Raw genomic sequence first — 55368 nt, forward strand, 5'->3', positions numbered from 1 at the left:
TCATGCCGGCATGGATCATCGGCACTTCCATCAACTGTTTGCCGATCTTCATGGCCGGGTTCAGCGATGCCATCGGCTCTTGATAGATCATTGCGATCTCGGAGCCGCGAATGTCGCGCAATTCCTCGTCCGACATCTCGCCCAGATCACGGCCCTTGAACTTGATTGACCCGCCCACGATGCGGCCATTCTTGCCCAGATCCTGCATCACCCCCAAGGCCACAGTAGATTTGCCACAACCGGATTCGCCCACCAACCCCAGCGCTTCACCCGGCATCACGGAAGCCGAGAAATCCATCACCGCCGGAATTTCGCGCAGCCGTGTAAAAAACGAAATCGACAGCTTGTCGATCTCGAGAATTGGTCCGTCGTATTTTTCTTTTACCATCTTCAGTCTCCTTCTGGAGAGGCCTTCATCAAAAGCGTCCTGCGCTTTCTCTTTTTGGCCTTATATCCCGCGGGGGTCCGGGGGCAGAGCCCCCGAACAGCGATGTCGTCAGTCGCGTAGCGATTCCTCACGCAAACCATCCGCCAGCAGATTGAGCCCCAGCACCAGGCTCAACAAAGCCAGTGCAGGTGCTATCGCCGCATGCGGATAAAGCGCCAGCAAGCGCCGGCCTGCGTTGATCGTTGATCCCCAGTCCGGGCTTTCGCTTTCCAGCCCCAGACCGAAAAAGCCCAAGGTGCCTAGGAGGATGGTGGTATAGCCGATCCGCAAACAGAAATCGACGATCAGCGGTCCGCGTGCGTTGGGCAGGATCTCCCACAGCATGATGTACCACGGGCCTTCGCCGCGCGTCTGCGCCGCCGCCACATAATCGCGTGTCTTGATGTCCAGCGCGAGGCCGCGCACGATACGGAACACCGTGGGCGAGTTCACAAAAACCACCGAGACAAAAACCACCAAGATGCCTGCATCAATGTCGAACCCGTCCAGAAAGGACGGCAAGCCGGGGATGCGATATGTGTCAGTCTGCACGATAGAGCCATCGTTGCTGATCATGGAAAGATAGAGCCACCCCAAAACCCCCAGCACCACAATCAACAGCGGTGTCCGGAAGGACGGTTGCGTGTAAAAGCGCGAATTGAGCAGGATCGCGACAAAGATTAACGGGAAGATAAAGAGGAACATCGCCATGTAGTTGGGAATGCCCGTAAGAACGATCTCGGGCGTCACCAGCAGGTAGAATAGCAAGATCACCGGAAAGGCGAGGATCAGGTTGGCCAGAAAGCTGAGAACGGTGTCCAGCCGCCCGCCATAATATCCCGCAGGCAAGCCCAGCGTGATGCCAACCATAAAGGCAAAGAGCGTGGCCATCGGCGCGATCTGCACTACGACCCACGACCCTTTGATCAGCCTTGAAAAAACATCGCGGGCAAGGTTGTCACCGCCCAACAGGAACCACTGGTACTCGCCTTCTTCAGCGCCGCGTAGCGGCGTGCCGGGCAGCTTGTTCTTCATGCCAGAGACCTGAGACAGGCTGTCATGGGTGATCAGCATATCGAAAACGCCGCCAAACACGCCAGTAAATACCCAGAACATCACAATGCCAAAGCCGATCATGCCCACAGTGCTGTCAAAGAGCTTGCCGTAAAGCCCCAGCCGCCGTTTGTAAGTAATCGAGAGCACGAAGGTGAGGATCAGCGCGATCCAGACCGGCAGGAATTGCCGCGCCATGCCGCCGAAAATGCCTGCTCCGGTGCCAAGTATGATGCCGCCAATGAGATAGACCAGGACAAGGGCGATCAGTGCATAGAACAGATAGCCCAGCACCATTGATATGAACCCGGCCGCCCCTGTGTCAGAGGCGAGTGTGCCGTCTGACCCGACGGCGCGTGTGCCGGATGACGGTACCAGTGATGTCAGAATTGACACCACAATTGTCAGCGCCAAAAGTCCCAGCACCGCCAGAAAGATAATATTGAGCCCGGAAAGGGAGCCCGTCCACGTTAAAGGATCCATATCCTTGCTCCCCTATGAAATGCGAATGCGCGGGTTGAGGTAGACATAACCGATGTCGGATATCAGCTGTGTCACCAGAACGACGACGACCGAGACCACCGAAACCGCCAGCAATAACTCAATGTCATTGTTCGACGCGGCCTGTACCAGAAGCCACCCAAAGCCTTTGTAGTTGAACAAGGTCTCAACGATCACGACGCCGTTCAACAGCCACGGGATTTGCAGCATGATCACCGTAAAGGGCGCAATCAGCGCATTGCGTAGGGCGTGCTTGAGCACGATGTCTGAAAACTTGACCCCTTTCAGCCGGGCTGTGCGAATGTATTGGGCTGTCATCACTTCGGCCATGGAGGCGCGGGTCATGCGTGCGATATATCCCATGCCATAAAGCGAGATGGTCAGCACCGGCAGAAAGAAGTTCCAGAAATTCGCATCTGCCATTGCCGAAGTGGCCGACCCTAGAAACAGCGTTTTGCCGTCAATCCAGCCCCATTCGGCCAATAGCGGTGACAATCCGAATTTGGAGGACGCCAACAGCGCGATAAAGATAACACCCGACACATACTCCGGTGTCGCCGTGGTCGCGATGGAGAAGGTCGAGAGCGATCTGTCCAGATTGGACCCTTCGCGCATGCCGGCCAACACACCCACAATCAGCGCCGAGGGCACCATGAGCAGCAAAACGCAGAGCATCAATTTACCTGTCAACGCCAGTCGGGTGGCCACCGTCGGGCCTACATCATCCTTGAAAACTGTCGAAAAACCCCAATCTCCTTGCAGAACACCACATCGCGTCGGGCGCTCCGCCTCGGGTGTGCCTTCGGGAAAACAGCGGCCAAAGGTCCTGCCATCGTCCTTTTCGGTCACCCAGCCTGGCATAACACCCAGCCATTGGCCAAATTTAACCGGCATTGGCTGTAAATAGCCGCGATCGCCCAGATAGGAGGAGACCGCTTCATCCGACATGCGGAAGTTGCCTTGCGTTTTGGCGAGCTTTTCCAGATTCGGGTAGAGATTGGTCAGCCAGAACACGATGAACGTCAGGCACAGAGCCGTCAGCAGCATCACGCCCAGTCTGCGTAAGATAAATATTCCCATGTATTGCCCCTGTTGGTGGCTTGGCGGGATTTCCCGCCGTTTTTATTGAAGGCCGATGGCCTTTATCGACAGTATGCCCCGCTTGAACGGGTGCCGGGAAAAGAACTGCGATTGTGCTCCTCAAAGCCGTGCGGCGCGGTGACGGGTGGTCCCGGCTTGCGCACGCATTGCATCCCCAGACCCATCAGGCACGACATATAGGTTAAGGTCAATGTCTGCTTCCGCCCCTTGAGAGATTATTTGCGACATTTCTTCTGTCGGAAAACGACAAGGTTCGCGCCCGTATTTTTACCGGATCAGCGACTAGGGGCCGCGTAGTTTGCTGGGGGTCATATTTGTGTGCTGCTGCATAAAGCGGGTAAAATATGCCGCGGAACCAAAGCCGAGGTGTCGGGCGATGTTCTGGGCAGGTTCGGATGTTTCCACCAGAAGGCGTCTGGCTTCGTGCAATATACGCTCGGTCAGTAGATCTGCGGCGGTTTTGCCTGTGGCCGCTTTTACTGCGCGGGTCAGATGGGTGGGGGTCACGCCCAGATCCCCCGCATAGGCCGCCATCGTGGCCCCCGTGGCAAAACGTTCGGGCAACATGGCACAGAACCGCTGGCTTAGCCGTTGGCCAGCCGAGCCCCGCGCAGGCGTATGTTCCTCCAGCAAGATCTGGCGGCGCAACCAGACCGCAATCAGGATACCGTAGCCTTCCAGCGCATCAGCGCTTAAAGGGCGCGCGCTTTGTTGTTCGCGCTGGGTGGCTTCGATCAGGCCGGTCAATTCGGATTGAACGTGCACATCGCGGATGCGCAGATGGCGCGGAATTTCGGGCAACTGCAGCGGCAGCCCCATTGGCAGTTGTAGGCAATTCCCGATTGTCTGACGCCCCAGATCAAGTGCAAAGAGGCTGTGGGCGGGAATGAAGAGCGCGTTATGTGCACCGACCCCGCGCCGGGTCCCATTCAACAGCGCCAAGCCCTGACCGCGGGTGATCCAGACCAGAAGATGGTAAGGACGGTCATGCGCCAGCTGTAATCGCCAGTCCTGTCCCTTGCTGAACTGCGCAAGGCTCTGGATAGTGATCGTATTGGCGTCAAAAGACGAATTTGTCATAAAAGGTAAAGCCCGCGCACTGGTTACCTGATAATCGTAACTGAATAGTCGCTTATGGGCAAGTTACGAAAGGTGTACCTTGCGCCAATCCGCCATCTTGCTGCGCATCCAGGTGCGTTGCCGCTTGGCAAATTGCCGCGTTGCAATGACGGCGCGGGCCTTGGCCTCTTTTAGGCTGATCCGGTCTTCCAGATGGTCCACCAACTCTGGCACACCAATGGCCCGAAAAGCGGGTAGGGCGGGGTCATAGGCAGGCCGCTGTGCTGCGACCTCTTCCAGCGCCCCCTGTTCCAGCATCAAGTCAAAGCGCCGGGCGATCCGCGCATTCAGCCAGTCCTTTTCTACGTCAAAGACAACCGGATGACAGTTCTCAAGCGGCATGACAGGGGCGGCCGTCTGATCTTGCCAGTGCGCCAGCCCGCGTCCTGTGGCACGCATGACCTCCCAGGCCCGCTGCACCCGTGCGCGGTTCTGCGTGTCGATCCGCGCGAAGGTCGCTTCGTCGAGGGCGGCAAGCATTTCGGCCAACTCGAGGCTGTCGCCTTCTTGCCGGACTTCGGGCGGTGTCGCGGGGATCTCGGCCAGACCTTCGGTCAGTGCTTTGAAATAAAGCCCCGTCCCACCTGTGATGATGGGACGTATACCCTGATCCAGCAATGCTGTGACCTCGCGCAGCCAATGACCCGTGGAATAGGACGCAGTCGACGCGACATGTCCGTAAAGCGCGTGAGCGGCTTGTGCTTCCTCTGCCGCCGTCGGACGCGCGGTGATCACCCGCCAGCAGTGATAAACCTGTGACGCATCTGCGTTGACGATAACGCCGCCTTGCTGCGCAGCGATCTCGAGCGCCAATGCCGATTTGCCGCTGGCCGTCGGACCCGCAATTAGCACGGGTTTCTGGGCAGGCACCTTGCGCAGGGCGCGCGTTATCTCGGCATTTATCTGCATTCCTACCCGCACCCCTGTCGCCATGCATTGAACATGCCCGCCATTTGAGACATTTTGCGCCGAAATGAAACACCCAAGCCGGAAAGGGTTTCCATGTCCGCAGATGCGCCCAAGTCGACATTCAACCGTGTGATGCTCAAGATTTCAGGGGAGGCGTTGATGGGGGATCAGGGATTCGGGCTGCACCCACCCACCGTCGAACGCATCGCCCGCGAGGTGCAGTCAGTGCACGAAATGGGTGTCGAGATTTGTATGGTCATCGGCGGCGGCAATATCTTTCGCGGCCTCCAAGGCTCCGCCCAAGGGATGGAGCGGACCACCGCCGACTATATGGGCATGCTGGCCACAGTGATGAATGCGCTGGCCATGCAGTCTTCGCTGGAAAGTCTCGGCATCCATACCCGCGTGATTTCTGCGATCACCATGAACGAAGTGGCCGAACCCTATATCCGCCGCCGCGCCGTGCGTCATCTGGAGAAAAAGCGCGTTTGCATTTTCGCAGCGGGCACCGGCAACCCGTATTTCACCACCGATACCGCGGCGACCCTGCGAGCCAACGAGATGTCCTGCGAAGCGATCTTCAAAGGGACGAAGGTTGATGGGGTCTATAACAAGGACCCGGCCAAGTTCGACGACGCCAAACGCTACGACATGGTCAGCTATGATGATGTGCTGCAAAAGCGTTTGGGCGTGATGGACGCCTCGGCTATCGCGCTTGCGCGCGACAACAACTTGCCGATCATCGTATTCTCGCTGGACGAACCCGGCGGATTCCGCGGGATACTCGCAGGCGAGGGCACCTACACCCGCGTTCAGGACTGATCTCGGGGCTGCTTCGCGAGCAAGATTGACGTTTTGTTGAGACATTTCTGCGCATTGCTATCGGTAACTTTTCGGTAGCAGGCGCGACAATGGCAAGCATAGGCGTGATTTACATTGGTACCTTTGCTTTGGCGGATACCTTGGAAGACGACTTCGCGAATGAAAACGATGACGTCTATGCAGGCACACACGGCAACAGTGTGCTGCAATCGCTGATCGTTGATGTAACGGAACCCTTAGGCGACGGTATCGCCTATGATGATGACGACACTCAGGTTGGAAGCCAGATCACTTATGATCTGGGCGGCGGTGCGCAGACGGTTTCGCAAGACAGCGTTGCCTCCTATAACGTGTCTTTATCGCTGGGGGATGGCACCACTCTCAACACCATCGTCAATGTGATCCAGCTGACGAATGGTGCCACTTTTATCAATGAAAACATCGACGGTGTTCCGCTGGATAATCTGAACATCCAGGCGGTGACCCTTGGCACCGTCGTCGAAGATAACGCGTATGGCTGGATGACGGCCCGCAGCATCGACAATGCGCGTATCGTTTGCTTTGCATCAGGTACGCTTATTGAAACGCCGCAGGGACAGCGTGCGGTCGAGGATCTGACGGTCGGTGATCTGGTAACCACCCTGGACCACGGCCCCCAGCCGGTGATCTGGCATGCACTTCAGGTGGCATCCGGCCTCGGCAATACGGCCCCCATAGAAGTGGGCGCACATGCCCTGGGACCGGGGATGCCTTTCAGGCGCTTGTTGCTATCACCCCAGCACCGCGTCCTGCTACGTTCCCCTATCGTCAATCGCATGGTCGGCACCGAGGAAGCACTGGTTGCGGCAAAGCTACTATGTGATGCGGTTGGAATATCGGTGAAGCCCTATCTTAATAAAGTGACCTACCATCACATTCTTCTGCCACAGCATGCCATACTATGGGCCAATGGCGCCGCAGCAGAGAGCTTTTTTCCCGGACCGGAGGCGCTCAAGTCCCTTGAGCCTGCGCAATTGGCTCAGTTGAACAAATGCCTTGAGCAGCGCGGCGGTGACTATGGACTATGTCGAGACACCATAAAGAGGAAGACAAGCGGTAAATTGGTCGCGCGGCATGCGAAAAACTGCCTGCCTATGGTCAACTTGAAGAGTAAAACAGCTGCGCGTGGTCCATTGGCCCTGCGAAAGAAATGCGGCGCGGTCAGACTGTTGCCGCGACGCGCAGAAGGTTATAACAGGGATAGACCAAGCCTTTGAGCGACATTCAACAGGACACCTTCCCATGTCAGACGACTTTATGCTCGACACCGATGATCTTGAACGGCGCATGGACGGTGCGATTTCATCGTTGCGTACCGAATTTGCATCCCTGCGCACCGGACGCGGATCTGCGTCGATGCTTGATCCAGTGATGGTGGATGCCTATGGCTCCATGACGCCGATCAACCAGGTGGGGACGGTAAATGTGCCAGAGCCCCGGATGGTCACGATCAATGTTTGGGACAAGGGCCTTGTGGGCAAGGTTGAAAAGGCCATCCGTGAAAGCGGGCTGGGCATCAATCCACAACTGAACGGCACGATCATCATGCTGCCGATCCCCGAATTGAACGAAGAACGCCGCCGCGATCTGACCAAGGTCGCAGGCCAATATGCCGAACACGCCCGCGTATCAATCCGCAACATCCGCCGGGATGGCATGGACCAGATCAAGAAGGGCAAGGCCGATGGCATGTCCGAGGACGATCAGAAAATCTGGGAGGGCGAAGTGCAGGAAATGACCAATAAATTCATCAGCATGATCGACGAACAGCTTGAAGCGAAACAAGCGGAGATCATGCAGGTCTGAACCACGCAGGCACCCGTTTTCGGATGCCGCATCCCTTGGATGCAAACAAAGGGAATACCCGTCAATGGAGCCAGCAGAAAAGGCGACGACCACGCCCGTTCCTTCCCCGGACAGGGTCGAAGGCTGCCCGGCCCATGTCGCGATTATTATGGATGGGAATGGCCGTTGGGCGACACAAAGGGGTCGGCCACGGCTCTTTGGCCATCATGCCGGTGCCAAAAGGGTGCGCGAAATCGTGGAGGCTTGTCCTGATTTCGGTGTTAAATATCTGACGATATTCGCTTTTTCCACAGAGAACTGGAAGCGGACACAGGTCGAAGTTGCCGGACTTATGACGCTGTTCCGGCGCTACATCACCAAAGAAACCCGGCATCTGCGCGAGCGGGGCGTGCGGGTGCGTTTTATTGGCGATCGGGTGCGGCTTGACGAAAAGCTGATCCGCCTGATGAACGAGCTTGAAGAAGCAACAGCACATAACACCAATGTGCATCTGACCATCGCCTTGAACTACGGCGGCCGCGATGAGGTGGCCCGGGCCACTCAAAGGCTCGCGATGGATGTGGCAAGCGGGCGGCTGGACCCGGACAGCGTGGATGAAGAAACGCTACCAAGATACCTAGATACTTACGTTTTACCCGATCCTGATCTGGTGATCCGCACCAGCGGAGAAGCCCGGATATCGAACTTTCTGCTGTGGCAATCGGCCTATGCGGAATATGAATTCATCGACACGCTTTGGCCTGATTTCACCCGCGCTGAGTTCGGGGCGCTTTGTGCCTCTTACGGCGGGCGCGACAGGCGCTTTGGCGCGGTCAAGACCTGAGCGACAGCAGCATGAAAAACATTTCCGAACAATGGTCTGACCTGAAACCCCGCATGGGGGCAGGGGCGGCGATGGTGGTCATCGGTTTGACCGGTATCGCCCTTGGCGGGACTGTGTTTCACCTGCTGGTAGCGCTGATCTGTGGCGTGATGGTGTGGGAACTGGTTGGCATGTTGCGCCCCGGCGTGCGCCATGTGCAACTGCAACTTGGGGGCCTGACGGGTCTGGCGGTTTTCGCATCGATCTATCTGCCGGCCGGCTTTGCCCTGCCGCTTTTGCTCGCCCCTGCGCTTGTGGGGTTCGGGTATCTTGCACGCAACCGCTCCGTTTATATCAGTTTTACCGTCATGATCTTGCTGTCAGGCTACGGCATGATGCAGATCCGCGATGATCTGGGTTTCGGCTGGATGTTATGGCTCGTGCTGGTCGTGGTGGTCACCGATGTGGTGGGCTATTTCGCAGGGCGCCTGATCGGTGGCCCAAAATTCTGGCCCGCGGTTAGCCCCAAGAAAACATGGTCCGGCACGGCGGCTGGCTGGGTTGGCGCTGCCATTGTCGGGCTCATCTTCTCGATCAACACCGGCGTAGGCATCCAGCTGATGGGCGTATCGGTCGCGGTGTCCATGGCATCCCAGATCGGGGATATCGCGGAATCGGGAATGAAGCGAAAGATGGGCGTCAAAGACAGCTCGAACCTGATCCCCGGTCACGGCGGCCTGATGGACCGGTTTGACGGCATGCTGGGTGCCTCGTTGTTCTTGCTCGTGATCGGTCAGGCTATCGGTTTCCCCTACGGGCTGGGCTAAAGACCGATGCGCTGCAAGGTTAGTATTCTGGGGGCCACAGGCTCCATCGGTCAGAACACCATTGACCTGATTTCACGCGACCCCGACAGCTATGATGTGGTCGCATTGACCGGGGCGAGCAACATCGCGCAATTGGCCCACGATGCCATTGCGCTGAAGGCCGATATTGCGGTGACAGCGGATGAAACGTTGTTGGAAGATCTTCGCGATGCCCTGCGAGGGTCGGACGTAACGGCCGCCGCCGGTGCCGCTGCGGTTACGGAATGTGCGACACGCCCCAGTGATTGGGTCATGTCGGCCATCGTCGGGGCTGCCGGTCTGGCACCGGGATTGGCGGCGCTTGAACAAGGCACCACTCTCGCACTCGCCAATAAGGAATCGCTTGTTTGTGCAGGTGCGCTAATGCTGGAAGCCGCCCGGCGCAGCGGGTCAAAGATTTTGCCGGTAGACAGCGAGCATTCAGCGATCTTTCAGGCGTTGATTGGTGAAGATATGGCCGCGGTGGAGCGGATCATCATCACCGCCAGCGGTGGCGCGTTCCGCGATTGGCCACTGGAGGATCTGGCTGGCGCGACGCTTGATCAAGCCTCCAGCCATCCCAACTGGGACATGGGCCAGCGCATCACCATCGATTCAGCGTCTATGTTTAACAAGGCCATGGAAGTCATTGAAACACGGGAATTTTTTGGCGTGCTTCCAGAGCAGATCGAGGTCATTGTCCACCCTCAATCCCTGATCCACGCGCTTGTGGGCTTTGCGGATGGCGCGTTGATGGCCCACGTTGGTCCGCCCGATATGCGTCATGCAATCGGATTTGCGTTGCACCATCCGGACCGCAAGCATCTGCCTGTTGATCGGCTTGACCTTGCAGCAATCGGCCAGCTTGAGTTCCGCGCCCCCGATGATGAACGATGGCCCGCCTTGCGGCTTGCCCGCGAGACCATGCAAGCCGGTGGTATGGCGGGTGCGGTGTTCAACGCAGCCAAGGAAACCGCGCTGGATGGCTTCATCGCGGGGCAAATAAATTTCGTGCAGATGGCCGAGGTTGTGGAAGACACGCTTGCCCATGTCTGCGCGACAGATGGCCATATTGCTGCCACCATGACACTTGATACCGTGCTGCAAACAGACCATGTGGCACGCAAGGCGGCGCAGGCGGCCATCGACAAAAGAGCAGGGTAGAACATTGGATATTGTAGGACTTGTACCGCAATTCGGCGGCTTGATTTGGACACTCTTGGCATTTGTGATCGCCCTGTCGGTGATCGTGGCGATCCATGAGTATGGCCACTACATCGTGGGGCGCTGGTGCGGGATCAAGGCGGATGTCTTTTCGCTCGGATTTGGGCCGGTGATCTGGTCGGGCGTCGATAAACACAACACCAAATGGCAGATCGCGGCCTTGCCTTTCGGCGGCTATGTCAAATTTGCCGGTGACGCCAATGCAGCATCGGGCAAGGACGAAGCGGCAATGGCCGCTGTTGCCGACAACCCTGAAGCGGCCCGGCACACGATGCACGGCGCACCCCTTTGGGCGCGTGCACTGACCGTGGCGGCGGGGCCTGCATTCAATTTCGCCATGTCGATCCTTATTTTCTTTGCAGTCGCGCTTTCCTCCGGCGTGGCCAAAGATCCGTTGACCGTCGGCAAAATTCTACCGCTGCCGCAGGGCAGTGCCGAGCTGATGCCGAGGGATGAGATTTTGGGCTTGGGCGGCACGCCAATACCTGAAGCTGACCCTGCGTATTCTGCGTTGATCCAGAGCTTTCCCAAGGCGCCTACCATGCCGTACGACATTCGCCGCGACGGGCGCGAGATGTCCGTAACCGGTCCGTTCCTGCGCCCCCCCGTTGTGCAACAAGTGATGCCGCAATCTGCCGCCATCGCGGCGGGATTAGAGAAAGGCGATGTCATCACCGCCATCGACGGATCCCCGATTTATGATTTTGCCGAACTGAAAACCGCCGTTGAGGCGTCGGATGGAGCTGCACTTGATCTGACGGTCTGGCGGGCGGGCGAAACGCTTGAATTCACCATGACGCCCAAAGCCGTGGACGAACCGCAGCCGGATGGTACCTTTGCACGGTCCTTGCGCATCGGGATCGCCAGCGGTCTGGCCTTCGAGGCTGCGACCGAAACACCGGGTGTCGGGGAAGCTTTGATTGGCGGGGTCGACAACACCTGGCGGATCATTACCGGCTCGTTGTCAGGCTTGCGGGAAATGATCGTGGGTAACATCAGCACCTGCAATCTGAGCGGTCCTGTGGGCATCGCGCAGACGTCAGGCGCGATGGCAAGCCAGGGCGCGCAATCTTTCATCTACTTCATCGCGGTGCTTAGCACTGCGGTCGGTTTGCTGAACCTCTTTCCGGTGCCGGCACTCGATGGCGGGCATTTGACGTTCTATGCCTATGAGGCTGTCAGCGGGAAACCGCCCAGTGACAAAGCGCTTCGGGTGCTCATGACCATTGGTTTGACGCTGGTTCTTTGTCTGATGGTCTTTGCGCTCGGGAACGATTTATTCTGCCCTTAATGCCGACGAAAAAGGGGGCAATCGCAGTATATTTGCGATTGCCCCAATGCTGACACATTTGGTCAAAATCACGCCTTAATCCTTTGTTAGGTAGTCCTAACCGCAAAAGGAATGTGACATGCAGACGATTCAATCCAGCTACCGGGGCCTGAGCCTGTTGATGGATCTTAACTGGGACCGCGTGCTGTATGTCGGTGTCATTGCTCTTGCTCTAGGGGCCGGGGCCTTTATCGGCTCGCTCTGAGCCGTCCTTTACCACATCATCCTGTTTCAAACCTGAAATGCGCTGCAGAATGTAGTGCATTTTTGCGCGTCCGGGTTTTGACAATCAGGCACAATGTGCGTAGTCAGAAGCCCAATGAGGTCTAAAGAGTGGGTTCCAACCATGAGACTGACGACACGGGGCGGTGTGCCTTTTGAGCGGGCAGAAAAAGCAAGATTTGGTGTGGCGCTGCGCGGTGCATCACTTTGTGTAATGTTATCGGTAGCTTGGTTGGTGCCTTCGGCACCGATGCAGGCCCAGCAATACCAGTTCAATTCGGTTCAGATCAGCGGGAATGAACGCATCGGCGATGCGGCGATCCTGCGACAGGCTGGAATCAGACGTGGCCAACCCGTCAGTGGCGGTGAGCTGAACAGCGCATATCAGAATTTGCAGAACTCCGGTTTGTTCGAATCCGTCGCGATCGAACCGCGTGGCGGCACCTTGGTGATCGACGTTGTCGAGTTTCCCACGCTGAACCGCGTACGGTTCGAGGGCAATCAGCGGATCAAGGACGATGCCTTGGCAACGCTAGTCAGCTCGACCGAGCGGCGCGTGTTCAACCCCGCGCAGGCCGAAGCGGATGCTGCCGCCATTGCGGAAGCCTATAATAACGAAGGTCGCGTGGCAGCACGCGTCCAGCCCAAGATCATCAAGCGGAGCCAGAACCGTGTCGATCTGGTGTTTGAAATCTTTGAGGGCGACAACGTCGAGATCGAGCGTCTGAGCTTTGTCGGCAACCGTACCTATTCGGACCGCCGGTTGCGCCGGGTGCTTGGCACCAAACAGGCGGGCCTTTTCCGCCGTCTGGTGCGCCGTGATACTTTTGTCGAAGGGCAGGTCGAGGCCGATAAACAGCTATTGCGCGACTTCTACCTTTCGCGTGGCTATGTCGACATGCGCACCACCGCCGTCAACGGCGAGCTGACGCAAGAGCGCGACGGCTTTTTCGTGTCCTACAACATCACCGAAGGGCAACAGTTCAAATTCGGTGACGTTTCTGTCGTGTCCGAAATACCGAATGTGGATGCTGGCGTTTATCGCAACATCGTCAAAGTGCGCCCCGGCGTGGTCTATTCCCCGACGGTCATCGAAAATGATGTGGCCCGGATGGAACGCCAGGCCATCCGCGATGGCGTTGACTTCCTGCGGGTCGAGCCGCAGATCACGCGCAATGAGCGTACCCTGACGCTTGATGTTTCCTACGTTCTCAGCCGGGGCCCGAGGGTCTTTGTCGAGCGCATCGACATTGAGGGTAACACGACCACATTGGACCGTGTGATCCGCCGCCAGTTTGACAGCGTGGAGGGCGATCCCTTCAACCCGCGCGAAATCCGGCAGGCAGCGGAGCGCATTCGCGCCCTGAACTATTTCGAAACAGCCGAAGTGAACGCCCGCGAAGGCAGCAGCGGTGAGCAGGTGGTTGTTGATGTGGACGTGGTGGAGAAACCCACAGGTGCGCTGAACTTTGGTGGCTCATTCTCGAACAACGACGGGTTCGGCCTTGCGATCAGCTTTGCCGAAGAGAACTTTCTGGGGCGCGGTCAGCGCTTGTCTTTAGCCGTGTCGACCGCCGCGGATGCGAACCGCTATGGATTGAACTTTCTTGAGCCGTCTTTCCTGGGGCGGGATGTGGCCCTTGGGATCAACCTTGACTATGCGGAAACGAATTCGTCATTTTCCAGCTATGATACCAACCGGCTGCTGTTTCAGCCCTCACTGTCCTTTCCTGTGAGCGAAAACGGCCGCTTGCAGCTGCGTTATACCGCTGAGGAGATCGAGGTACTGGAGCGCGAAGAGCCTGAAAATGGTCTGACCGTTGCCGACGATATCGCGGCTGGTGCGCAGTGGTCTTCGTCGCTCGGATATGAATTCACCTATGACACGAGGCGCAGCGGGCTTGATCCGACATCCGGCGTTCTTTTGCAGTTCAGTCAGGATTTCGCCGGTCTGGGTGGCGACAGCAAGTTCATCAAGACAACGGCACGTGTTACCGGAGAAAAGCGTATCCTGAACGAGGAAGTCACCTTGCGTGCCACTCTCGAAGGCGGGGCATTGGCTTGGCAGGAGGGCAACAACCGCGTCGTGGACCGCTTTATCCTTGGTCCATCCATTATTCGCGGGTTTGAACCGGGTGGCATCGGGCCGCGCGATCTGAGCAACGGACAAAACGATCCTCTGGGCGGCAACCTGTTTGTCGCAGCCCGTTTCGAAGCGGAATTTCCGCTAGGGTTGCCTGAGGAATACGGGATTTCCGGCGGTCTGTTCTATGATGTCGGCAACCTGTGGGATCTTGATGACGTGAACTTCAACGGAGGCGAGATTGTGGGCGAGGGCGGGTCTTTCCGTCATGTTGTCGGCGTTTCGCTGTTCTGGACAACGCCTTTGGGCCCCTTGCAGTTCAACGTATCCAAAGCACTGCAGAGCGAAGACTTTGACGAAGAGCAATCGTTCGAGGTCACGCTGCGGACCCAGTTCTGATCCGGTGCTGAGCCGGAGTTTCTGGACAGTTCTGTGCATGGCGGCCTCCTTGGCCGCCACCAGCGCACAGGCCCAGCAGGTGACGCCGCAAAACCAGTCTTTGGGCCTTGGCAGCCTTGTCAGCCCGATCCTGACGATCGATTCAGAACGTCTGTTTCTGGAAAGCAGTTTCGGTCAGAGGGTGGCAAAAGAGGTGGAGGCGAAAGGCGCTGAACTCGCGGCCGAGAACCGTCAGATCGAGGCAGACCTTGAGGCCGAAGAACGCGCGTTGACCGATGTCCGTGCAACGATGGTTGCAGAAGAGTTTCGTGTGCTTGCCAATGACTTCGACGAGAAAGTCCAGCGTATCCGATCTGCTCAGGCCGCTAAGGGGCGTGCGCTGAATGAGCTGCTGGACCAGGAACGCGAAGTTTTTCTGAATGCCGCAGCCCCTGTGCTGGAACGTCTTATGCGCGACGCGGATGCGGCGGTCATTCTTGAGCGCCGATCCGTCTTTCTTAGCGACACCGGGATCGAGATCACCGACGACGCGATCGCGCTTCTGAACGAAACACTGGGCAGCGGCGCACCCCCTGCAAAGCCCTGAAACGCTTGCGGTCGCTTGCCCCCGGTGGGGCGAATTGATAGCCCTGAACTGCCCGCATGGGGCACCGTCACTACAAAGGACACGTCATGAGCCAAGACCTTCAACGCGCCGACATCCAGATGATCCAGCGTATTCTGCCGCACCGCTATCCGTTTCTTCTGGTGGACAAGGTCGAGGAAATTGACGGGACAGCCTCTGCAGTCGGTTACAAGAACGTCACCATGAACGAGCCACATTTTCAGGGACATTTCCCGGGCACACCGATCATGCCCGGTGTCACGATTGTCGAAGCAATGGCCCAGACCGCAGGCGTGATGGTTGGCGTGGCGCTTGAGCAGATGGACAAGGACATGCTGATCTATTTCATGTCCATCGACAACTGCAAGTTCCGCCGCAAGGTGGTGCCCGGTGATGTGCTGCGCATGGATCTGAAAACCCTGCGCGGCAAAGCGGGCGGCAAAATCTGGAAATTTTCGGGCGTTGCTACGGTAGAGGGCGAAATGGCGGCCGAAGCGGAGTTTATGGCGATGCTGGACCTGCCGAAATGAGCAACATTCACCCCTCAGCCGTGATCGAAGAGGGTGCTCAGATCGACGCTTCGGTGCGCATCGGGCCGTTTTGCCTTGTCGGGTCAGAAGTCGTTCTCAAGGCCGGAGTCGAGTTGAAATCCCACGCGGTTGTCAAAGGCCGGACGGAGGTCGGGGAGGACACCGTGATCTTCTCTTTCGCTGTGATCGGGGAAATCCCCCAGGACCTTAAATTCAAGGGCGAGGCGAGCCGCTTGGTGATCGGCAAACGCAACCGGATCCGCGAGCATGTCACGATGAACTGCGGCACCGAGGGCGGGGGAGGCCTCACCCAGATCGGTGATGACGGGTTATTCATGGCGGGCTGCCATATTGCCCATGATGCCATTCTGGGTGACCGCGTGATTGTGGTGAATTCCGCCGCCGTGGCGGGTCACTGCATTATCGAGGATGACGTGATCATCGGCGGGCTTGCAGGCATTCATCAGTTTGTGCGCATCGGGCAGGGGGCCATCATCGGTGCTGTGACGATGGTGACGAATGATGTCATTCCCTACGGTCTGGTCCAGGCGCCCCGCGGTGACCTAGACGGGCTCAACCTTGTCGGTCTGAAACGCCGCGGTGTGGCGCGAACGGATATCACGGCCCTGCGCGCGGCGTTCCAGATGTTGGCACAGGGCGAAGGCACCTTTCACGACCGCGCCCGCCGCTTGGGCGACGAGACCGAAAGCGCTTATGTGCGCCAGATCGTCGAATTTGTTATGGCTGATACGGGCCGCCATTTTCTGACGCCGAAATGACGCTGGCGCTGGTGGCGGGACGCGGGCGCCTGCCCGTTGAAGTGGCTGCAGCGCAGGCGTCGCCGCCGCTGATTTGCGCTTACGAGAATGTGCCTCCAGAGGGGCTTGAGGTCGACCTGACTTTCCGCCTCGAAACCCTTGGCACCTTGCTGGTGGCGCTTGGCGAACGTGGTGTGACACAGGTGTGTTTTTGTGGGGCCATTGACCGCCCCGAGCTTGATCCCGCCAAGCTGGATGCAGAGACACTGCCGCTTGTGCCTTTGTTCCAGCAGGCTTTGGCCGCAGGGGACAACGGTGCCTTGCAGATCTTGAAGGAAATATTCGAGCAAACCGGTTTTGAGGTCCTAGGCGCTGACAGCTTACTGCCTGATCTTGTTGCCGAGCAGGGCGTCTTGTCCGAAGCCTGGCCGGATGCACAGATGCGACGTGACGCAGCCCGTGGGGAGGCCGTGCTGGCGGGATTGGCACCTTTAGATATCGGACAGGCCTGTGTCATAGGTGCTGAACAGGTTTTGGGGGTCGAGACCGCTGCCGGCACGGACCATCTGCTGGGAACCTTGCCAGAGACCGTGAGAGGAATGCGGGCCATTCTATGCAAAGGCCCCAAGTTCGGACAGATCAGAGAGATTGACCTGCCGACGATAGGTCCGGCCACGATAGAGGCTGCGCACCGCGCAGGGCTTGCAGGTGTTGTCGTAGATGCAGGGGATGTGATTGTGCTGGAGGCGGACCGCTGTGCAGCGTTGGCCGATGCGTTCGGGTTGGTCCTGTGGTCCCGTTCCGGGGGGACGGAATGAAGGTGTTTATTCTGGCGGGTGAGCCTTCGGGCGACCGCTTGGGTGGCGCGCTGATGGCCGGGTTGAAGAGCCTGCGCGCGGATGTCGCGTTTGAAGGGATCGGCGGCCCCGCAATGGGAGCAGAAGGCTTGGTCAGCCGGTTTGATATGTCGGAACTCAGCGTGATGGGGTTGGCTGAAATCTTGCCGAAGTACCGATCATTGATGCGGCGGATCAATGAGACCGCAGAGGCCGTCGTGCAGATGCAGCCCGATGTTCTGATCACAATAGACAGCCCCGACTTTTCCTTGCGTGTGGCGCGCAAAGTGAAGGAACGCAGCGATATCCGCTGCGTCCATTATGTCGCCCCGACAGTCTGGGCCTGGCGGCCGGGAAGGGCCGAAAAGATGGCGCGTTCCATCGATCAGGTGTTGGCGCTATTTCCTTTCGAGCCGCCCTATATGGAAGCGGTTGGCATGCGCTGCGATTTTGTCGGGCATCCGGTGGTATCCGAGCCGGTGGCGACGCAAGCGGAGGCTTCGCATTTTCGCGCGCGCCACGCACTCGGCGAAGCGCCGCTTCTTCTCGTGTTGCCGGGATCGCGCCAAAGTGAGGTGTCGCGTTTGGGGCCGGTGTTCCAGCAGGTCGTGGCGCGGTTGCAAATCGAACGACCGGAGATGCGCGTGGTTATCCCCGCTGCTGCCCCTGTTGTCGGTGCTGTGCGTCGGTTGACCCAGAATTGGGTCCCTGCGCCCGTGATCCTCGATCCGTTGGACCGTGATCTGGCGGATCCGGCATCTGAGAAACGCGCGGCCTTTGCCGCCGCTGATGTCGCTTTGGCAACGTCCGGAACCGTATCGTTGGAACTCGCGGCCTCCGCCACGCCGATGGTCATTGCCTATGACATGAATTGGCTGAGCCGGCAGGTGATCGGGCGCATGGTCAAGGTCGACACGATGACGCTGGTCAATCTAGTATCCGAAACCCGCGCTGTGCCTGAGTTTATCGGGGCCAACTGCCGCCCCGGTCCCATTGCGCAGGGGGTGTTGAAGGTGTTCGACAATCCGGAGTCTCAGCAGTCGGCAATGGCCGTCACGATGGAGCGGCTGGGCCGGAATGGAGAGGCCCCGGGGCTGCGCGCGGCAAAGGCTGTTCTGGACGGTATGCAATAACCTGGCGTTTTGCGCGTGGTTTGATGCCTTGGGGCTCTGCCCCAAACCCCGCGGGATATAAGGCCAAAAAGAGAAAGGGAGGGTGGTTCAGCCTTTGTGAATCCATCCTCCGCCAAAGATGCGACTGCTATCGGGATCATAGAAGACGCAGGCCTGTCCGGGCGAGACACCTTCTTCTGCATTCAGGAGTTCCACCTCGGCAGTGGTGTCGCTGAGCGGTCGCAAAATGGCATCGCGGGGCGCGTGGGTGGAGCGGACTTTGACGGCGATGGGCCATTCGGACCGCGACATCATAGGTTGATCGCCAAGCCAATTGATTTCTTTGAGGGGAACGTTGCGCGTGGCGAGCATGGATTTGGGGCCCACAACGACCTCTTTGCGATCGGCATCGAGCTTGATTACGTAAAGCGGATCAGCGAGGCCGCCGATACCAAGGCCGCGGCGCTGACCGATCGTATAGTGGATGATGCCGTTGTGCTGCGCCAGCACGTTGCCTTCGGTGTCGACGATCTCGCCGGGATCGGCGGCTTCGGGGCGCAGTTTGCGGATCACGGCCGCGTAGTCGCCGTTGGGCACAAAGCAGATATCCTGGCTGTCGGGTTTCATCGCCACGCTCAGCCCGTATTTCGCGGCCAGCGCGCGGGTATCATCCTTTGAAGGCAAGTGACCCAGCGGGAAGCGCAGGAAATCCAGTTGTTCAGCCGTGGTGGAGAACAGGAAGTAGCTTTGGTCGCGGCTGGCGTCCGCGGCGGCGTGCAGTTCCGCGCCTTCGGCACCGACTTTTCGTTGGATGTAGTGGCCCGTGGCCATACAATCAGCCTCCAGATCGCGGGCAGTGGCCAGCAGGTCTTTGAACTTGACCCGTTCGTTGCAGCGGATGCAGGGCACAGGTGTCGCACCGCCCAGATAGCTGTCGGCAAACTCGTCAATCACCGCGTCTTGGAATATGTTTTCGTAGTCGAGGACATAGTGGGGAAAGCCCATATCTTCGGCGACGCGGCGGGCGTCGTGAATATCGATCCCGGCGCAGCAGGCCCCTTTTTTGGCCAGCGCAGCCCCGTGGTCATAGAGCTGCAGCGTCACCCCCACCACGTCATAGCCTTCTTCGGCCAACATCGCCGCGACAACGGAACTGTCGACGCCACCCGACATTGCCACCACCACACGCGTGTCGGCAGGCGCTTTGGCAAAGCCAAGCGAATTCAGCGGTGGGGTCTGATCAAGGGGCATTGGCGCTCCGCTACATGGTTTAGAATGGAATATAGGAAAATGCTAACTACTCACAAGGGGCCGCTTCATCCAGCGTTAAGGGCAATGCCAGATGGTGCTGCTGGTATAAAAAGTTGGATGGTGCTGATGTATCTCAAGAAAGTGGATGGGCCACGTTCCGTAACGCTGGCAGACGGCAGCGTCATGAGCCAGGCGGATCTGCCCCCGCCGCAGACCCGGCGGTGGGTGGCATCACGCAAGGCGGCTGTGGTGCGGGGGGTCGTCTATGGTCTGATCAGCCAGGCGGAGGCACTGCAACGCTACCAGATCAGCGAAGACGAATTTCTTGAGTGGGTCCGCGCGGTTACCGAACATGGTGAAGCTGCTTTGAAGGCGACGGCCTTGCAAAAGTATAGACAACCTTAAGTTGTCTGTATAGTTTATCCGACGACGGTAACGGGTGGTTAACCTTTCTTGGTCACGATCCAATCCAAAGGCGAAGATGTCCAATCGGAGAAATCGAATGCGTGTACTGCTTGTCGAAGACGACCCTACAACGTCCCGCAGCATTGAGTTGATGCTGACCCATGCCAATTTGAACGTCTATGCGACAGACTTGGGTGAAGAAGGGGTCGATCTGGCAAAGCTGTATGATTATGATCTGATCTTGCTGGACCTCGATCTGCCGGACATGAATGGCCATGAGGTTTTGCGGCAATTGCGGCTTAGCCGCATCGAAACGCCGATCCTGATCCTGTCAGGCGCAGATGATACCGAAAGCAAAATCAAGGGTTTCGGTTTTGGCGCTGATGATTATCTGACAAAACCCTTCCATCGCGAAGAACTGGTCGCGCGCATCCACGCAATCATCCGCCGCTCCAAAGGCCATTCGCAATCTGTTATCGAAACCGGACAGATCGCCGTAAACCTTGATGCTAAAACGGTAGCTGTGGACAACCAGACGGTGCATCTGACGGGCAAGGAATATCAGATGCTCGAACTCCTCAGTCTGCGCAAAGGGACGACGTTGACCAAGGAGATGTTCCTGAACCACCTTTATGGTGGCATGGACGAGCCCGAGCTGAAGATTATTGATGTCTTCATCTGCAAGTTGCGCAAAAAACTGAGTACTGCAACCGGCGGTGAAAACTACATCGAGACGGTTTGGGGCCGGGGGTATGTACTGCGTGATCCCGAGCCTGCAACCATGACCATGGCTGCCTCGGCTTGAGGCGAAGACGCATGAATATGCCCTAGACCCGATCTGCCCAGCGACCTATCTGTTGTGCCAAAGCTGGAAAAGGTGTTGTGGCGGGATGGACAAGGGAACCTCGGATAAGACAGTCGACACACTGACACAAGATGAAGCCGCATCAGAGCTGATGCGGCTTTCGGCTGTGTTGCAAGCCGCCAACCTTGCATACCACACCGATGACGATCCTGAAATCGATGATGCAACTTATGACCGCCTCAAGCGGCGCAATATCGAGATCGAAGCGCGGTTTCCCGATCTTATGCGTGAGGACAGTCCCTCGAAAATGGTGGGTGCCGCGCCTGCGGAAGGGTTTTCCAAGGTCACCCATGCGGTGGCAATGCTTTCGCTGTCCAATGCATTTGATCAAGAGGACGTGTCGGAATTTGATCAGCGGATCCGCAAGTACCTCGGATTTGATGCAAATACCCCGCTTGCCTATACGGCCGAACCCAAGATTGACGGATTGTCCCTGTCCCTTCGGTATGAGGAAGGGCGGCTTGTTCAGGCCGCAACGCGAGGCGACGGGGCCGTGGGCGAAAATGTTACGGCAAACGCGCTGACGATTGACGATGTTCCGACGCAGATCACAGGTGCCCCCGAAGTGCTGGAGGTGCGCGGCGAAGTTTACATGAGCCATGCAGATTTCGAGGCCTTGAACGCCCGCCAGACTGCGGCTGGTGCCAAACCTTTTGCCAATCCGCGTAACGCCGCCGCAGGATCATTGCGTCAACTTGACAGCAAAATCACCAAATCCCGTCCTTTGAAATTCTTCGCTTATGCTTGGGGTGCGCTTTCCGAGCCTTTGGCGGACACGCAAATGGCCGCAATCGACCGTCTGAAGGAATTGGGGTTCAGCACCAATCCACTGACTGAACTCTGCGATGGTCCAAATGATTTGCTCTCTCATTACGCAAAAATCGAAGAGCGGCGCGCAACGCTAGGATATGACATCGACGGCGTGGTTTATAAGGTAAACGACCTTGCCCTGCAGAACCGTCTCGGCTTTCGCTCAACCACACCCCGCTGGGCGATTGCCCATAAATTCGCCGCGGAACTGGCATGGACATGGTTGGAGGGGATCGACATTCAGGTGGGCCGGACGGGGGCTTTATCGCCAGTCGCGCGATTGAAACCTGTGACGGTCGGCGGCGTTGTGGTGTCCAACGCCACCCTGCACAACGAGGATTACATTAAAGGGTTCGACAGCAAAGGGGGCCAAATCAGGCAAGGCAAGGACATTCGCGTTGGCGACTTTGTTCAGGTGTACCGCGCCGGGGATGTGATCCCGAAAGTCGCGGATGTGGATCTGAGCAGGCGTCCAAGCGATTCGCAGGAGTTTGTCTTTCCCGACACCTGCCCGGAATGTGGCAGCGATGCATTGCGCGAGCCTGGTGACGCGGTGCGCCGGTGCACGGGCGGGCTAATTTGTCCCGCGCAAGCTGTCGAAAAGTTGAAGCATTTTGTCGCGCGTGGTGCCTTTGACATAGACGGTCTGGGGGCCAAGCAAGTTGAGCAGTTTTATGCGGACGGCTGGATCGCAGAACCCGCCGATATTTTCACCCTCCGTGACCGTTTCGGCAGCGGCATGCAACAATTGAAGAACCGCGAGGGCTGGGGTGATAAATCCGCAACTAAGCTCTTTGACGCCATTGATGATAAACGCCGTATCCCATTGGATCGATTGCTCTTTGCCTTGGGGATACGGCATGTCGGCGATGCGGCGTCCAGCCTGATTGCATTGCACTACGGCACCTGGGATGCGCTGATCAAAGCCATGGACGATGCGGTAGACCAGACGGGTGCTGCCTGGGATGATCTGATTGGCGTAGACGGCGTGGGTGCCGTGATGGCCGGATCGCTGATCAGCGCCTTCGCGCAACCGCGCGAGCGGGCTTCGATCACCCGCTTGGTCGACGCGCTGGAGGTCCAGCCGGTCAAACGCGCCGATACATCCGGCAGCCCGGTTGCAGGTAAAACCGTCGTCTTCACCGGCACGTTGGAAAAGATGACCCGCGCCGAGGCCAAGGCGCGCGCAGAACGCATGGGCGCCAAAGTCGCAGGGTCGGTCAGCGCCAAAACCGATATTCTCGTGGCGGGGCCGGGTGCGGGATCCAAAGCCAAGAAAGCCGCTGCCCTTGGTGTCGACATCCTGGACGAAGACGGGTGGCTGGACATGATTGCGGGCGCATGAGCCAGCGTCCCGAAGCGCTTTTCCCGCTGTTCGCCGGGCTTGAAACACTGGAGGGTGTGGGGCCGAAAACGGCGCAACACCTGATGCAGCTTGGCGTGCAGGCGCCGCGCGACTTGCTTTTTACCCTGCCATATTCCGGTATCGACCGAAGTCTGCGCGACAGTCTGCAAGATGCGGTTCTCCCTGCGACGCTCACTGTGGCGGTCACAGTCGGGCAGCACCGACCGGCGCGCACGAAAACCGGTGCCTACCGGATACATGTCGAAGATGCGCAGACGTCGTTCCAACTGGTCTATTTTCGCGCCGGCGGCGATTACCTTGCGCGCCAGATACCTGAAGGCTCACGGCGGATCGTTTCAGGGCGGGTCGAATTGTTTGACGGGGTTGCGCAAATGGTGCACCCGGATTTTGCCTTGCCCGAAACCGATGCAAGCTCGATCCCCGCTTTTGAGCCTGTTTATCCTCTGACCAGTGGCATCACGCAAAAGCTGATGTACAAGGCCACGCGCGGCGCTTTGCGATTGCTGCCGCAGATCGGTGAATGGATTGATCCGATACAAAAAAACCAGGCCGAATGGCCCGATTTCGACGCAGCGGTCGCAGCGGCGCATGACCCGCAAAACCCCGGCGATCTGGCCGCATCCGCGCCTGCGCGTGAGCGGATGGCTTATGACGAGCTGTTTGCCCATCAGATCACTCTGGCGCTTGCGCGGCTCAGCGATCGCCGCAAGAAAGGCCGGGTGAGCCGCGGGGACGGAACGTTGCGGGCACGGGTTCTGGCGGCCTTGCCCTACACGCCGACCCGGGCCCAAATCCGTGCGATTGATGAGATCACACAAGATATCGCGACCGATCAGCGGATGAACCGACTGCTACAAGGCGATGTGGGGGCCGGTAAGACACTTGTGGCCTTCATGGCCTTGCTTGCCGTTGTCGAAGCCGGCGGCCAGGGCGTCCTGATGGCCCCGACAGAAATTCTGGCCCGCCAGCACCTTCAGGGGTTGCAACCACTGGCCGAGGAGGCAGGCGTCGTTCTGGAAATCCTGACGGGCCGCGACAAAGGCAGCGAAAGGGTGGCCAAACTGGCTGCTCTTGCACGCGGCGATATCAAAGTGCTGGTCGGCACCCACGCGGTCTTTCAGGCTGACGTGCAATTCGCCGATCTACGTCTAGCCGTGGTGGATGAACAGCACCGCTTTGGCGTGCGCCAGCGGCTGGAACTAGGGCAAAAAGGCGAACGTGCGGATGTGCTGGTTATGACCGCTACGCCGATCCCACGGTCACTGGCGCTGGCGCAATATGGGGACATGGATGTATCGATTCTGGATGAAAAGCCCCCCGGTCGCCAGCCGATCAAGACCGCGTTGATCAGTACGGAGAAACTGGACCAGGTGGTCGATCGGCTTCGGGCGGCGGTCGCCGAGGGGCGGCAATGCTACTGGGTCTGTCCGCTGGTAGACGAGAGCGAGGTATCGGACCTGATCGCCGCTGAAGAACGCTTCAAACGTCTGCGCGCTGCTTTAGGCGAAGGCGTGGTGGGGTTGGTGCACGGTCAGATGCCGCCCGCCGAAAAGGACGCGGCGATGCGGGCGTTCCAGAATGGCGACACTCAGGTTTTGGTTGCCACCACGGTGATCGAGGTTGGCGTCGACGTGCCGAACGCGACGATCATGGTGATTGAACGGGCGGAATCTTTTGGTCTCGCTCAATTGCATCAGTTGCGCGGAAGGGTCGGGCGCGGGGAGGGGGCATCGACCTGCTTGTTGATGTACAAACCGCCATTGGGCGAAACCGGCAAACGGCGCCTCGAGGTTTTACGCGAGACGGAAGATGGTTTTGTCATCGCGGAAACTGACTTGCAGATGCGCGGCACAGGCGATCTGATCGGCACGGCACAATCGGGTGTGCCACGTTTTCGGGTGGCGGATCTGGAGCGGCAGTCCGATTTGATGGCCATAGCGCAATCTGATGCCCGGAAATTGCTAAACGATGACCCCGAGCTGAAAAGCGCGCGAGGTGAGGCTTGCCGGATGCTGCTGTGGCTGATGCGACAGGACGAAGCGATCCGATTGATATCAGTAGGTTAGTCGATAAATCCCACTTTGTTCACGAATGTTCCTAAAAAGTTCTTTACAGATGTTCTGAAAAATGAGAACAAAGAGGTAACAAAGACGGAGGTTCAGATGACAACGCTCAAGACACTCAAATCCATCGCGACACGCTCTCAAGAGACGTTGTTGCAGGACAGTATCGGTGCGGCAGCGCTGGTCGTGATCTTGGTTGTCGGTTTGTACCTGCCTGCTTTTGTTTGATTTCTGCCTGCGCTCTCGTGCCACTTTGCCTTTTGCATCCGTCCCAACAGATGCTGCCGTCTGACACTGCCTGTCCATTCCGGCACCCGGGGGTAACACCCCAAAGGCTAAACTGGGTCCCACATGTGAGTTGCTTTCCTCGCGCCGCCATTCTCTGGAATGTGCGGCGCTTTTTTTATGAGTATGTGTAGGCGAGGCGAAGACCACCCCAATGGCGTCCTGCCACTATGATCGGCGCTGACAGATCCTTCATCGTGGCAAACTGGCCGCCGCCCATATCACGTCTGTAGACCTGAAGAAGGAAGGGGGATGTATTACGGCCCGCTTTCAGACCGACGCGATCATCGAAAATACGCCGATTGCGCGCATTGGCCATGTTCCAAACCGGATCATTGCGCTGCGGTTGAGAGAACTTCCTATTGTGCGTCGGCAGATACCCGTTGGTGTCGACAGCCGCGCAAAAGACGATCGATGGATCGTACTCAAGCGCCGCTTCCTGAAATTCGGGCAAAAACCGATCCAGAAATTCGGTGGAGGCGGTCATCATCTGCTGTGGGTCGGTCCCTGGAATGGGGGTGTAATTTCGGTCAAACAGGGCCGCCATGCTGATGGCACCTTTGGCTATGGCGTCGTCCAGCCGTGTTGAGATTGCTTTGGCCGTGCGTTGCACCATCACGATAAAATGCGCGTCACTGGTTTCACCGCCCATGCCAGCACTAAGTTGTACGATCCTTTCGGATTGATCGATCAACTTGTGCACCCGCGAATGGGTGTCGTTGATGCCCTGCATGGTCATCTGCACGGCCTGGTCGATATGTTTAACGGCAGGGGTCAGGCGTCCAAAACTTTCTGCCATCCGAGCGGATTGTGCTGCGATCTGTGTGCTTTGCGCGTGCTCTTCGCTGATCGTTGCTTCCATGCGGCTCAATGCGGTGTCGGTCTCGCCCGATTGGGACAGCACCACACTCGCGCTTTCGGCAACCGTCTGCGCTTCCTTGCCCAACTCGCTGATCCAATTCGTCAAATTTTCGATGTTTTCTGTAATCTTGGTCGCCGCCGTGCGCGTTTTTTGGGACAAATCGTTGATCGCATCGGCAACCACAGCGAAACCGCGGCCGGCGTCACCAGCGCGGGCGGCTTCGATTTTGGCATTGATCGCCAAAGTGTTCACCTGAGCGGCAATCGAAGCAATTTCGCTGTTGTTCTCGGTGACCGCGCGCAGGGTGTCGCTAACCGTGTCTGTCCGGTCCCGCACCGCATTGACCCAAACGGCAACTTCGCGGGTCTTGTCGCCCACATTGCGCACAAGCATCACAGATGTTCTCACATCCCGCCGGGACTTGTCAGCAATTGCGCTTAACCCTTTGACCAGATGACTAACATCGGTGTTCGCCTCCGTCATATCACGCGCACAGGCATTCAAAGCGCTGAGCGCGCCACGTTGTTCTTTGGCCTGTTGATCAACCAAATCCAGAAAACCGGCAATATCAACAATTTCGAACCCAAGTTCGGAGGCTGTTTTGGCCAAAGCGTCCAGATTTTTCGTACCGTCGACCGGAAACTGCGCTGACATAAGATTCCCGCTCTACCGCTGATGGTCCAGCAATTTCACGAAATACCTTAGAAAATGCTAATGTCCGGCGAGGTCGGCCTGTTTCTGGATCACAGTTTCCATCGCCTCTGCGATGGCTTCCATGCTCAGCAGGATAGAAGCATGGCGGTTTTTGTAGGCGACAGCCGGGCTAAGCACCTCAAACCCGTCAAAAGGCGCATCTGGCACCGGTCCGGCATCTTTTAGCATGGCACGCAACTGGTCCCGGCCCTTTGTAATCTCTGCAAACGTGGCATTCATGGCGGCACCACCTGCGACAGCAGCGGCGGCCTGACCCAGTGCGCAGGCTTTGACGTCCTGTCCAAGGCCGGTCAACCGGTCATCGCTCACCTGCACATCCACAGTCACGGCAGAACCGCACAGCGGGGAGCGGCGCTTGACTGTGGCATCAGGTGTGTCCAGCCTGCCTGTCTGCGGAATATCCGCGGCGAGGGCCAAAATCCGGGCCGAGTAAAGTTTGATAAGGTCTGTCTCGCTCGACATCGCTGTTTCCTTTGTTCCCGTAACCCTACATAAACGCCGCGCCTACAGAAGCAAATAATCCCGAAAGGAAATCGGATGACTTTCGATCCTCACAGCCTGAGCTTCAACGACGCAGGTCTTATCCCGGCCATTGCGCAGGACGCCCAAAGCGGGGATGTGCTGATGCTGGCGTGGATGAACGCGGACAGCATCGCGCAGACCGTGGCGACGGGCAAGGTCACTTACTGGAGCCGGTCGCGGCAGGCTTTCTGGATCAAAGGGGAAACCAGCGGCAATACGCAGGAACTGGTCGATCTGCGGTATGATTGCGATCAGGATTGTTTGTTGCTGATGGTCAACCAGACCGGCCCGGCGTGCCATACAGGTCGTCCCAATTGTTTCTACAGGGCCGTGCGCGACGGCGAAGTAGTAGAGCTTTCACAGCCCGTTTAACTTAAAGTCCTGCGTTAGCATTGCGCGGTAAACATCTAGTTTTGCTAAAATATCCCTGCGAGCTAAGCCTTCGCTGCGGTAGAGCGAGATCGCGCGGGCGTCATCCCGCTTGGCCAGCCTTTTGCCTTGTTCGTCTCGGACCAAGGGGTGGTGCAGATAGTGCGGCGTAGGAAGGTCTAGCACCTGCTGGAGCAACACATGAATCTGTGTTGCATCAAACAGGTCTACTCCGCGCACCACATGGGTGATCGCTTGAGCGTCATCATCAAGAACGACCGCCAGATGATAGGACGTTCCCATATCCCGCCGGGCAATGACGAAATCACCCACGGTTTTGGGCAAACGAGACACATCCAACGAAACCTTACCGGCGTTCATGCCGTGCTCTTCGAACCCCAGACGCGACAGATCGCCGTGCAGCGCCTTCGCAATGTCGAAGCGGAGTGTGACGTTACGGGGGCGTGGCCCGATACGCGGGGAAAGGTCACGGCAGGTGCCGGGATAGACGACACCGTCCGGCCCAAGCTGCGGCGCGCCTTCCTGTGGGGCAGAGGTGGCAGCGGCGATATCGGAACGGGAGCAGTGGCAGGGATACAGCAGGCCCTGTTCCCAAAGCCTGTCCAGTGCCGCACCATAATCAGCCATACGTTCTGATTGACGCATCACCGGGCGGGGCCAGGTCACGCCCAACCAGGTCAGGTCTTCATAGATTTGTGATTCCCATTCTGGCCGTGCACGACTTTGGTCGATATCTTCGATCCTGAGCAGAAATTCGCCGCCCTGCGCTTGGGCCCAATCATAGGCGACGAGCGCGGAAAACGCATGACCCAGATGCAGCGGTCCCGTTGGAGACGGGGCAAATCGGGTGCGGAATGTCACTTTTTTTCAAGCACATAAACGTTGGACTGCATACCAAGCCCGGGAAGGTGTGGCCCGCGTTCGCGCAGCAGCAACCGCGCCGCACCGCAATCCGTCCATTCGTTGATCCGGGCCTCGTGAACCGGATCTTCGAGCGTATGGTCATTGAAGGAAAACACAAGTTTCCCGTCTTTAGGCAAAGCATGCATCAACCGGTCAAGCGCCGATACGGGCGCGGCCCCGGCGCCGATCACACCGATGGCGGCGATCAGGCTGTAGGCTCCTTCGTCCAGTGACGCATCTGCGCTGACCTGGGTCAGTTTACGGTACACTGATTTGCTTTTGGCCTGCGCCAGCATTTCATGTGATACATCAATGCCATCGACTGTTGTAAAACCGGCCAGTGAAAAAGCCAGACCGGAGAGCCCGGTGCCACAGCCGAAATCGAGGATTGGGGGCGTCAGATCGTTACAGCAACTGGCCAATGCCGCCGCGCATCGCCCTGGCGTGGCATAACCGTTTGCGCCCACCTCGGCCTCGTAACTCGCGGCCCATGCATCGTAAATCGTGCGCGTCTCTTCCGCGCTTCGCGCGGCATAAACCTTGTCCAAAAAGTTGTCACTCATACAAGTAACTTAGGCAGGCACCGTGTCCCTGTCCAGCCAGCGCTGCCAATCGACCTTGGCCCGGTCGGTATAGGCCTTGTAGCGATCCTTGCGGCCACGGCGCCCGGATTTCAGGCCCTCGACGGGTGGAAACAGGCCAAAGTTCACGTTCATCGGCTGGAACGTCTTGGCTTCGGCGCCGCCAGTGATGTGGGTCATCAGGGCGCCCATCGCGGTAGTGTCAGGCGGGGTGGGCGCACCACCTCCCAGGATCTCGGCAGCGGCCATACGGCCCGCCAGCAACCCCATTGCGGCACTTTCGACATAACCTTCGACACCGGTGATCTGGCCGGCAAACCGGATATTCGGACGAGAGCGCAGGCGCATCTGATCGTCCAGCAAAGTGGGCGAGTTGATAAATGAATTGCGGTGGATGCCACCAAGTCGCGCGAAAGACGCCTCTTCCAGACCGGGAATCATTTTAAAAACAGCGGTTTGTGCGCCGTACTTCATCTTGGTCTGAAAGCCCACAATGTTATAGAGCGTGCCCAGTTTGTTATCGCGGCGCAGCTGCACCACTGCATAGGGTTTCACTTCGGGCGCATTGGCGTTGGTCAGGCCCACGGGCTTCATCGGGCCAAAGCGCAAGGTTTCGCGGCCCCGTTCGGCCATCACTTCAATAGGCAAACAGCCATCGAAATAACCGGCGGTCTCGCCTTCACGGAACTCGGTCTTGTCGGCGGCCAGCAAGGCATCGATAAAAGCCTCGTACTGATCCTTGTCCATCGGGCAATTCAGATAGGCCGTCCGCTCTTCTTCGGTCTCGCCCTTGTCATAGCGCGACTGCATCCAGGCTTTGCTCATGTCAATGCTGTCAAAATACACGATGGGTGCGATAGCGTCGAAAAAGGCCAGCGCCTCGGCGCCGGTTTCGGCAGCAATCGCCTCAGCCAAAGAGCCCGAAGTCAGCGGGCCGGTCGCGATAATCCATTGGCCGTCTTGGGGCAGGGTGGTCACCTCGCCGTATTCCACCGTCACATTCGGATGTGCCATCAGCGCATCAGTCACCGATTGTGCAAAGGGGTCGCGGTCCACCGCCAGCGCACCACCAGCAGGCAGCCGGTGTTTGTCCGCCGTTGCCATGATCAACCCGTTCGCTGCACGCATTTCCCAATGTAGCAGGCCCACGGCGTTCTGTTCAGAATCGTCGGAGCGGAAGGAGTTGGAGCAGACCATCTCGCCCAGAAGGCCGGTCTGATGGGCGAAAGTGCCAACGTCGGGCCGCATTTCGTGGATCACGACCTGCACGCCAGCGTTTGCGGCCTGCCATGCGGCCTCTGATCCGGCCATGCCGCCGCCGATGATATGGAGTTTTTCTGTCATGGGTCGGATTTAGGCCAGCGCCTGCGCAAGCGCAATGGTCAGCGTGTCGCATTCACCAAGCCGGATGTCTCTGCGCGGGACGTTCATATCAGGGGATTTTGGGGTCGCCGCTGCGGGAATGGTCGATCAGTGAGAGGCTGATCTGGAGGGACCTTCCGCCGGCGGCGACCCAAATGGTCAGGCGCATCTGCGCTCTGCCCTATTGATGCCCCATTTCTGCCCAGATTGAAAGCGCTGTTCTTGCAACAATGGGCATACGGTTTCGAAACAATGGTCCGAAGGGAACCACGGGTCGCTATTGATCCCAGTTCGGGTCGCGTTTTTCCAAAAATGCGTCGATGCCTTCGGCGGTGTCGTCGCGCAGCATATTCTGCACCATCACCTCGCCTGTATAGGCATAGGCGTCGGCGGTTGGCATCACGGCCTGCGCATAAAACGCCTGTTTGCCGATGCGTACGGCGGCACCCAGCTTGGCGGCAACCTGTTCGGCAAGTGTTTTGGTGACGGGGGCCAGTTCGTCGGCGGGCACAACGCGGTTGATAAGCCCAAGCGCCTCGGCACGCTCAGCCTGAATGAATTCACCGGTAGTCAGCATCTCGAACGCCTGTTTGCGCGGGATGTTGCGCGTCAGCGCCACCATCGGGGTCGAGCAGAACAGGCCAATATTTACCCCGTTGACGCCAAACCGGGTGCCTTGGGCCGCCACGGCCATATCGCAGGTCGCCACCAGCTGGCATCCGGCCGCTGTGGCGATGCCGTGGACCTGCGCGATGACAGGTTGCGGCATGGATTGCACGCGGGCCATCACGGCGGCGCAACGGTCGAACAAATCCTTGAAGGCAGCCGCGCCGCCATCTTCGGCCTGCCGCATCGCGGTCATCTGGCGCAGATCGTGGCCGGCACAGAACGCTTTGCCCGCGCCGGACAGGGTAATCACCCGTGTTGTTGGATCATCGGCAAGCTGATCCAATGTCGTATGCAGCGCCGCCAACATCTCGTCCGACAGCGCATTCAGCCTTTCGGGCGCGTTCATCGTCAGCTGGGCCACCGCGCCACGTTGCGTCACATCCAGGATTGCCATCTTGTCACCTCGCCTGTTTCAGCGCCAACTCTAGGCCAAGCAAGAAGGAGAGAGCAACAATGACGGCAACCTTAGAGCCTGTGATGAGCGCAGAAGAGTTGAACGCATTTCTGGTAGAGGTCTTTGAGCAGGTCGCCGACGACTTTGCTGTAGACGAAGTGGCACCAGGGGCGGTGACCATGCGCTTGCTGACCTCTGACAAACATCTGCGCCCTGGCGGCACGATTTCAGGGCCTGCCATGTTCGGTTTGGTGGATGTCGCGGCCTATGTGGTGACATTGGCCCACATCGGACCCAAAGCGCTGGCGGTGACCACCAATTGTTCCATTGATTTCATGCGCAAGCCCGAAGCCGGTGTCGCCTTGGTGGCAAAGGCGCGGCTACTGAAGCTGGGTAAACAGCTTTCCGTAACCGATGTGCTTTTGTTCTCTGAAGGCATGGACCAGCCGGTTGCCCGGGCGAGCCTGACTTATGCGATACCGCCTGCGCATGTGCGCTAAGTCACCCTAGCGAACTGACGAAAAAAGGGCCGGGAATGTCCCGGCCCAGTATGGAGAGGTCTGGTGGCCGCCACGGGGAAGTTACGGTTGCCAGAACACACGGCCGGATTCCGCATCGGCCTCCGACGGTGTCAGTCCCACATCCGCCAACTGCCACGGCTCAAGTTGCGCGAGTGCAAGCCGGGTGCGGCGGCGTGTGGCCCATGCCGTAGCCAGAACCGCGAATTTGACCGCCCAATGTGCCGCAACCGGCATATGGGCGTCGCTCAGAATGCTCAGGGCATTGGGCGCAAGGGCTCTGGTCTGTGTCATGGGAAACTCCTATCTCTAAATGTATTGACACAATATAGCGAATTGCTACAATCAGACCGTACAAAAAATGATACAAAGCGGCTAGGGATATATTGTAGTGGGTACAATTTGGACGCCAGAGGCGCTTGAGGGGATCAAGCCCAAGTACAAAGCGGTCGTCGCTATGATACGCGAGAGCATTGCGGTGGGAGAGTTGACCGTCGGGGCAAAGCTGCCGCCGGTGCGTGATCTGGCCTGGGATTTGAAGATTACACCGGGCACTGTTGCGAGGGCCTATACCGTTTTGACGGACAGTGGCGTGCTGCGCGCCGAAGTCGGGCGCGGCACCTTTGTCGCTGACAGCAGTGACAGCATTGGTGCCGATCTGACTGAACCGTTGATAAATCTGATTGAAATCGACTCGGTGCGGCACATGACGGGAGGCGACACTGATCATGCGAACCTTTTCTCGCCTCATTTGCCGAATGGAGGACAAGCGGAACTGATCCGTAAGTTGCTTGGAGAAATTGCGGCCGACCCGCCATCAGGCATCATGCACTATCCGTCGCGGCGTACCGCAACGGCCGCACGGCAAGCGATGGCCCATTGGCTGCAGGGGGCACCGATTGGCCGGGTCGATCCCGATGATATTGTACTGTCGATGGGCGGGCAGAACGCGATTCTCCTGGTGTTCCAGACCGTCCTGCGCGGGCGACGGCCCACCGTCTTTGTCGAGGATCTGGCCTATCCCGGTTTCAGGCGGGCGGCAGATCTTCTGCGTGCTGATATTGTGGCGATACAATGTGATAAGGACGGGATCATCCCCGAAGCGTTGGCAGAGGCAGCGGCCAAACATCCCGAGGCGCAGGTGCTTTGCACATCACCCGAAGTGCACAGCCCGACCTGTGGTTTCACACCAATGACGCGAAGACATGAGCTGGTGGATGTGGCGCGTAAAGCCGATTTGCAGATTCTCGAGGATGACTGCTACCGGATGGGCCGGGCCGAAGGGGAGGGGTATCGCCAGCTTGCGCCGGAACGCGGCTGGTATGTAGCGTCCATTTCAAAGTCGATTACACCCGCCCTCCGTCTTGGCTGCGCCATCGGTCCTCGAGGCATGTCTGGGGCTTTGCAACGATCATCCGAGAACGGGTTTTTCGGGCTCTCAACGCCCATGATCGACCTGACCGCAAGTTTGCTGGGCCATCCAGACCTGCCAGCAATCATGGAGCGGACACGACAGGGTGTGCAGCGCTATGTAGAGGTCGCGGTGAACACATTAGGCAGCTTTGATCTGTCATGGCGGGCAGACGTGCCCTTTGTCTGGCTGCACCTGCCACAGGGCTGGCGCGCCTCGGCTTTTTGCCAGGCTGCCGAAAAGCGGGGCGTGCAAATCAGGGCAGCAGAAGAGTTTGCGGGACGCGACGCGCCAAGTCCCCATGCGGTGCGGATTGCGATAAATGGAGGCATATCCCTGCGCAGCTTCGAGGCCGCGATGGGCCGGCTGCGCGATCTGCTAGAGCATCCGCCTGAGCAAATCAGCGTTTAGGCGTGGGGTAACATGATACCTAAATTTTAAACCGCTGTATTTGCTTGGTTTTTCGCGGAATATGGCGCTTGACCGTGCGGGAGGCGGGCTTATAACCCCAGCCATCAGGACCGGGCTTGGCCTTTGGCCTTGCCATACAACACTTTAGGAAACCCGAATGAAAACCTTTTCTGCAACACCGGCAGACATCGACAAGAAATGGATCATCATTGACGCCGAAGGCGTCGTGCTGGGCCGTCTTGCATCGATCGTCGCCACACGCTTGCGCGGCAAGCACAAGCCTTCTTTCACGCCTCATATGGATTGTGGTGACAATGTCATCATCATCAATGCCGAGAAAATCCAGATGACCGGTAAGAAGCGTGACGAGAAGTTCTATTGGCATACCGGACACCCCGGTGGCATCAAAGAGCGGACCAAAGCGCAGATCCTTGAGGGTGCGCACCCAGAGCGCGTCGTGACCCTCGCGGTCAAGCGTATGCTGCCTGGTAACCGTTTGAGCCGCCAGATCATGACAAACCTGCGCGTGTATGCAGGGGCGGATCACCCACATGAGGCGCAAAGCCCCGAAGTTCTGGACGTTAAAGTCATGAACAAGAAAAACACCCGGAGCGCATGACAATGGCTGACGAAATCAAAACACTCGAAGACCTTGCAGAGGTTGTGACCGAGGATATCGGTGCTGTGCAAGGCACGCCTGCGGTTGAAATGGTCTCTCACGAGCCTGTGCGCGACGACCTGGGTCGCTCCTATGCGACTGGCAAGCGGAAGGACGCGGTTGCCCGTGTCTGGATCAAGCCCGGTTCCGGCAAAGTGTCTGTGAACGGCAAGCCGCAGAACGAATATTTTGCACGCCCCGTGCTGCAGATGATCCTGGCGCAGCCTTTCGGCATTACCAACACAGAAGGCCAGTTTGACGTCTATGCGACAGTCAAAGGTGGCGGTCTGTCCGGTCAGGCCGGTGCGGTCAAGCACGGTATTTCCAAAGCACTGCAGCTGTATGAGCCCTCCTTGCGAGGCGCGTTGAAAGCCGCAGGCTTCCTGACACGCGACAGCCGTGTGGTTGAGCGTAAGAAATACGGTAAGGCAAAAGCGCGTAAGAGCTTCCAGTTCTCCAAGCGCTAAGTTTTTCTGCAAATTTTGGGGAAGGGCCGTACCGTGGGGTGCGGCCCTTTTTCGTTTCACGGCACAAAATGCCGCGACCGGGGAGGGGGGCTATGCCCCCGTCAGCAAAGCTGACTCCCCCGCGGGATATAAGGCCAAAAAGAGAAAGCGGCGGCGGCGGCAAGAATAATTGAATGGCGAACTTGATTGAATGGATGCGAAGGGTTTTCCGCAGGACCGACAGTGCTTAGGTTCAATTCAAACAATGAGGTGACCCATGCAGTATTCTCTTCTCGACCTTGCGCCGGTTCCAGAGGGAACCGACATTCCGCAGGCTTTGAAAAACACAGGCGATCTGGCCCAGCATGCCGAACGGCTCGGGTATCACCGCTATTGGTTGGCGGAGCACCATAATATGCCGGGCATCGCCAGTGCAGCGACCTCTGTTCTGATCGGGCATGTGGCGGGGTTGACCAAAACAATGCGGGTAGGTGCGGGCGGTATCATGTTGCCGAACCATGCGCCTTTGACGATTGCGGAGCAATTCGGCACTTTGGCCGGGCTTTATGGTGATCGGATTGATCTGGGGCTGGGCCGTGCGCCGGGCGGCGATCAGGCCGTCTATCACGCGTTGCGGCGGGCGGGGAGCGATGATTTCCCGGGCGATGTAGCCGAACTGCTCGGCTATCTGGGCGATCCGCGGGACGGGGCCGCAGTACGGGCCTTACCGGGGGAAGGAAGCCATGTGCCGCTATGGATTCTGGGATCTTCGCTTTATGGGGCGCAACTGGCTGCGCATTTCGGATTGCCTTATGCTTTTGCCTCGCATTTCGCGCCTGATGCATTGGAACAGGCAGCAGAGATTTACCGCCGTACCTTCAAGCCATCGGTCTATTCCGAGAAGCCGCTTTTCATGTTGGCGGCCAATGTCTTTGCGGCGGATACGGATGCGGAGGGCGCCTATTTGCGGACCTCGATGCAGCAGGCTTTCGCGCGGATGCGGACGGGGACGCGGGGCAAGCTGCCGCGTCCGGTCGAGGATATTGATGCGGTGATCGGCGCAGGTGTGCGCCGGGCGGTGGACCAGATGATGCAGGTCTCTGCGACCGGGGGGCGCGAGAAAGTGCGCACGGAACTGGCCGGTTTGATCGAGCGCTATCAGCCGGATGAGGTGATCCTCACCTGCCAGATCCACGATCCTGTGGCGCGCAAACACTCAGTTGCGATCGCGGCTGAGGTGATGCAGGAGCTGGGCGCGGATCAATCGAAGCATTTGGTGGGTGCCGCCAGCTGAATGACCGGCACTGCGCTGCTGCCTGTAAAAAGCCTGCGGCGGCGCAGAAGAGCGATCCGGTAGGCCAGCCTATTCGTCGGGTTGCACCAGTCCCAGTCCCCGCAGGTATATCCCGATGCCGGTCTCCAGCAGGTCTTCCGGCGGGAAGGGTGAGGCGCGCCCCGGTGAGTTGCGGGCGAAAAGCTCAACCACGCCGTGGCTCATTGCCCAGATGTGCGCGGAAAACATCGAGGCAGGGGGGCGCTTGTCTTCAGGGATGTGCTGGCTGAGATCAGTTGCCGCTTTTTCAAGCACACCGTTCGCGCGGTTTGCGACCAAGGCCAGTTCAGTCGTTCGGTTGATCGAAATGCCGCTTTCGAACATGGCGATGTAGTGACCGGGATATTTGCGGGCAAAGGCAAGATAGGCACGGCCCGTGGCCTCGAACGCTTTCAGTGCGGAGGGTTGGCCGGACTGATAGGCGTAGTCCATCAGATCGGCAAAGATTTCATACCCTTGTTGGGCGGCTTCCGCGATCAGCGCCTCGCGGCCATCGAAATGCCGATAGACCGCTGCCGGGGTGACACCCGCCTGTTTGGCGGCCTCGGACAGGGTGAAGCCCATTGGCCCACGCACCTCGATCAACTCGAGAGCGGCGTCGATTAATGCCTGACGCAGATTGCCGTGATGGTAGCCCTTCTTAGGCATCCCAAATGTCCGGCCCACCGCAAATGCTTGTATCGATCTTGCCGATGGCAGCTGCATCCTTGCGGTCATAGTCAAGCGCGTGCAGCACCGTACGAATAGCGTTCAGCCGCGCACGGCGCTTGTCATCCGAGCGCACAACGGTCCAGGGGGCTTGCGGCACATGGCTGCGGGCCAGCGTTTCCTGAATGGCACCTGAATATGCGTCCCATTTGGCGAGGCCTTTGACGTCGATCCCGCTGAGTTTCCATTGCTTCAGCGGATCGGATTCGCGCGCAAGCATCCGGCGCAATTGTTCGGCGCGGCCCACGTTCAGCCAGAACTTGAACAGATGCACACCGTCTTCGACCAGCATCGTCTCGAATGGAGTCACTTGCGCAAAGAAATGCTCGCGCTGCTCTGGTGTGCAAAAGCCGAACACATGCTCTACCACGCCGCGATTGTACCACGAACGATCAAACAGAACCACATCACCTGCAGCGGGCAAGTGGCTGATATAGCGCTGGAAATACCATTGCGTCTGTTCAGTTTCGGTGGGTTTCGGCAACGCCACAACGCGTGCGGCACGGGGATTCAGGTTGGCGCGAAAACGGCTGATGGTGCCACCCTTGCCAGCCGCATCGCGCCCCTCAAAGACACACGCGATACGCGCACCGGTCTCACGCGCCCAGGCCTGCAACTTCACCAGTTCGATCTGAAGCCGGTCCATTTCCTTGTCGTATTGCTTGCGCCCCATGCGTTCGGAATGGGGGTAGCTGGCAGTTATGACATCGTCTTTGTCGGCGCGCTTTAGCGCGGCGCGGATTTCATCGGGGGCGTCGTTGTTGAAGTATGCGCTGATTGCGCCGTCAAAAGGCAGGTCCATGCGGGCTCCGAATGCTGTCACTCTGCCCTCTATATGGGATGTTAAGGCGCTTAACGCAAACCCGCGCGTGCGGCGGCGCGGTCGATGGCGGCGGCGACCTCGGCCGGGGCCGTGTGTTGCAGCATGTGCCCCTGACCCGGCAAAACGGTCAGATTGCCATTCGGCACATCGCCCATCAGCACCTCTGCGTGAACCGACAGCGGCACCGTCGTATCCGCATCGCCATGCACCGCTTCGATGGGCATGGTGAGGGCGTCATAGCGCTGGCGCATGTCGACCACATGGGGGCGCAATTGATCGACCTGCTGGGCATTGGCCCGCAAGCTCTCTCGGCGCAGGGTCATCCCGACACCGATATGCTCACCGTATCCGGCCGGCGCATGCTGAGGTGCAAAGGTCGCATCAATGCTTTGCTTTATATAGCTTTTCGGCACAAAGGCCGACACCATCGGCACAAAAAGCGCACCCCCCAAAGGTGAGCCATTAACCGTATAGATCCAGCCCAGCTCACCCGGCCAAGGCTCTGCCACGGCAGAGGCCAACACGAGGGCTGCGGTTTCATCCGGACGGTTGAGTGCCCATGCGATGGCGACGATGCCGCCAAAGGAATGGCCCATGACTATAGGGCTGCTGACGCCGATCTGGTCAGCGACCTTTTGCAAAAGGGCGGCCTGTTCCAGCGGGCTTTCGGATGCGGTGTTCCATGGCCCCGATTTGCCCGGCAGGCGCCCCGTCCAGCCTAAACCGGGGCGGTCAAAGAGGATCACGCGATAGCGATCGGTCAGCTGCGCGGTCAGATTCATCGTCAGGTCTTTGATATTGCCGCTGGCCCCGTGAAGGAGCACCAGATCAGGACCGCTGCCCATGATCCTGTAGTGCACCGGCGTGCCATCGACCGTGATGATCGTACCCGTGGGCGGATTGGTTTCTTTAGCCTGTTGTTCACGCGCGCGGGCCTGCCACTGAACCAGCAAGACAACACCCACGACGAAGAGCGCCAGAAAGATCAGGAGACGGCCCATGCTACGCTTGTCCGATGCGCGTGATATCAAAGGGGGTAGATTGGTATATCTCGTTGATCCAATTGCCATAAAGCAAATGCGCATGGCTGCGCCAGCGATTGAGCGGCGTGCGGCTTGGGTCGTCGTCGGGGTAGTAGTTGCCCGGCACGTTGATCGGTGTGTTCGAGGCCACGTCGCGGTCATATTCCTGTTTCAGCGTGTCGCTGTCGTACTCAAAATGGTTGAATACATAAAGCGCCCGGTGATCGGGATCTTCGATCAGACAGGGGCCGACTTCGTCACTGCCCAGCAGGGTTTTGAGCGCGGGCTTGGCATCGACCTCTGCCTGACGCATTTCAGTCCAGCGCGACACGGGCATCACGCAATCGTCTGAAAACCCGCGCAGATAGGGCGAGGAGGGATCAAGATTACGGTGGCGGAAACAGCCGAAGGCTTTGTGGTCCAGAATATGTTTCTGCACGCCATGAAAATGGTTGATCATCGCCATGCCGCCCCAGCACACGCCAAAGGTCGAGTGCACATTGGTCTGTGTCCAATCCATTACACGGCGCAGTTCGTCCCAGTACGACACCTCGGTAAACGGCAGATGTTCTATGGGTGCGCCGGTGATGATCAGACCATCGAATTTCTCGTCCCAAGCGTCGCTGACGGGGCGGTAGAAGCTTTCCATATGCTCTGCGGCGGTGTTGCGGGTCTGGTGGTCGGACATCCGCAAGAGGCTCAGCTCGATCTGTAAGGGCGTGGCGCCGATCAGGCGGGCAAACTGGTTCTCTGTCTGGATTTTCTTGGGCATCAGGTTGAGGAGAGCGATGCGCAAGGGCCGGATATCCTGCGTCGCCGCCTGATCCTCGTCCAGCACCATCACCCCTTCGCGCGTCAGCACGTCAAAGGCAGGCAGGTCGGAAGGCAGTTTAATAGGCATGGGTCAGGTCCGTTTTGGTGAAGCGGTTAGATAGGGCGCGAAAGCACCTCTGCCAAGGGTAGGGCGCGGAGTGCGCTGCGTTATGCGGGAAGAGTGTTTGCAATCAGGTCCACAAAATCGTCTTGGGTTTCCAAGGCGCTGATCTGGTCGGGGGTTATCGTCACGCCCCATTTTGCCATAGCCTCATACCGCGGTTGTCGATGCGACAGCGCCTGTGCGTAGGTCCAGCGCACAAAGGCATCGGGATCAACCTCTGCTTCGGTGCAATCGTGCTGCGTCAGATACTCCTGCCAGACACGCGCCAGGAACTCGGGCTGATAGGCCATCGGCTTGGGCGCACGGTCAAAGCGGCGGATCAATTCCTGGGTATGCGCCTCATCCCCTTCGATCCATACCATCAGGCATTCATCAGAGAGCGCGCGCAGCAAGGGGTCTTCGGGGTTAGCGGCGTCGACCCATTCACAGATCGACCCACCCGTGTCGCAGATGAAGTGGTCATAGCCATAAAGCGCCTGTGCGCGGTCCGCGAAGTGAGGTGTGTCGTAAAGAGCGGCAATCTCGCCTTGGCGAAAAGCTTCCTGACGGGTGGCATATTCGGCCATGGGCAGACCACCTTTTGCGGGATCACCCGGCTTGCCCAGCCATGTGGCAACCGGCGAAAGGTTCTCAAAGGTGATGTTCGACGCAATATAGATGCTGTCGCTCATCAGAAGATCGCGCAGGAAGGGCACCTTCATCGCTTCGGATTTGGCATTGTCCACAATGGCTTCGCCCAGATAGCGGGTGCCGATGCGGTAATCGATGGAGTAGTGAAACCAATCGCCGGAGCCGCGCAGGAGACCGGACAGATGGGTCTTGCCAAGGCCTGACATCCCGAAGACCAGAACCTTGCGGTGCGGCGCGGCACGCCAGTCGGAAGCGGAAGAATAAAGCATGGGGCAGGGTCCGGCGCTGTCTGTTTTGTCTTACCTAGCGCGAACCCGCCCAAGGCGCCAGATGCGCCCGTCGAGCAGCATCAATCCAAGCGCCAGCAAGGCAAATCCGGCGTAGGCCGAGGGATGCAGGGTCTCGGTCAGCAAGACTGCCCCCAGGACGATGCCGAACGGCGGAATCAGCAAGGTCACCACCATCAGATTGCCGCTGCCCGCCATAGCCAGCACACGGTAATATAGCAGGTAGGCAACCGCGGTGCCCAGCAAGGCGTAGTAACCGATTGCGCTAATTGTGCGCGTTTGCAGATTCAGCGTGAGCGGACCTTCAACCCACCACGCCAGAGGCAACATGATAAGCGTGGCCCCGGTGACCATCCCGGCGGCCGCGACCTGCGGCGGCTGACCGGACAAAGTCTTGCGCGCCCACACGCTGGCCAGGGCATAGGACACGGTGCCGGTGATCACAGCAAGTTGCGCAAGCGAGCGAAGATCGAAATGGCTGAGGTTCTCAACTCCGATGGCCACGGCCAACCCGACAAAGCCAAGACAAACGCCCACCGCTTTGCGCGGGGTAATGCGTTCATCGGCAAAGAAGATCGACGCGGCGATCACGCCGAAAATCGCAGTGGCACCGTTGAGGATCGAGGTCAGCCCGCTTTCGATATAGAGCTGACCCCATGCCATGAGACCGAAGGGGATGACATTGTTCAAAAGCCCCATGCCCAAAAACGCGCCCCAGACTTTCGGCGCACGCGGCACGGGCAACCGCATGGCGATGACCACCACCCAAAGCACAAGCGCTGCCCAACCGACACGGTGTGCCACTGCAGTCAGCGGGCCAATCTCGTCCAGTGCCACCCGGACCGACACAAAAGACGCGCCCCAGATCGCCGCCAGGAGCAGCAGTTCGGCCCATGCATGAAGCGATATTGATTTCTGTTCAGTCATGGACAAAGGTGAACCAGACTGCGCAAGCAGCGGCGACCCGATTCATGCGGCTTTGCGTGTCTCAAACCAGATGTTCAGATAATTGCCCGCGAAAATTACCACCGCGCCGACGATCACCCAGATATCCAAAGCTTCGTTATAGAGCAGCATCGCCACCAGTGCGATGATCGGCAGGCGCGCAAAATCAATAGGTGCCACGACCGAGGCCGGCGCCAGCGTGAGCGCCTTTGTGATACAAAAGTGCGCCAGCAAGCCGCAGAGCCCAACGGCGACCAGAAGCGGCAGATCGGACGGGCGGGGCAGGGCGATGTCGCCATCATAGCCTGCCGTCAAAAGGCCAAAGATCAACTGGAAGAAGGTCAGATAGAACATGATCGCGGTGATCGTTTCGGTTTCGGTCAAACGCTTTGTGAAGACATAGGTCAGCGCAAAGAAAACCGCGCAGCCTGCGGCGGCGGCGAGGTTCGGATCAAGCCCTGCCATATCGGGACGGGCAACGATTAGAATGCCGACAAACCCCATCAGAGCCGAGATCGCCCGTATCTGTGTGAGCCTTTCGCCCAGAAACAACGCAGATAGGATAATCACCCACAGCGGCGCAGTGAACTCGAAAGCAAAGACTTGAGCCAGGGGCAGCACTGTCACGGCATAGAACCACATGTTCTGACCCGTAAAATGAAAGATATTCCGGATCAAATGGACTTTGACCGCGCCTGTCCCGATCTGGCGATAGCTGCTGGTGGCGGCGGCAAGTACCAGAACAATTAGCAGCCCGATGGCGGAGCGGTACATCATTATTTCGAAGGTATCGAACTGCGCAGACAGCTCGCGCCCGGCGATCGCCATGGTGGTAAAGCTGAAAATCGCACCCAGCATCCAGATCGCGGCCTGTATCGATGGGGTCATTCTAGGCCTGTGATCGTATAGTCGCGCGGGATGCCAGCGGTTTTTAGCGCCCAGTCAGAGGCCTTGGTGCGCTCCTGATGCGCTTCAAAAGCTTCCGTGTCGGTAAATTCCTCGGCTACGGTCCAGACCAATGGGTCTTCGGTAGCGGAGACTTCGAACGACACACAGCCCGGTTCGGCGCGGGTCAGTTGGATATGGGTGTACAAAGCCGCACGCACCTTATCCGCTTGCGCCGGCGTTTCGCAGCGCAACGTGCCGTTCAAGATCACTCCCATTCGATTGTGCCGGGAGGTTTGGACGTGATGTCATAGGTCACGCGGTTGATGCCGGGGACCTCGTTAATAATGCGCGTGGCGGTTTCGCCCAGAAATTCATGGGTAAAAGGATAATAGTCCGCCGTCATGCCATCGACGGAGGTCACAGCCCGCAGCGCACAGGCGAAATCGTACGTCCGCCCGTCGCCCATGACACCCACGGTACGCACCGGCAGGATCGCGACAAATGCTTGCCAGATATCATCATAAAGCCCGTGCTTGCGGATCTGGTCGATATAGACCGCATCGGCCTCGCGCAGAATGTCGAGTTTCGCCCGCGTGATCTCTCCAGGGCAGCGAATCGCAAGGCCGGGGCCGGGGAAAGGATGCCGCCCGATGAAAGATTTTGGCAATCCGAGTTCGACGCCAAGGGCGCGAACCTCGTCTTTGAAAAGTTCGCGCAACGGTTCGACCAATTTTAAACCCATCTTTTCGGGCAATCCACCAACGTTGTGATGGCTCTTGATGGTCACAGAGGGCCCGCCAGAGAAGCTGACTGATTCGATAACGTCCGGGTAAAGCGTGCCTTGGGCGAGAAATTTGGCGTCGCCCACCTCGGTTGCGTGTTTCTGAAAGACGTCGATGAAGAGCTTGCCGATGATCTTGCGCTTCGCTTCGGGGTCATCCTGACCGTCAAGTTCACCAAGAAACAGGTCCTGCTCGTCCGCGTGAATAAGCGGCATGTTGTAGTGGTCGCGGAACATGGTGACGACCTCTTCGGCCTCGCCCTTGCGCAGCAATCCGTGATCAACAAAGACGCAGGTCAACTGATCGCCGATCGCTTCATGGATAAGGACCGCCGCAACCGAGGAATCAACACCGCCCGAGAGGCCACAGATCACCTTATCATCGCCAACGGTCTCGCGGATTTTGGCAATCGCTTCTTCGCGGTAGGCGCTCATCGTCCAGTCGCCCTTGAAACCTGCCAGCCGGACAAAGTTCTCGTAGAGCTTTGCGCCATTGGGTGTGTGGTGCACTTCCGGATGGAATTGCACGGCATAAAAATGGCGATCGGGGTCGGCGGTAACGGCAAATGGCGCGTTGGGCGAAGTGCCGAAGACGCGGAAACCGGGTGCGATCCTGCTGACGTGGTCGCCGTGGCTCATCCAAACCTGTTCCCGTTCGGTCAGGAACCATCCTTCTAAGAGGTCAAGTTGTTCGGTTTCTGGCGTGACATAGGCACGGCCAAACTCGGCGGTGTTATGGCCGCGCTCGACTTTACCACCCAGCATTTCCATCATCACTTGCTGACCATAACAGATCCCAAGGATCGGAACGTTCAGCTCGAACACCTGCTCCGGCGGGCGCGGTGCCCCTTCGGCAAAGACCGACGCGGGCCCGCCCGACAGAATCACGGCCTTGGGCGCGAACTCTGCCAAAAATTCGGGGGTGACTGCATTGAAGGGGTGAATTTCGCAGTAGACATGCAGTTCGCGCAAACGGCGGGCAATCAACTGAGTGACCTGGCTGCCGAAGTCGATGATCAGCAAACGGTCGTGGTCGGTGGGGGCATGGATCTGGGTCATGCTGTCTGATTATGGGGGGACGGGGGTGCTGGCAAGAGCCGGATTGCCTGAGGCCCTGCGAACCCGCCATCTGATTGCAGGCAAAAACAGGCGACAGAGGATGGATGTCGGTTTTTGACCCACAAAGACGGTATCTGCGCGAAGGGGGTGCAGGGAATAGAGTAGCAGAGGAGAAAATTTGTGTGAGGGACAGAGAATGGCGGAATCAGCACGGCGCGGACGGGGCGGCGGTGGCGCGGCCCGGCGGGCAGAACGCAACACGGTGTCCTTCGAGACCGCACGCTATATCGAGCGCAATATTCCCAATTTCGAGGTGCTGACCGAAGAAGCACTCGAGCTCATCGAGACCAACGCAGAGACGATTCTCGAAGAGGTCGGCGTGAACTTCCCTGAAAACCCCGCCGCTTTGGCCCGCTGGCGCGACGCAGGTGCAGATGTGCAGGGCGAACGCGTGCGCATTCCGCGTGGTCTGGCACGCCAGCTTTGCGCAACCGCACCCTCTGAATATACCCAGCACGCCCGTAACCCGGCCCGCAACGTCGTGGTCGGCGGCAAGAACCTCGTGCTTGCCCCGGTCTATGGCCCGCCCTTCGTACGCGATGCCGCAGGCGGGCGGCGCTATGCCACAATGGCGGATTTCAACAAATTCGTGAAGCTGGGGTATATGTCGAAGTGGCTGCACCATTCAGGCGGCACCGTCTGCGAACCCACAGACCTGCCCGTGAACAAGCGCCATCTGGATATGCTGCATGCCCATATGACCCTGAGCGATAAACCGTTCATGGGATCAGTGACCGAGCCGAGCCGCGCACAGGATTCGGTAGATATGTGCAAAATCCTCTTCGGTGAGGAATTTGTGCAGCAAAACACTGTGATGACGTCGCTGATCAACATCAACTCGCCGATGACGTTCGATGATGTGATGATGGGTGCGCTGGAGGTTTATGCGCAGAATAATCAGGCCTGCATCATCTCGCCCTTTATCGTGGGTGGCGCGATGGCACCGGTTTCGGTCGCTGGCACACTGACGCAGGTCATGGCCGAAGCGCTGGCGGGTATTGCCTATTCCCAATTGTGCTGCGCGGGGGCCCCGGTCATCATGGGGGCATTCGTCACATCGATCGATATGAATTCGGGCGCGCCGACCTTTGGCACGCCAGAGGCGTCGCATGTCACCTATGGCGTGGGACAACTGGCACGACGGATGAACCTGCCTTACCGGTCTGCGGGGGGCTTCTGTGGCTCGAAACTGCCCGATGCACAGGCCGCTTACGAAAGTGCGAACAGCCTGAATATGGGGCTTCTCTCAGGGGTGAATTTCATGCTGCATGCCTGCGGTTGGCTGGAAGGCGGGCTGGTCAGCTCGTTCGAGAAATTCGTGATGGATGCCGATCAGTTGGGCGCGCTGCACCATTTCGCCCGTGGGGTCGAGATTGACGAGAACGCGCAGGCGATGGATGCGATCCGCGAGGTGGGACCAGGTGGCCATTATCTGGGGTGCGCACACACCCAGGGCAATTTCAAGAACGCTTTCTGGAAATCTGACCTGCTGGATTACAAACCGTTCGAGACCTGGGAAGATGACGGCGCCCGCGATACGCAGGCCTTGGCCAGCTTGCGCGTGGAAAAGATGCTGGGCGACTATCAGCAACCGGCGCTTGATCCGGCCATCCGCGAAGCGCTCGACGCCTTTGTAGCGCAGAAGAAAGCGGCCGAGCCTGACAGCTTTATGTGAAAGCAACCGAGAGTCGCGGTTCAGAGCCGAGGCGCGCCTCAAGATGCAACGGGCTGCGCGGCTTTAAATTCGCGGGCCTCGCCGACCATCGCGATGAGTACATCAACATGGCGGACCAGACTGTAGTTGGCGTCCCCAAGGGTGCGTTGATCTTCCAGTTCAGCCTCGATCTCGATCAGCTTCATCAGGGCGGCCCCGTGCCGCGGCAGCACGCCATAGCCCAGCAGACGCGGCAGATGCATTGCGCGGCGGTAGTCCTGTGCACCAATCCTTGCGGCCCGCATCATCAACCGTGGACGGTGCAGCGCGTTCAGCATAGTTAACAAATCTTGCATTTTCTCTTCCTCGATTTGTGATTGATCAGACCGAATTGGCCGAACTGCTCACAGGATGACACAACCTAAGAGGGTGTTGCGTGCCTTGGTGAGGGTCCGTGCGGGGGTTTCACAACTGTTTACCGTTTCGAAACAATGCTGCCTAAACGGCGAGATTTTAACGAACAGGTAAGAAATGCAGCCATAGGTTGTGTGGATATATCTGTGGATAAAATCCACAAGGCTAGATCACTCGAAGGAACGCGTATGTTTGAACAAGTTGAAATCTGCACCGCAGGTAACACGAAGGCACTTCCGGAATGGGTGCCGGCAGGTGCGTTGCATTATCTTGCGCATACCGAAAAAGGCACACCGATCAGAGGCTTGGCGCGTGCGGCGGGCTGCCACGCGTCGACAATCCTGCGCCAGATTCGCAAGATCGAAATGAGGCGGGACGATCCATTGGTCGATGGTGCTTTGCGCCGTCTTGGGGCGCAGGCCCAGAACAACGTCGGACATGTGCAATCAGCGCGCGTTAAGGATCAGAAGGTACCCTCCATTCCGGACGACGCAACTTTGACACGAGAAGCCATGCGCGTGCTGCGCCGTTTATGTGAAAACGGCGCGGTGCTCGCGGTGGCGGCTGAACTCGACAAGGCCGTGGTGGTGCGCGATGGCCCTTCGGGCATTCCGACGCGGACCGCCGTGGTAGACACGCCAATTGCTCAGGCGATGGCGCTTAAGGATTGGATCACCCCGTCAAACGCGGGTCGGATCCTGCGCTACCACATCACGGGCACCGGGCGCACGGCGCTTGCGGGCTTTATTGACCGATTTGGCGGCCCGGCCTATCCAATTGCAGGCGTGGAAGAGGCGCAGGCCGACTTCGTTCATCACGCCGAGACGTTGGGTGACACTGAAGAAGACGGTGGAGCAAACAGAAGCCGATATTGCGCCGGTGAAAGCCCGCTGGCCGCTTTGGCCCGGCGCCGCGACAAGGACGGCAAACCGTTTCTGGCCGATACATTGGTACACGCCGGAGAGCGCCTGCGCGAAGATTTTGAACTGGCACAAATGGATGCTTCGGTCGCTCAAAACTGGGATCACTTCCTGACCGCAGGCACCCAGAAGACCCATGCCACAGGAGGCGGCGAGGGCGGCGCGCCGGCGCAGGCACGGGCGCGGGTCAGGTCGGCGCTGGACCATCTTGGGGTAGGGCTAGCCGATGTGGTTTTGCGCTGCTGCTGCTTCCTGGAAGGGCTGGAAATCACGGAAAAGCGGCTGGGGTGGTCGGCACGATCGGGCAAGATCGTTCTGCGCATCGCGCTGATCCGGCTGAAACGGCACTATGATGAAACCGTGGGGCCGGGCGGGCCGCTGATCGGCTGAAAAGGTCACAACCGCGTGTAAGAGCGCGGTAGCCCTTGTCCCGGCGGGCGGGCTTTGCGAGCCAATAGGCTGTGAAGGGAGCGTGCCATGACCAGCCAAGACCACCGCGATGCCCTTGCCGTGCTGATTTTGCGGCTGGGTCTGACGTGGTTCATGTTTCTTTGGGCGGTCCACAAGGTGATTACACCGGGGCAATACCGTGCTCTGGCGCGCAATTTTGACAGCGTAGATCTGTCGTTCACACAAATCTATCTGGTTGCAGGCGTGCAGATTGCCATTTGTGCGCTTGCCGCTGTTGGTATTCTCAGATTTGCCAGCTACGGCGCATTAGCGGGCATGCACTTCTATACGCTGACCCGCCGGTGGGAGGGGTTCTTTGACCCATTCGCACTGAACGACAGCGGCTTTCCGATCCACCGCAATCAGGTGATTGATTTGGCAGTCTTTGGTGCCTTTGTAGCGCTTTTGCTGCTGGTCGCACGCGATCACTACAGTCTTGGCGGTGCCCTGCGCCGCCGCATCGGTCCGCGGTGGTGGCAATAGACACATGGCCGCAATGCGCCGCTGCGGGCTTTTGCCCGCGCTACAATGTGTTACATAAGGTTGAGCCAAGCGGAGACTTCCCATGCGTGATCTGAAAATCCCCGAACAACGTCACCCTGAAAAGGCGCGCAAACCCGATCAGGCACAGCCGAAAAAACCAAGCTGGATCCGGGTCAAGGCCCCGGGCGGTCAGGGCTATGCCGAAACCGCCAAGATCATGCGCGAGAACAAGCTGGTGACGGTCTGCGAGGAAGCGGGTTGTCCGAACGTGGGCGAATGTTGGTCGCAGGGTCATGCCACAATGATGATTATGGGCGAGGTCTGTACCCGCGCCTGTACCTTCTGCAACATCGCGACAGGCAAGCCGCCCGAAGCCCTCGATGCCTTCGAGCCGGGCCGTGTGGCCGACGCGGTGCAAAAGCTTGGGTTGAACCATGTGGTTATCACGTCTGTGGACCGCGACGACGTCGAAGATGGCGGGGCGGAGCATTTTTCCCAGACGATCCGCGCCATTCGTCACCGCAGCCCTGACACGACGATTGAAATTCTCACGCCAGACTTCATCCGCTGCGGGCCCGAAGCGCTGGAAAAGGTCGTCGAAGCGCGGCCCGATGTGTTCAACCACAACCTCGAAACCGTGCCGGGATTGTACCCCGAAGTGCGCCCCGGCGCGCGCTATTTCCATTCACTGCGCCTGTTGCAGCGGGTCAAGGAACTGGACCCGTCGATGTTCACCAAATCGGGCATCATGGTAGGTCTGGGCGAGGACCGCCAAGCGGTCATTCAGGTCATGGAAGACATGCGCGCGGCCGACATCGACTTTCTGACGATCGGCCAATATTTGCAGCCGACGCCAAAGCATCACCGTGTAGACCGCTTTGTGCATCCCGATGAATTTGCCGCCTATGAGAAAGCCGCTTATGGCAAGGGGTTCCACATGGTCTCGGCCAAGCCGCTGACGCGCTCGTCCTATCACGCAGGCGACGATTTTGCGCGGTTGCGGGCAGCGCGGAACAAGAAGCTGGGGCTAGGGTAGTGCTTTGAGATAGGCGGCAATTGCGGTGCGGTCGCTTTCGGGCAATTGCGCCAGGTTGTCGATCACAGCCGCCATCGACCCACCGACGCTGTCGTAGTCAGGTGTCAGGCCGCTTTCAAAATAATAGACCAAATCTGCCTCAGACCATTCAAGCGCGGCGGGTGTGATGTCGGGAATGCGACCCTTGCCCGACGGGTTCGGCGCGCCCGTTAACCATGCGGTACGCTCCAGCCCACCCAACGCATTGCGCGGCGTATGACATTCGCCGCAATGGGCCAGTGCTTCGACCAGATAGCGGCCACGTTCAAGTTCTGGCGTGGGGGCATCGGTGACGACGAAGTCAGGCTCCAGGAACAGAGCTTTCCACAGACCGAGACCGCGCCGTATGTTAAACGGAAAGCCCAAATCATGTATTCGGCTGTCGCTGTCTGAAACGGGCAGCGTCTGCATGTAGGCATAAAGATCGGCGACATCCGCATCTGTCATATGGGCATAGGCGGCGTAGGGGAACGCTGGATAGAGATGCTCACCTTGAGGCGAAACGCCCTTGGTCACGGCGCGGGCAAATTCCGGCAGGCTCCAGTCACCGGTTCCTTTGGGACCGGGTGATATGTTGGGCGCGTAAAAGGTACCGAAATCGCTGGCGAGGGCATGCCCCCCAGCCAACACCAACTTGTCCGCTCCTTCAGCATCGGGTGCCGCATGGCAGGAGGCACAGCCGGAGGCGATGAATACCTGCGCTCCATTGTCAGGATCAGCCGTGTGCCCTGCGGCGAAATCCTCGGCCAGCGGAGGTGGCCGTGTCAGAAACCAAAAGACCGCCGCGCCGAAGAAGGCGCAGGCGATCAGGATTTTAAGCAAACCGCGCAAGGCTTAATTCTTGGGGCCGCGGTATTTCTCGTGGCAGGCTTTGCAGGCCCCGCCCAGATCGCCCATGCCGGCCCCTACGGCTGCCGCGTCCGAGGCGTCTGTCAATGCTGTCGCAGCATCCGCAAGCGCTTGGAAGCTTTGCGCAAACCCGTTCGGATCGCTCCAGATTTCGGCTTTAGCACGCGAGCCTGCCGTGGTTCCCTGCTCGGTACCTTCGATCCACAGAGTGGCGCGTTCCATCGTCGCGAGCGATGCGAGATTTTGCGCTGCAGCCGAGACCATAGCCGCGTCATAGTCCATCTCGCCCTTGGCAATGGCCCCCAGAATCCCTGTGTGATAGCCGATCATTTGCATCTGGTGGTGACGTGCGGCTACGGCAGGATCGAGTTTGGCATGGCTTTCAGCAAATAGGGCGGTGCCGATAGTTGCTGCGAGGATGCCTGTGAGGATCGGTTTGAGTGTCGAGCTGCGCATGAGCTTTCCCCTTTGGTAAGATAAATTACAGTTTCTCTTGATCCACAGCCTACGCGCAGCGGCGCGCGGATGTCGATCACAAGGCTGTGAACAGCGGTTCCGCGTTAGAAACGGCGCGGGACCCGCTCGGTTTTGGCCCATTCCGGCCACCACCCCAGCCATTCGATGCCCCAGATCACGGCAGCAATCGCGATGATGCCAAAGACAAGCTTTACCCGTGTGGCTGACGGCGGGTTGCGTGCCCACTTCGACATACGCAACAACCAGGTCGGATTCATAGGAAGCGGACCTTGCCGATGAAGGGCAGATTGCGGTCACGCTGCGCATAATCGATGCCGTAGCCCACCACGAACTCGTCGGGTATCTCGAACCCCGTCCAGTCGGCCCGCATATCGACTTCGCGTCGCGTGGGTTTATCCAGCAAGGCGATGGTCTTGAGCCGCGCGGGTTCGCGGGATTTCAGCAGGTTCGTGACATGGTGAAGCGTATGGCCGGTGTCCACGATATCCTCGACCACCAGCACATCGCGTCCTTCAATCGCGCCACGCAAGTCCTTGAGAATACGCACCTCCCGACTGCTCTCCATCCCGTCGCCATAGCTTGAGGCCTCAAGGAAATCGACCTCGATCGGCAGGTCCAATTCGCGCACAAGATCGGCGATGAAGACAAAGCTTCCGCGCAGCAGCCCGACGACCACCACTTTGTCGGTGCCTTCGAATTCTTCCTGTATCTCGCGACACAGCGCTTCGATCCGCGCCGCAATCGACTTGGCCGAGATCATTTCATCTATGACATAGCGACGATCTGTCATGCCTTAGCCCTTGAATTTGCGAAGCTTATCGGTGACACAGGGCTACCCTGAGCAAGCGCGGAAAGCAATGCCGACCCATTCCGAGATTAAAAAATTACCCTATACCGCAGACCAGATGTACGATCTGGTGGCGGATGTGGCCAAATACCCCGAATTTCTGCCCTGGACCGCGGCTGCCCGCATCCGAAAGGATGAGGTTGTGGGCGATCACCGCGTCATGGAAGCGGATCTGGTGATCAGTTTCAAAGTGTTCCGCGAAAGGTTCACCTCCCGCGTGATGCTGTGGCCTGACGACCGCAAGATCGACACGGAATATTTGGACGGACCGTTCAAACATATGAAGTCAAACTGGGCCTTCGAGGATGCCGAGGGCGGGTGCAAGGTGCATTTCCACGTCGACTTCGAATTCAAGAACGCGATCTTGCAAAAGATCATTGGCGTTGTGTTCAACGAAGCGATGCAGAGGGTCGTACGTGCCTTTGAAGCCCGCGCCAAGGCGCTGTACGGGACGCCGAGCTGATGGCAACGATCACGGACGGGTTGCTGGCTTTTGCCACCACGGCCGTACCCGCAGACGCTGCGGGAATGATGCGACTGTCCCTGTTTGATTGGGCCGCATGTGGCGTCGCTGGCGCGCAGGAAACCGAGTTCGCGGGATTTCGCAGCACGCAGACAGCGATGAACCCCGGACCGCATGTGATCTTGGGCGGGGGCACCGCCAATGCCCCGACCGCGGCCCTGATCAACGGCACATTGTCCCACGCGCTTGACTATGACGACACACATTTCGCCCATATCGGCCACCCATCAGTGGCCGTTGTACCAGCCGTGTTGGCCTTGGCTCAAACGGTTGGCGCCGATCTGGCCACTTTGACCGACGCTGCCACCATCGGGGTCGAGGCGTCAATTGCTGTGGGCCTTTGGCTGGGCCGCGACCACTATCAAGTGGGTTATCACCAGACGGCCACCGCGGGGGCCTTCGGGGCGACACTGGCGGCCTGCCGACTGCTGGATCTTGATCCGGTGCAAAGCCGCTATGCGCTCGGCCTTTGTGCCAGTATGGCGTCGGGGATCAAGGCGCAATTCGGCACGATGGCCAAGCCTTTGAATGCAGGGCTTGCGGCCCGCACGGGAGTAGAAGCCGCACTTTGGGCGCAGGCGGGCATGACGGCTGCGGAGGACGGGCTGGCTGGCCCTCTGGGCTTTGGCGCAACACACCACGGGCAGGGGGCCACCGTGGACCTGCCGCGAGGTTCGGCTGACTGGCACATCCTGACCATCAGCCATAAGTTTCACGCCTGCTGTCACGGTCTGCACGCGATGCTCGAAGCATTGGCAACTGCCAAATTGAGCGCGGATGAGGTGGCACAAATGCACATTCGCACCCATCCGCGCTGGATGTCTGTGTGCAACATCCTGACACCGCAAACCGGTCTTGCGGCGAAATTCAGCTATGGCCAGACCGCTGCAATGACGCTGACAGGGCGCTCTACGTCGCGCATCGACAGCTTTACTGATGCGGTCACCCAAGACCCTGTAATCCGCGATTTGCGCGCCCGGATCACGGTCAGCGAAGATGCACGGTTGACTGAAACGCAGTCCGAAATTGCGGTCACCCTGGCGGATGGCTCGGTGCGTCATCTGCGCCATGATCTGATGACCCCAATGACGCTGGACCAGCGGGCGAACAAGCTCAGGTCCAAAGCCCAAGCGCTTTTGGGTGACGCGCCATCACAGGCATTATGGCAGGCCGCACAAGAGCGCGATCTGCAGGCGTTTACGGATCAGCTTGTAATATCGTAGGCCCGCTCGCCGTGTACGGCGAGGTCCAAACCGCCGTTTTCGGTTTCGGCATCAACGCGAATCGGCACGATCATCCGGCAGACCAGCGCGATCACGACAGACACAACAAGAGTGAAAACACCAACAATAGCGAGTGATCCCAATTGTGCGGCCCAGGACCCGGCACCAAGCGCGGCGATCATGATGGTGCCAAAGATGCCACCAACCCCGTGCACCGCGAAAACGTCCAGCGTGTCATCGACCTTCAGCTTGTTGCGGATCAGCACAACCGCTTCCTGACAAAGGATACCGGCAACCGCACCGATCAGCAGCGCCGCCCAGGGACCCACGAAACCGGAGGCCGGCGTAATAGAGGCAAGACCGGCAATGGTACCGGTGACGATGCCGACAAGCGAGGCTTTGCCGAACTTGATCCGCTCCCACAACGCCCAGGTCAGCGAGGCGGTTGCGGCGGAAATATGGGTGACCGTGATCGCCATCGCGGCCCCGCCATCTGCGGCCAGTTGCGAGCCGCCATTAAAGCCGAACCAGCCCACCCACAAAAGCGCGGCACCGATCATCACGAGACCGGGGTTGTGCGGCGGTTTGCTGTGGTCCTTGCGCGCGCCCAGCATAACAGCCAGCACCAGCGCTGCAATCCCTGCGGTTTCATGCACCACAATACCGCCCGCGAAATCACGCACGCCGGTTTCACCAAAGATACCGCCATCGGCCAGCATACCGCCGCCCCAGACCCAATGGACGACCGGCGCATAGCACAAGAGCATCCAGAGCCCGGAAAACAACAGAATGAACGGAAAGCTGATACGCTCCACATAGGCACCGACAATCAACGCCGGCGTGATGATGGCGAATGTCATCTGGAAGGCAAAGAACAGGATCTCGGGCAGGGTGCCGGACAAGCTGTCCGCATCCACGCCGCTCAAACCCGCCTTCGCCAGACCGCCCCAAAAGCCACTTTCACCGGGACCAAAGGCGATCGAATAGCCGACGAGAAACCACAAAACGGACATAAGGCATGCGATGGCGTAGCATTGCATAAAAACGCTTAGCACATTGCGCGCGCGGACAAGGCCGCCGTAGAATAAAGCGAGACCCGGTAGGGTCATCAAAAGCACGAGCGCCGTGGCGGTCATGATCCATGCAGTATCGGCAGCGTTCATTGTTCTCTTCCCTCGTAACAAATCCTAACGGCGGAGATTGCGCAGGGATGCTGCTCGGAAAACCCCCAAGACGCTAAATCATTGTGCAAATATCAAACTGCCGAAGTTATGGGCGACTTTGGGGGCGATTTGCCGAATTTCAAGGCATGTTTTGAAGTGTTTGCAGGATCAGCGACAAAGCGTGATCCCGCGCCGCTGTTCTGACCGCGCCGCGGCCCAAAGCGCCGAACTCCTGTGTCTCGACGATCGTGCTTTGCGCTGTCGCGATGCCAAAACAGACCCGTCCTTCGGGTTTATGCTCAGATCCGCCGGGGCCTGCGATCCCGGTGGTCGAAACGGCGATCTGCGCGCCGGAGTGGGCCAGGGCACCTGACGCCATCTCGCCCGCGACGTCTTCGGAGACTGCGCC

60 protein-coding genes (2 of these 60 cut by a window edge) are annotated in these 55368 nt (G+C 58.6%); 31 read left to right on the forward strand and 29 right to left on the reverse strand.

The window, feature by feature from the left end:
- The 5 genes from Z945_RS0114555 to miaA all read right to left on the reverse strand — a co-directional run.
- Positions 1–388, reverse strand: partial view of a dipeptide ABC transporter ATP-binding protein gene (locus Z945_RS0114555; RefSeq protein ID WP_025052834.1) — the beginning only. Its footprint begins 1703 nt before the window's first position; 388 of the gene's 2091 nt are visible here — the first part of the coding sequence; the start codon lies at positions 386–388; its stop codon lies off the left edge, out of view.
- Positions 389–496: 108 nt separating this feature from the next.
- Complete coding sequence (locus tag Z945_RS0114560; protein WP_025052835.1) at positions 497–1963, reverse strand: ABC transporter permease; 1467 nt, start codon at positions 1961–1963, stop codon at positions 497–499.
- Positions 1964–1975: 12 nt separating this feature from the next.
- Positions 1976–3061: an ABC transporter permease gene (locus Z945_RS0114565; RefSeq protein ID WP_025052836.1), complete on the reverse strand. Its 1086-nt coding sequence runs from the start codon at positions 3059–3061 to the stop codon at positions 1976–1978.
- Positions 3062–3364: 303 nt separating this feature from the next.
- On the reverse strand, positions 3365–4162 hold the full coding sequence (locus Z945_RS0114570) for a helix-turn-helix domain-containing protein (RefSeq protein ID WP_025052837.1): 798 nt from the start codon (positions 4160–4162) through the stop codon (positions 3365–3367).
- Between the two features lie 63 nt (positions 4163–4225).
- Positions 4226–5110, reverse strand: coding sequence for a tRNA (adenosine(37)-N6)-dimethylallyltransferase MiaA (miaA, locus tag Z945_RS0114575; protein WP_025052838.1), 885 nt, complete (start codon positions 5108–5110; stop codon positions 4226–4228).
- Between the two features lie 93 nt (positions 5111–5203).
- Between miaA and pyrH the strand changes: the two genes are divergently transcribed.
- From pyrH to lpxB, 14 genes are all read left to right on the forward strand, one after another.
- Positions 5204–5932, forward strand: coding sequence for a UMP kinase (gene pyrH / locus Z945_RS0114580; RefSeq protein ID WP_025052839.1), 729 nt, complete (start codon positions 5204–5206; stop codon positions 5930–5932).
- Positions 5933–6021: 89 nt separating this feature from the next.
- The gene (locus Z945_RS20125) at positions 6022–7188 is read left to right on the forward strand and encodes a Hint domain-containing protein (protein ID WP_025052840.1); all 1167 of its coding nucleotides are present in this window, start codon (positions 6022–6024) and stop codon (positions 7186–7188) included.
- Positions 7189–7213: 25 nt separating this feature from the next.
- A complete protein-coding gene (gene frr / locus Z945_RS0114590) occupies positions 7214–7777 on the forward strand; it encodes a ribosome recycling factor (protein WP_025052841.1) in 564 nt (187 codons plus the stop codon).
- A gap of 64 nt (positions 7778–7841) precedes the next feature.
- A complete protein-coding gene (gene uppS, locus Z945_RS0114595; RefSeq protein ID WP_025052842.1) occupies positions 7842–8600 on the forward strand; it encodes a polyprenyl diphosphate synthase in 759 nt (252 codons plus the stop codon).
- Between the two features lie 11 nt (positions 8601–8611).
- Positions 8612–9406, forward strand: a complete 795-nt coding sequence (locus Z945_RS0114600) for a phosphatidate cytidylyltransferase (RefSeq protein WP_025052843.1) — start codon at positions 8612–8614, stop codon at positions 9404–9406.
- Positions 9407–9412: 6 nt separating this feature from the next.
- Positions 9413–10588, forward strand: a complete 1176-nt coding sequence (dxr, locus tag Z945_RS0114605) for a 1-deoxy-D-xylulose-5-phosphate reductoisomerase (protein WP_025052844.1) — start codon at positions 9413–9415, stop codon at positions 10586–10588.
- 4 nt (positions 10589–10592) lie between these two features.
- Positions 10593–11939 (forward strand): RIP metalloprotease RseP, encoded by a 1347-nt coding sequence (rseP, locus tag Z945_RS0114610; protein WP_025052845.1) that lies wholly within the window; start codon positions 10593–10595, stop codon positions 11937–11939.
- A gap of 118 nt (positions 11940–12057) precedes the next feature.
- Complete coding sequence (locus Z945_RS20960) at positions 12058–12183, forward strand: hypothetical protein (RefSeq protein ID WP_277618918.1); 126 nt, start codon at positions 12058–12060, stop codon at positions 12181–12183.
- 141 nt (positions 12184–12324) lie between these two features.
- Positions 12325–14682: an outer membrane protein assembly factor BamA gene (gene bamA / locus Z945_RS0114620; RefSeq protein ID WP_479665252.1), complete on the forward strand. Its 2358-nt coding sequence runs from the start codon at positions 12325–12327 to the stop codon at positions 14680–14682.
- 49 nt (positions 14683–14731) lie between these two features.
- A complete protein-coding gene (locus tag Z945_RS0114625) occupies positions 14732–15268 on the forward strand; it encodes an OmpH/Skp family outer membrane protein (protein WP_241434513.1) in 537 nt (178 codons plus the stop codon).
- An 86-nt stretch (positions 15269–15354) separates the two neighbouring features.
- Entirely contained in the window at positions 15355–15816 is a 462-nt protein-coding gene (gene fabZ / locus Z945_RS0114630; protein ID WP_025052848.1) for a 3-hydroxyacyl-ACP dehydratase FabZ, read from the forward strand.
- Positions 15813–16595, forward strand: a complete 783-nt coding sequence (gene lpxA / locus Z945_RS0114635) for an acyl-ACP--UDP-N-acetylglucosamine O-acyltransferase (RefSeq protein WP_025052849.1) — start codon at positions 15813–15815, stop codon at positions 16593–16595. Before fabZ ends, lpxA begins: the two co-directional genes overlap by 4 nt.
- Positions 16592–17392 carry an LpxI family protein gene (locus tag Z945_RS0114640; protein ID WP_025052850.1) on the forward strand — a complete coding sequence of 267 codons (801 nt, stop codon included), beginning with the start codon at positions 16592–16594 and terminating at the stop codon, positions 17390–17392. The genes lpxA and Z945_RS0114640 overlap by 4 nt, the downstream gene beginning before the upstream one ends.
- Positions 17389–18543, forward strand: a complete 1155-nt coding sequence (gene lpxB, locus Z945_RS0114645) for a lipid-A-disaccharide synthase (protein ID WP_025052851.1) — start codon at positions 17389–17391, stop codon at positions 18541–18543. Before Z945_RS0114640 ends, lpxB begins: the two co-directional genes overlap by 4 nt.
- An 87-nt stretch (positions 18544–18630) precedes the next feature.
- Here the strand turns inward: lpxB and mnmA are convergent, their stop codons facing one another.
- A complete protein-coding gene (gene mnmA, locus Z945_RS0114650; protein ID WP_025052852.1) occupies positions 18631–19773 on the reverse strand; it encodes a tRNA 2-thiouridine(34) synthase MnmA in 1143 nt (380 codons plus the stop codon).
- 126 nt (positions 19774–19899) lie between these two features.
- On the opposite strand from mnmA, the gene sciP reads away from it, so the two are divergent.
- From sciP to Z945_RS20965, 5 genes are all read left to right on the forward strand, one after another.
- On the forward strand, positions 19900–20178 hold the full coding sequence (sciP, locus tag Z945_RS0114655; RefSeq protein ID WP_025052853.1) for a CtrA inhibitor SciP: 279 nt from the start codon (positions 19900–19902) through the stop codon (positions 20176–20178).
- A gap of 97 nt (positions 20179–20275) precedes the next feature.
- Entirely contained in the window at positions 20276–20983 is a 708-nt protein-coding gene (gene ctrA, locus Z945_RS0114660; RefSeq protein ID WP_025052854.1) for a response regulator transcription factor CtrA, read from the forward strand.
- Positions 20984–21068: 85 nt separating this feature from the next.
- Complete coding sequence (gene ligA / locus Z945_RS0114665) at positions 21069–23198, forward strand: NAD-dependent DNA ligase LigA (protein WP_025052855.1); 2130 nt, start codon at positions 21069–21071, stop codon at positions 23196–23198.
- A complete protein-coding gene (gene recG / locus Z945_RS0114670) occupies positions 23195–25285 on the forward strand; it encodes an ATP-dependent DNA helicase RecG (protein ID WP_025052856.1) in 2091 nt (696 codons plus the stop codon). The genes ligA and recG overlap by 4 nt, the downstream gene beginning before the upstream one ends.
- 96 nt (positions 25286–25381) lie before the next feature.
- Positions 25382–25510 carry a hypothetical protein gene (locus Z945_RS20965; RefSeq protein WP_277618919.1) on the forward strand — a complete coding sequence of 43 codons (129 nt, stop codon included), beginning with the start codon at positions 25382–25384 and terminating at the stop codon, positions 25508–25510.
- A 175-nt stretch (positions 25511–25685) separates the two neighbouring features.
- Here Z945_RS20965 and Z945_RS0114680 read toward each other — a convergent pair whose 3' ends face one another.
- Entirely contained in the window at positions 25686–27083 is a 1398-nt protein-coding gene (locus Z945_RS0114680) for a methyl-accepting chemotaxis protein (RefSeq protein ID WP_025052857.1), read from the reverse strand.
- 57 nt (positions 27084–27140) lie between these two features.
- Positions 27141–27605, reverse strand: a complete 465-nt coding sequence (locus Z945_RS0114685; protein ID WP_025052858.1) for an iron-sulfur cluster assembly scaffold protein — start codon at positions 27603–27605, stop codon at positions 27141–27143.
- Positions 27606–27680: 75 nt separating this feature from the next.
- On the opposite strand from Z945_RS0114685, the gene hisI reads away from it, so the two are divergent.
- Positions 27681–28037: a phosphoribosyl-AMP cyclohydrolase gene (gene hisI / locus Z945_RS0114690; protein ID WP_025052859.1), complete on the forward strand. Its 357-nt coding sequence runs from the start codon at positions 27681–27683 to the stop codon at positions 28035–28037.
- Here the strand turns inward: hisI and gluQRS are convergent.
- The 4 genes from gluQRS to Z945_RS0114710 all read right to left on the reverse strand — a co-directional run bounded on the left by gluQRS (position 28023) and on the right by Z945_RS0114710 (position 31964).
- Positions 28023–28916 (reverse strand): tRNA glutamyl-Q(34) synthetase GluQRS, encoded by an 894-nt coding sequence (gene gluQRS / locus Z945_RS0114695; protein WP_025052860.1) that lies wholly within the window; start codon positions 28914–28916, stop codon positions 28023–28025. The genes hisI and gluQRS overlap by 15 nt on opposite strands.
- Entirely contained in the window at positions 28913–29521 is a 609-nt protein-coding gene (locus tag Z945_RS0114700) for a class I SAM-dependent DNA methyltransferase (protein ID WP_025052861.1), read from the reverse strand. The genes gluQRS and Z945_RS0114700 overlap by 4 nt, the downstream gene beginning before the upstream one ends.
- Positions 29522–29530: 9 nt before the next feature.
- Positions 29531–30883 (reverse strand): methylenetetrahydrofolate--tRNA-(uracil(54)-C(5))-methyltransferase (FADH(2)-oxidizing) TrmFO, encoded by a 1353-nt coding sequence (trmFO, locus tag Z945_RS0114705; protein ID WP_025052862.1) that lies wholly within the window; start codon positions 30881–30883, stop codon positions 29531–29533.
- Between the two features lie 295 nt (positions 30884–31178).
- Complete coding sequence (locus Z945_RS0114710; protein ID WP_025052863.1) at positions 31179–31964, reverse strand: enoyl-CoA hydratase; 786 nt, start codon at positions 31962–31964, stop codon at positions 31179–31181.
- Between the two features lie 59 nt (positions 31965–32023).
- Between Z945_RS0114710 and Z945_RS0114715 the strand changes: the two genes are divergently transcribed.
- Positions 32024–32464, forward strand: a complete 441-nt coding sequence (locus Z945_RS0114715; RefSeq protein WP_037971090.1) for a PaaI family thioesterase — start codon at positions 32024–32026, stop codon at positions 32462–32464.
- 81 nt (positions 32465–32545) lie between these two features.
- Here the strand turns inward: Z945_RS0114715 and Z945_RS0114720 are convergent, their stop codons facing one another.
- A complete protein-coding gene (locus tag Z945_RS0114720) occupies positions 32546–32776 on the reverse strand; it encodes a DUF1127 domain-containing protein (RefSeq protein ID WP_025052865.1) in 231 nt (76 codons plus the stop codon).
- A gap of 97 nt (positions 32777–32873) precedes the next feature.
- Between Z945_RS0114720 and Z945_RS0114725 the strand changes: the two genes are divergently transcribed.
- The 4 genes from Z945_RS0114725 to Z945_RS0114740 all read left to right on the forward strand — a co-directional run bounded on the left by Z945_RS0114725 (position 32874) and on the right by Z945_RS0114740 (position 36702).
- On the forward strand, positions 32874–34304 hold the full coding sequence (locus Z945_RS0114725; protein WP_025052866.1) for an aminotransferase-like domain-containing protein: 1431 nt from the start codon (positions 32874–32876) through the stop codon (positions 34302–34304).
- 157 nt (positions 34305–34461) lie between these two features.
- Positions 34462–34923 carry a 50S ribosomal protein L13 gene (gene rplM, locus Z945_RS0114730; RefSeq protein WP_025052867.1) on the forward strand — a complete coding sequence of 154 codons (462 nt, stop codon included), beginning with the start codon at positions 34462–34464 and terminating at the stop codon, positions 34921–34923.
- Between the two features lie 2 nt (positions 34924–34925).
- Entirely contained in the window at positions 34926–35429 is a 504-nt protein-coding gene (gene rpsI / locus Z945_RS19750; RefSeq protein ID WP_037971355.1) for a 30S ribosomal protein S9, read from the forward strand.
- Between the two features lie 256 nt (positions 35430–35685).
- A complete protein-coding gene (locus Z945_RS0114740; protein ID WP_025052869.1) occupies positions 35686–36702 on the forward strand; it encodes an LLM class flavin-dependent oxidoreductase in 1017 nt (338 codons plus the stop codon).
- Between the two features lie 69 nt (positions 36703–36771).
- Here Z945_RS0114740 and Z945_RS0114745 read toward each other — a convergent pair whose 3' ends face one another.
- The 9 genes from Z945_RS0114745 to guaA form a co-directional block, all read right to left on the reverse strand.
- A complete protein-coding gene (locus Z945_RS0114745) occupies positions 36772–37389 on the reverse strand; it encodes a TetR/AcrR family transcriptional regulator (RefSeq protein WP_025052870.1) in 618 nt (205 codons plus the stop codon).
- Positions 37382–38251 (reverse strand): polyphosphate kinase 2, encoded by an 870-nt coding sequence (gene ppk2, locus Z945_RS0114750; protein ID WP_025052871.1) that lies wholly within the window; start codon positions 38249–38251, stop codon positions 37382–37384. Before ppk2 ends, Z945_RS0114745 begins: the two co-directional genes overlap by 8 nt.
- A 50-nt stretch (positions 38252–38301) precedes the next feature.
- Positions 38302–39273: an alpha/beta fold hydrolase gene (locus Z945_RS0114755; protein ID WP_025052872.1), complete on the reverse strand. Its 972-nt coding sequence runs from the start codon at positions 39271–39273 to the stop codon at positions 38302–38304.
- Between the two features lies 1 nt (position 39274).
- Positions 39275–40195: a homoserine O-acetyltransferase MetA gene (gene metA / locus Z945_RS0114760; RefSeq protein ID WP_025052873.1), complete on the reverse strand. Its 921-nt coding sequence runs from the start codon at positions 40193–40195 to the stop codon at positions 39275–39277.
- A gap of 80 nt (positions 40196–40275) precedes the next feature.
- On the reverse strand, positions 40276–41130 hold the full coding sequence (locus Z945_RS0114765) for a hypothetical protein (protein ID WP_025052874.1): 855 nt from the start codon (positions 41128–41130) through the stop codon (positions 40276–40278).
- A gap of 30 nt (positions 41131–41160) precedes the next feature.
- Positions 41161–42075 (reverse strand): DMT family transporter, encoded by a 915-nt coding sequence (locus tag Z945_RS0114770; protein WP_025052875.1) that lies wholly within the window; start codon positions 42073–42075, stop codon positions 41161–41163.
- Between the two features lie 42 nt (positions 42076–42117).
- On the reverse strand, positions 42118–42981 hold the full coding sequence (locus tag Z945_RS0114775) for a DMT family transporter (protein WP_025052876.1): 864 nt from the start codon (positions 42979–42981) through the stop codon (positions 42118–42120).
- Entirely contained in the window at positions 42978–43256 is a 279-nt protein-coding gene (locus Z945_RS0114780; protein ID WP_025052877.1) for a putative quinol monooxygenase, read from the reverse strand. Before Z945_RS0114780 ends, Z945_RS0114775 begins: the two co-directional genes overlap by 4 nt.
- Positions 43247–44821: a glutamine-hydrolyzing GMP synthase gene (guaA, locus tag Z945_RS0114785; RefSeq protein WP_025052878.1), complete on the reverse strand. Its 1575-nt coding sequence runs from the start codon at positions 44819–44821 to the stop codon at positions 43247–43249. Before guaA ends, Z945_RS0114780 begins: the two co-directional genes overlap by 10 nt.
- Positions 44822–45017: 196 nt before the next feature.
- On the opposite strand from guaA, the gene Z945_RS0114790 reads away from it, so the two are divergent.
- Positions 45018–46556: a trimethylamine methyltransferase family protein gene (locus Z945_RS0114790; RefSeq protein WP_025052879.1), complete on the forward strand. Its 1539-nt coding sequence runs from the start codon at positions 45018–45020 to the stop codon at positions 46554–46556.
- A 38-nt stretch (positions 46557–46594) separates the two neighbouring features.
- On the opposite strand, the gene Z945_RS0114795 is transcribed toward Z945_RS0114790, so the two are convergent.
- Positions 46595–46891: a DUF6477 family protein gene (locus Z945_RS0114795; protein WP_025052880.1), complete on the reverse strand. Its 297-nt coding sequence runs from the start codon at positions 46889–46891 to the stop codon at positions 46595–46597.
- 246 nt (positions 46892–47137) lie between these two features.
- On the opposite strand from Z945_RS0114795, the gene Z945_RS0114800 reads away from it, so the two are divergent.
- From Z945_RS0114800 to lipA, 3 genes are all read left to right on the forward strand, one after another.
- Positions 47138–48259, forward strand: coding sequence for a DUF6456 domain-containing protein (locus Z945_RS0114800; RefSeq protein WP_025052881.1), 1122 nt, complete (start codon positions 47138–47140; stop codon positions 48257–48259).
- Between the two features lie 87 nt (positions 48260–48346).
- A complete protein-coding gene (locus Z945_RS0114805; protein ID WP_025052882.1) occupies positions 48347–48802 on the forward strand; it encodes a hypothetical protein in 456 nt (151 codons plus the stop codon).
- 82 nt (positions 48803–48884) lie between these two features.
- Positions 48885–49838 (forward strand): lipoyl synthase, encoded by a 954-nt coding sequence (gene lipA, locus Z945_RS0114810; RefSeq protein WP_025052883.1) that lies wholly within the window; start codon positions 48885–48887, stop codon positions 49836–49838.
- Here lipA and Z945_RS0114815 read toward each other — a convergent pair.
- The 4 genes from Z945_RS0114815 to hpt all read right to left on the reverse strand — a co-directional run bounded on the left by Z945_RS0114815 (position 49830) and on the right by hpt (position 51993).
- Positions 49830–50708, reverse strand: a complete 879-nt coding sequence (locus Z945_RS0114815) for a c-type cytochrome (RefSeq protein ID WP_025052884.1) — start codon at positions 50706–50708, stop codon at positions 49830–49832. The two genes, lipA and Z945_RS0114815, sit on opposite strands and share 9 nt — an antisense overlap.
- Positions 50709–50711: 3 nt before the next feature.
- On the reverse strand, positions 50712–51182 hold the full coding sequence (locus Z945_RS0114820; RefSeq protein ID WP_025052885.1) for a c-type cytochrome: 471 nt from the start codon (positions 51180–51182) through the stop codon (positions 50712–50714).
- A gap of 104 nt (positions 51183–51286) precedes the next feature.
- Positions 51287–51460 carry a hypothetical protein gene (locus Z945_RS20710; protein ID WP_037971092.1) on the reverse strand — a complete coding sequence of 58 codons (174 nt, stop codon included), beginning with the start codon at positions 51458–51460 and terminating at the stop codon, positions 51287–51289.
- Complete coding sequence (gene hpt / locus Z945_RS0114830) at positions 51457–51993, reverse strand: hypoxanthine phosphoribosyltransferase (RefSeq protein WP_025052886.1); 537 nt, start codon at positions 51991–51993, stop codon at positions 51457–51459. The genes Z945_RS20710 and hpt overlap by 4 nt, the downstream gene beginning before the upstream one ends.
- Before the next feature lie 67 nt (positions 51994–52060).
- Here hpt and Z945_RS0114835 point away from each other — a divergent pair, with 67 nt between their 5' ends.
- Positions 52061–52513, forward strand: coding sequence for a type II toxin-antitoxin system RatA family toxin (locus Z945_RS0114835; protein WP_025052887.1), 453 nt, complete (start codon positions 52061–52063; stop codon positions 52511–52513).
- Positions 52513–53796, forward strand: coding sequence for an MmgE/PrpD family protein (locus Z945_RS0114840; RefSeq protein ID WP_025052888.1), 1284 nt, complete (start codon positions 52513–52515; stop codon positions 53794–53796). The genes Z945_RS0114835 and Z945_RS0114840 overlap by 1 nt, the downstream gene beginning before the upstream one ends.
- Here Z945_RS0114840 and Z945_RS0114845 read toward each other — a convergent pair.
- Together Z945_RS0114845 and Z945_RS0114850 are read right to left on the reverse strand one after the other, a co-directional pair.
- On the reverse strand, positions 53778–54959 hold the full coding sequence (locus tag Z945_RS0114845) for an ammonium transporter (protein ID WP_025052889.1): 1182 nt from the start codon (positions 54957–54959) through the stop codon (positions 53778–53780). The genes Z945_RS0114840 and Z945_RS0114845 overlap by 19 nt on opposite strands.
- 139 nt (positions 54960–55098) lie before the next feature.
- Positions 55099–55368, reverse strand: partial view of a CinA family protein gene (locus Z945_RS0114850; RefSeq protein ID WP_025052890.1) — the 3' portion only. It continues 207 nt past the right edge of the window; 270 of the gene's 477 nt are visible here — the last part of the coding sequence; the start codon falls outside the window, past its right edge — the gene reads right to left on this strand; the stop codon is at positions 55099–55101.

Source organism: Sulfitobacter noctilucae (genome assembly GCF_000622365.1).
Lineage (GTDB): Bacteria > Pseudomonadota > Alphaproteobacteria > Rhodobacterales > Rhodobacteraceae > Sulfitobacter > Sulfitobacter noctilucae.

Excerpts from the sequence above, each read along its gene's own strand:
- Z945_RS0114710 (WP_025052863.1), bottom strand. The coding sequence starts at position 31,964 with ATGGCAATCCTGGATGTGACGCAACGTGGCGCGGTGGCCCAGCTGACG.
- Z945_RS0114800 (WP_025052881.1), top strand. The coding sequence starts at position 47,138 with ATGTTTGAACAAGTTGAAATCTGCACCGCAGGTAACACGAAGGCACTT.
- rplM (WP_025052867.1), top strand. The coding sequence starts at position 34,462 with ATGAAAACCTTTTCTGCAACACCGGCAGACATCGACAAGAAATGGATC.
- Z945_RS0114600 (WP_025052843.1), top strand. The coding sequence starts at position 8,612 with ATGAAAAACATTTCCGAACAATGGTCTGACCTGAAACCCCGCATGGGG.
- rpsI (WP_037971355.1), top strand. The coding sequence starts at position 34,926 with ATGGCTGACGAAATCAAAACACTCGAAGACCTTGCAGAGGTTGTGACC.
- Z945_RS0114755 (WP_025052872.1), bottom strand. The coding sequence starts at position 39,273 with ATGGGCCGTCTCCTGATCTTTCTGGCGCTCTTCGTCGTGGGTGTTGTC.
- Z945_RS0114560 (WP_025052835.1), bottom strand. The coding sequence starts at position 1,963 with ATGGATCCTTTAACGTGGACGGGCTCCCTTTCCGGGCTCAATATTATC.
- Z945_RS0114700 (WP_025052861.1), bottom strand. The coding sequence starts at position 29,521 with ATGAGTGACAACTTTTTGGACAAGGTTTATGCCGCGCGAAGCGCGGAA.
- lpxA (WP_025052849.1), top strand. The coding sequence starts at position 15,813 with ATGAGCAACATTCACCCCTCAGCCGTGATCGAAGAGGGTGCTCAGATC.
- Z945_RS0114680 (WP_025052857.1), bottom strand. The coding sequence starts at position 27,083 with ATGTCAGCGCAGTTTCCGGTCGACGGTACGAAAAATCTGGACGCTTTG.
- Z945_RS0114720 (WP_025052865.1), bottom strand. The coding sequence starts at position 32,776 with ATGACACAGACCAGAGCCCTTGCGCCCAATGCCCTGAGCATTCTGAGC.
- Z945_RS0114840 (WP_025052888.1), top strand. The coding sequence starts at position 52,513 with ATGGCAACGATCACGGACGGGTTGCTGGCTTTTGCCACCACGGCCGTA.
- uppS (WP_025052842.1), top strand. The coding sequence starts at position 7,842 with ATGGAGCCAGCAGAAAAGGCGACGACCACGCCCGTTCCTTCCCCGGAC.
- Z945_RS20965 (WP_277618919.1), top strand. The coding sequence starts at position 25,382 with ATGACAACGCTCAAGACACTCAAATCCATCGCGACACGCTCTCAAGAG.
- Z945_RS0114770 (WP_025052875.1), bottom strand. The coding sequence starts at position 42,075 with ATGACTGAACAGAAATCAATATCGCTTCATGCATGGGCCGAACTGCTG.
- hisI (WP_025052859.1), top strand. The coding sequence starts at position 27,681 with ATGACTTTCGATCCTCACAGCCTGAGCTTCAACGACGCAGGTCTTATC.
- Z945_RS0114845 (WP_025052889.1), bottom strand. The coding sequence starts at position 54,959 with ATGAACGCTGCCGATACTGCATGGATCATGACCGCCACGGCGCTCGTG.
- Z945_RS20125 (WP_025052840.1), top strand. The coding sequence starts at position 6,022 with ATGGCAAGCATAGGCGTGATTTACATTGGTACCTTTGCTTTGGCGGAT.
- Z945_RS0114790 (WP_025052879.1), top strand. The coding sequence starts at position 45,018 with ATGGCGGAATCAGCACGGCGCGGACGGGGCGGCGGTGGCGCGGCCCGG.
- ppk2 (WP_025052871.1), bottom strand. The coding sequence starts at position 38,251 with ATGGACCTGCCTTTTGACGGCGCAATCAGCGCATACTTCAACAACGAC.
- lipA (WP_025052883.1), top strand. The coding sequence starts at position 48,885 with ATGCGTGATCTGAAAATCCCCGAACAACGTCACCCTGAAAAGGCGCGC.
- Z945_RS20710 (WP_037971092.1), bottom strand. The coding sequence starts at position 51,460 with ATGAATCCGACCTGGTTGTTGCGTATGTCGAAGTGGGCACGCAACCCG.
- frr (WP_025052841.1), top strand. The coding sequence starts at position 7,214 with ATGTCAGACGACTTTATGCTCGACACCGATGATCTTGAACGGCGCATG.
- recG (WP_025052856.1), top strand. The coding sequence starts at position 23,195 with ATGAGCCAGCGTCCCGAAGCGCTTTTCCCGCTGTTCGCCGGGCTTGAA.
- Z945_RS0114775 (WP_025052876.1), bottom strand. The coding sequence starts at position 42,981 with ATGACCCCATCGATACAGGCCGCGATCTGGATGCTGGGTGCGATTTTC.
- mnmA (WP_025052852.1), bottom strand. The coding sequence starts at position 19,773 with ATGCCCCTTGATCAGACCCCACCGCTGAATTCGCTTGGCTTTGCCAAA.
- Z945_RS0114765 (WP_025052874.1), bottom strand. The coding sequence starts at position 41,130 with ATGCTTTATTCTTCCGCTTCCGACTGGCGTGCCGCGCCGCACCGCAAG.
- Z945_RS0114835 (WP_025052887.1), top strand. The coding sequence starts at position 52,061 with ATGCCGACCCATTCCGAGATTAAAAAATTACCCTATACCGCAGACCAG.
- Z945_RS0114640 (WP_025052850.1), top strand. The coding sequence starts at position 16,592 with ATGACGCTGGCGCTGGTGGCGGGACGCGGGCGCCTGCCCGTTGAAGTG.
- Z945_RS0114685 (WP_025052858.1), bottom strand. The coding sequence starts at position 27,605 with ATGTCGAGCGAGACAGACCTTATCAAACTTTACTCGGCCCGGATTTTG.
- bamA (WP_479665252.1), top strand. The coding sequence starts at position 12,325 with ATGAGACTGACGACACGGGGCGGTGTGCCTTTTGAGCGGGCAGAAAAA.
- guaA (WP_025052878.1), bottom strand. The coding sequence starts at position 44,821 with ATGACCCAGATCCATGCCCCCACCGACCACGACCGTTTGCTGATCATC.
- Z945_RS0114565 (WP_025052836.1), bottom strand. The coding sequence starts at position 3,061 with ATGGGAATATTTATCTTACGCAGACTGGGCGTGATGCTGCTGACGGCT.
- Z945_RS0114820 (WP_025052885.1), bottom strand. The coding sequence starts at position 51,182 with ATGCGCAGCTCGACACTCAAACCGATCCTCACAGGCATCCTCGCAGCA.
- Z945_RS0114715 (WP_037971090.1), top strand. The coding sequence starts at position 32,024 with ATGACGGCAACCTTAGAGCCTGTGATGAGCGCAGAAGAGTTGAACGCA.
- hpt (WP_025052886.1), bottom strand. The coding sequence starts at position 51,993 with ATGACAGATCGTCGCTATGTCATAGATGAAATGATCTCGGCCAAGTCG.
- Z945_RS20960 (WP_277618918.1), top strand. The coding sequence starts at position 12,058 with ATGCAGACGATTCAATCCAGCTACCGGGGCCTGAGCCTGTTGATGGAT.
- dxr (WP_025052844.1), top strand. The coding sequence starts at position 9,413 with ATGCGCTGCAAGGTTAGTATTCTGGGGGCCACAGGCTCCATCGGTCAG.
- Z945_RS0114780 (WP_025052877.1), bottom strand. The coding sequence starts at position 43,256 with ATGGGAGTGATCTTGAACGGCACGTTGCGCTGCGAAACGCCGGCGCAA.
- Z945_RS0114805 (WP_025052882.1), top strand. The coding sequence starts at position 48,347 with ATGACCAGCCAAGACCACCGCGATGCCCTTGCCGTGCTGATTTTGCGG.
- Z945_RS0114745 (WP_025052870.1), bottom strand. The coding sequence starts at position 37,389 with ATGCCTAAGAAGGGCTACCATCACGGCAATCTGCGTCAGGCATTAATC.
- trmFO (WP_025052862.1), bottom strand. The coding sequence starts at position 30,883 with ATGACAGAAAAACTCCATATCATCGGCGGCGGCATGGCCGGATCAGAG.
- sciP (WP_025052853.1), top strand. The coding sequence starts at position 19,900 with ATGTATCTCAAGAAAGTGGATGGGCCACGTTCCGTAACGCTGGCAGAC.
- Z945_RS0114570 (WP_025052837.1), bottom strand. The coding sequence starts at position 4,162 with ATGACAAATTCGTCTTTTGACGCCAATACGATCACTATCCAGAGCCTT.
- Z945_RS0114795 (WP_025052880.1), bottom strand. The coding sequence starts at position 46,891 with ATGCAAGATTTGTTAACTATGCTGAACGCGCTGCACCGTCCACGGTTG.
- pyrH (WP_025052839.1), top strand. The coding sequence starts at position 5,204 with ATGTCCGCAGATGCGCCCAAGTCGACATTCAACCGTGTGATGCTCAAG.
- miaA (WP_025052838.1), bottom strand. The coding sequence starts at position 5,110 with ATGCAGATAAATGCCGAGATAACGCGCGCCCTGCGCAAGGTGCCTGCC.
- metA (WP_025052873.1), bottom strand. The coding sequence starts at position 40,195 with ATGCCTATTAAACTGCCTTCCGACCTGCCTGCCTTTGACGTGCTGACG.
- ligA (WP_025052855.1), top strand. The coding sequence starts at position 21,069 with ATGGACAAGGGAACCTCGGATAAGACAGTCGACACACTGACACAAGAT.
- fabZ (WP_025052848.1), top strand. The coding sequence starts at position 15,355 with ATGAGCCAAGACCTTCAACGCGCCGACATCCAGATGATCCAGCGTATT.
- ctrA (WP_025052854.1), top strand. The coding sequence starts at position 20,276 with ATGCGTGTACTGCTTGTCGAAGACGACCCTACAACGTCCCGCAGCATT.
- lpxB (WP_025052851.1), top strand. The coding sequence starts at position 17,389 with ATGAAGGTGTTTATTCTGGCGGGTGAGCCTTCGGGCGACCGCTTGGGT.
- Z945_RS0114740 (WP_025052869.1), top strand. The coding sequence starts at position 35,686 with ATGCAGTATTCTCTTCTCGACCTTGCGCCGGTTCCAGAGGGAACCGAC.